Annotated in this window: 49 protein-coding genes (2 of these 49 cut by a window edge); 33 read left to right on the top strand and 16 right to left on the bottom strand. The window is 68.9% G+C overall.

The genetic code is table 11. The annotated features are described in order from the left end of the window. Positions 1-1,505, top strand: the 3' portion of a protein-coding gene (locus JGR64_RS07180) for a CHASE domain-containing protein (protein ID WP_199372697.1). Its footprint begins 673 nt before the window's first position; the window shows 1,505 of its 2,178 coding nt (coding positions 674-2,178); its start codon lies beyond the left edge, outside the window; its stop codon occupies positions 1,503-1,505. A 5-nt stretch (positions 1,506-1,510) separates the two neighbouring features. On the opposite strand, the gene smpB is transcribed toward JGR64_RS07180, so the two are convergent. Next, positions 1,511-2,011: an SsrA-binding protein SmpB gene (gene smpB, locus JGR64_RS07175; protein ID WP_199372696.1), complete on the bottom strand. Its 501-nt coding sequence runs from the start codon at positions 2,009-2,011 to the stop codon at positions 1,511-1,513. A gap of 56 nt (positions 2,012-2,067) precedes the next feature. Between smpB and JGR64_RS07170 the strand changes: the two genes are divergently transcribed. Both JGR64_RS07170 and JGR64_RS07165 read left to right on the top strand, forming a co-directional pair. Then, positions 2,068-2,499 carry a type II toxin-antitoxin system RatA family toxin gene (locus JGR64_RS07170; RefSeq protein WP_199372695.1) on the top strand — a complete coding sequence of 144 codons (432 nt, stop codon included), beginning with the start codon at positions 2,068-2,070 and terminating at the stop codon, positions 2,497-2,499. A gap of 1 nt (position 2,500) precedes the next feature. After that, positions 2,501-2,755, top strand: coding sequence for an RnfH family protein (locus tag JGR64_RS07165; protein WP_199372694.1), 255 nt, complete (start codon positions 2,501-2,503; stop codon positions 2,753-2,755). Between the two features lie 4 nt (positions 2,756-2,759). Here the strand turns inward: JGR64_RS07165 and bamE are convergent, their stop codons facing one another. Then, on the bottom strand, positions 2,760-3,146 hold the full coding sequence (gene bamE, locus JGR64_RS07160) for an outer membrane protein assembly factor BamE (RefSeq protein ID WP_199372693.1): 387 nt from the start codon (positions 3,144-3,146) through the stop codon (positions 2,760-2,762). Positions 3,147-3,250: 104 nt separating this feature from the next. Here bamE and fur point away from each other — a divergent pair, with 104 nt between their 5' ends. Further along, positions 3,251-3,655: a ferric iron uptake transcriptional regulator gene (fur, locus tag JGR64_RS07155; protein ID WP_199372692.1), complete on the top strand. Its 405-nt coding sequence runs from the start codon at positions 3,251-3,253 to the stop codon at positions 3,653-3,655. Between the two features lie 9 nt (positions 3,656-3,664). On the opposite strand, the gene recN is transcribed toward fur, so the two are convergent. Further along, positions 3,665-5,353, bottom strand: a complete 1,689-nt coding sequence (gene recN / locus JGR64_RS07150; RefSeq protein WP_199372691.1) for a DNA repair protein RecN — start codon at positions 5,351-5,353, stop codon at positions 3,665-3,667. A gap of 89 nt (positions 5,354-5,442) precedes the next feature. On the opposite strand from recN, the gene hrcA reads away from it, so the two are divergent. From hrcA to JGR64_RS07090, 12 genes are all read left to right on the top strand, one after another. Continuing rightward, complete coding sequence (gene hrcA / locus JGR64_RS07145; protein WP_199372690.1) at positions 5,443-6,525, top strand: heat-inducible transcriptional repressor HrcA; 1,083 nt, start codon at positions 5,443-5,445, stop codon at positions 6,523-6,525. A gap of 5 nt (positions 6,526-6,530) precedes the next feature. Beyond that, on the top strand, positions 6,531-7,034 hold the full coding sequence (grpE, locus tag JGR64_RS07140; RefSeq protein ID WP_199372689.1) for a nucleotide exchange factor GrpE: 504 nt from the start codon (positions 6,531-6,533) through the stop codon (positions 7,032-7,034). Positions 7,035-7,096: 62 nt separating this feature from the next. Then, the gene (gene dnaK / locus JGR64_RS07135) at positions 7,097-9,055 is read left to right on the top strand and encodes a molecular chaperone DnaK (protein WP_255529253.1); all 1,959 of its coding nucleotides are present in this window, start codon (positions 7,097-7,099) and stop codon (positions 9,053-9,055) included. 114 nt (positions 9,056-9,169) lie between these two features. Beyond that, positions 9,170-10,297 carry a molecular chaperone DnaJ gene (gene dnaJ / locus JGR64_RS07130; RefSeq protein WP_199372687.1) on the top strand — a complete coding sequence of 376 codons (1,128 nt, stop codon included), beginning with the start codon at positions 9,170-9,172 and terminating at the stop codon, positions 10,295-10,297. Positions 10,298-10,366: 69 nt separating this feature from the next. After that, a complete protein-coding gene (gene dapB, locus JGR64_RS07125; RefSeq protein WP_199372686.1) occupies positions 10,367-11,080 on the top strand; it encodes a 4-hydroxy-tetrahydrodipicolinate reductase in 714 nt (237 codons plus the stop codon). 145 nt (positions 11,081-11,225) lie between these two features. Next, the gene (gene carA, locus JGR64_RS07120) at positions 11,226-12,374 is read left to right on the top strand and encodes a glutamine-hydrolyzing carbamoyl-phosphate synthase small subunit (RefSeq protein ID WP_199372685.1); all 1,149 of its coding nucleotides are present in this window, start codon (positions 11,226-11,228) and stop codon (positions 12,372-12,374) included. Continuing rightward, the gene (locus JGR64_RS07115) at positions 12,371-13,021 is read left to right on the top strand and encodes a hypothetical protein (RefSeq protein ID WP_199372684.1); all 651 of its coding nucleotides are present in this window, start codon (positions 12,371-12,373) and stop codon (positions 13,019-13,021) included. Before carA ends, JGR64_RS07115 begins: the two co-directional genes overlap by 4 nt. 3 nt (positions 13,022-13,024) lie before the next feature. Beyond that, positions 13,025-16,270, top strand: a complete 3,246-nt coding sequence (gene carB, locus JGR64_RS07110) for a carbamoyl-phosphate synthase large subunit (protein ID WP_199372683.1) — start codon at positions 13,025-13,027, stop codon at positions 16,268-16,270. 8 nt (positions 16,271-16,278) lie between these two features. After that, positions 16,279-16,740, top strand: a complete 462-nt coding sequence (gene greA, locus JGR64_RS07105) for a transcription elongation factor GreA (protein WP_182823687.1) — start codon at positions 16,279-16,281, stop codon at positions 16,738-16,740. 22 nt (positions 16,741-16,762) lie between these two features. Next, complete coding sequence (locus JGR64_RS07100) at positions 16,763-17,698, top strand: phosphoglycerate mutase (protein ID WP_199372682.1); 936 nt, start codon at positions 16,763-16,765, stop codon at positions 17,696-17,698. A 71-nt stretch (positions 17,699-17,769) separates the two neighbouring features. Further along, positions 17,770-19,440 (top strand): single-stranded-DNA-specific exonuclease RecJ, encoded by a 1,671-nt coding sequence (recJ, locus tag JGR64_RS07095; RefSeq protein ID WP_199372681.1) that lies wholly within the window; start codon positions 17,770-17,772, stop codon positions 19,438-19,440. A 108-nt stretch (positions 19,441-19,548) separates the two neighbouring features. Continuing rightward, positions 19,549-20,898, top strand: coding sequence for a hypothetical protein (locus JGR64_RS07090; RefSeq protein ID WP_199372680.1), 1,350 nt, complete (start codon positions 19,549-19,551; stop codon positions 20,896-20,898). Between the two features lie 52 nt (positions 20,899-20,950). On the opposite strand, the gene JGR64_RS07085 is transcribed toward JGR64_RS07090, so the two are convergent. Further along, a complete protein-coding gene (locus JGR64_RS07085) occupies positions 20,951-22,162 on the bottom strand; it encodes an acyltransferase family protein (protein ID WP_199372679.1) in 1,212 nt (403 codons plus the stop codon). A gap of 142 nt (positions 22,163-22,304) precedes the next feature. Here JGR64_RS07085 and JGR64_RS07080 point away from each other — a divergent pair, with 142 nt between their 5' ends. The 5 genes from JGR64_RS07080 (at position 22,305) to JGR64_RS07060 (ending at position 29,364) form a co-directional block, all read left to right on the top strand. Further along, positions 22,305-23,210, top strand: coding sequence for a LytTR family DNA-binding domain-containing protein (locus JGR64_RS07080; RefSeq protein WP_199372678.1), 906 nt, complete (start codon positions 22,305-22,307; stop codon positions 23,208-23,210). Between the two features lie 76 nt (positions 23,211-23,286). Beyond that, a protein-coding gene (prfB, locus tag JGR64_RS07075; protein WP_199372677.1) for a peptide chain release factor 2 occupies positions 23,287-24,415 on the top strand; the annotation gives its coding sequence in 2 pieces (ribosomal slippage) (positions 23,287-23,361 and positions 23,363-24,415; 1,128 coding nt in all). A 49-nt stretch (positions 24,416-24,464) separates the two neighbouring features. Beyond that, positions 24,465-25,991 (top strand): lysine--tRNA ligase, encoded by a 1,527-nt coding sequence (lysS, locus tag JGR64_RS07070; RefSeq protein WP_199372676.1) that lies wholly within the window; start codon positions 24,465-24,467, stop codon positions 25,989-25,991. A gap of 122 nt (positions 25,992-26,113) precedes the next feature. Next, positions 26,114-27,211: a two-component system response regulator gene (locus tag JGR64_RS07065; RefSeq protein ID WP_255531420.1), complete on the top strand. Its 1,098-nt coding sequence runs from the start codon at positions 26,114-26,116 to the stop codon at positions 27,209-27,211. Positions 27,212-27,216: 5 nt separating this feature from the next. Next, entirely contained in the window at positions 27,217-29,364 is a 2,148-nt protein-coding gene (locus JGR64_RS07060) for an ATP-binding protein (RefSeq protein WP_199372674.1), read from the top strand. 14 nt (positions 29,365-29,378) lie between these two features. Here the strand turns inward: JGR64_RS07060 and JGR64_RS07055 are convergent, their stop codons facing one another. Together JGR64_RS07055 and JGR64_RS07050 are read right to left on the bottom strand one after the other, a co-directional pair. Next, positions 29,379-30,296, bottom strand: a complete 918-nt coding sequence (locus tag JGR64_RS07055; protein WP_199372673.1) for a crotonase/enoyl-CoA hydratase family protein — start codon at positions 30,294-30,296, stop codon at positions 29,379-29,381. A gap of 184 nt (positions 30,297-30,480) precedes the next feature. Continuing rightward, positions 30,481-32,154 (bottom strand): long-chain fatty acid--CoA ligase, encoded by a 1,674-nt coding sequence (locus tag JGR64_RS07050; protein WP_199372672.1) that lies wholly within the window; start codon positions 32,152-32,154, stop codon positions 30,481-30,483. A gap of 144 nt (positions 32,155-32,298) precedes the next feature. Between JGR64_RS07050 and JGR64_RS07045 the strand changes: the two genes are divergently transcribed. Further along, complete coding sequence (locus tag JGR64_RS07045) at positions 32,299-32,763, top strand: nuclear transport factor 2 family protein (protein WP_199372671.1); 465 nt, start codon at positions 32,299-32,301, stop codon at positions 32,761-32,763. Positions 32,764-32,801: 38 nt separating this feature from the next. Here JGR64_RS07045 and acnA read toward each other — a convergent pair whose 3' ends face one another. Next, positions 32,802-35,555: an aconitate hydratase AcnA gene (acnA, locus tag JGR64_RS07040; protein ID WP_199372670.1), complete on the bottom strand. Its 2,754-nt coding sequence runs from the start codon at positions 35,553-35,555 to the stop codon at positions 32,802-32,804. Positions 35,556-35,759: 204 nt separating this feature from the next. Between acnA and JGR64_RS07035 the strand changes: the two genes are divergently transcribed. From JGR64_RS07035 to JGR64_RS07020, 4 genes are all read left to right on the top strand, one after another. Then, positions 35,760-36,017: an AbrB/MazE/SpoVT family DNA-binding domain-containing protein gene (locus JGR64_RS07035; RefSeq protein WP_199372669.1), complete on the top strand. Its 258-nt coding sequence runs from the start codon at positions 35,760-35,762 to the stop codon at positions 36,015-36,017. Further along, complete coding sequence (locus tag JGR64_RS07030) at positions 36,014-36,418, top strand: type II toxin-antitoxin system VapC family toxin (protein WP_199372668.1); 405 nt, start codon at positions 36,014-36,016, stop codon at positions 36,416-36,418. Before JGR64_RS07035 ends, JGR64_RS07030 begins: the two co-directional genes overlap by 4 nt. 50 nt (positions 36,419-36,468) lie before the next feature. Continuing rightward, positions 36,469-39,072 (top strand): bifunctional aconitate hydratase 2/2-methylisocitrate dehydratase, encoded by a 2,604-nt coding sequence (gene acnB / locus JGR64_RS07025; protein ID WP_199372667.1) that lies wholly within the window; start codon positions 36,469-36,471, stop codon positions 39,070-39,072. Positions 39,073-39,226: 154 nt separating this feature from the next. Next, positions 39,227-40,438 (top strand): metallophosphoesterase, encoded by a 1,212-nt coding sequence (locus JGR64_RS07020; RefSeq protein ID WP_199372666.1) that lies wholly within the window; start codon positions 39,227-39,229, stop codon positions 40,436-40,438. Here the strand turns inward: JGR64_RS07020 and JGR64_RS07015 are convergent. From JGR64_RS07015 to JGR64_RS06995, 5 genes are all read right to left on the bottom strand, one after another. Next, positions 40,416-41,447: a hypothetical protein gene (locus JGR64_RS07015; RefSeq protein ID WP_199372665.1), complete on the bottom strand. Its 1,032-nt coding sequence runs from the start codon at positions 41,445-41,447 to the stop codon at positions 40,416-40,418. The two genes, JGR64_RS07020 and JGR64_RS07015, sit on opposite strands and share 23 nt — an antisense overlap. Before the next feature lie 101 nt (positions 41,448-41,548). Further along, a complete protein-coding gene (locus JGR64_RS07010; RefSeq protein WP_199372664.1) occupies positions 41,549-42,328 on the bottom strand; it encodes a hypothetical protein in 780 nt (259 codons plus the stop codon). A gap of 142 nt (positions 42,329-42,470) precedes the next feature. Continuing rightward, on the bottom strand, positions 42,471-43,079 hold the full coding sequence (hflD, locus tag JGR64_RS07005) for a high frequency lysogenization protein HflD (RefSeq protein ID WP_233348001.1): 609 nt from the start codon (positions 43,077-43,079) through the stop codon (positions 42,471-42,473). After that, positions 43,076-44,188, bottom strand: coding sequence for a tRNA 2-thiouridine(34) synthase MnmA (gene mnmA, locus JGR64_RS07000; protein ID WP_199372663.1), 1,113 nt, complete (start codon positions 44,186-44,188; stop codon positions 43,076-43,078). Before mnmA ends, hflD begins: the two co-directional genes overlap by 4 nt. Continuing rightward, complete coding sequence (locus tag JGR64_RS06995) at positions 44,185-44,667, bottom strand: NUDIX hydrolase (RefSeq protein ID WP_199372662.1); 483 nt, start codon at positions 44,665-44,667, stop codon at positions 44,185-44,187. Before JGR64_RS06995 ends, mnmA begins: the two co-directional genes overlap by 4 nt. Before the next feature lie 169 nt (positions 44,668-44,836). Here JGR64_RS06995 and clpS point away from each other — a divergent pair, with 169 nt between their 5' ends. Continuing rightward, on the top strand, positions 44,837-45,157 hold the full coding sequence (gene clpS / locus JGR64_RS06990) for an ATP-dependent Clp protease adapter ClpS (RefSeq protein WP_199372661.1): 321 nt from the start codon (positions 44,837-44,839) through the stop codon (positions 45,155-45,157). A 176-nt stretch (positions 45,158-45,333) separates the two neighbouring features. Beyond that, positions 45,334-47,628, top strand: coding sequence for an ATP-dependent Clp protease ATP-binding subunit ClpA (clpA, locus tag JGR64_RS06985; protein ID WP_199372660.1), 2,295 nt, complete (start codon positions 45,334-45,336; stop codon positions 47,626-47,628). A gap of 87 nt (positions 47,629-47,715) precedes the next feature. On the opposite strand, the gene infA is transcribed toward clpA, so the two are convergent. The 4 genes from infA to trxB all read right to left on the bottom strand — a co-directional run bounded on the left by infA (position 47,716) and on the right by trxB (position 50,944). Further along, the gene (infA, locus tag JGR64_RS06980) at positions 47,716-47,934 is read right to left on the bottom strand and encodes a translation initiation factor IF-1 (RefSeq protein ID WP_182821165.1); all 219 of its coding nucleotides are present in this window, start codon (positions 47,932-47,934) and stop codon (positions 47,716-47,718) included. Between the two features lie 126 nt (positions 47,935-48,060). Then, on the bottom strand, positions 48,061-48,810 hold the full coding sequence (gene aat, locus JGR64_RS06975; RefSeq protein ID WP_199373224.1) for a leucyl/phenylalanyl-tRNA--protein transferase: 750 nt from the start codon (positions 48,808-48,810) through the stop codon (positions 48,061-48,063). Then, a complete protein-coding gene (locus tag JGR64_RS06970; protein WP_199372659.1) occupies positions 48,810-49,952 on the bottom strand; it encodes a GNAT family N-acetyltransferase in 1,143 nt (380 codons plus the stop codon). Before JGR64_RS06970 ends, aat begins: the two co-directional genes overlap by 1 nt. Positions 49,953-49,990: 38 nt before the next feature. Beyond that, complete coding sequence (gene trxB, locus JGR64_RS06965; RefSeq protein WP_199372658.1) at positions 49,991-50,944, bottom strand: thioredoxin-disulfide reductase; 954 nt, start codon at positions 50,942-50,944, stop codon at positions 49,991-49,993. Positions 50,945-51,107: 163 nt separating this feature from the next. Here trxB and ald point away from each other — a divergent pair, with 163 nt between their 5' ends. The 5 genes from ald to JGR64_RS06940 form a co-directional block, all read left to right on the top strand. Next, positions 51,108-52,190 (top strand): alanine dehydrogenase, encoded by a 1,083-nt coding sequence (gene ald, locus JGR64_RS06960; RefSeq protein WP_199372657.1) that lies wholly within the window; start codon positions 51,108-51,110, stop codon positions 52,188-52,190. Between the two features lie 44 nt (positions 52,191-52,234). After that, positions 52,235-54,601, top strand: coding sequence for a DNA translocase FtsK (locus tag JGR64_RS06955; RefSeq protein WP_199372656.1), 2,367 nt, complete (start codon positions 52,235-52,237; stop codon positions 54,599-54,601). Between the two features lie 102 nt (positions 54,602-54,703). Then, the gene (lolA, locus tag JGR64_RS06950; RefSeq protein WP_199372655.1) at positions 54,704-55,336 is read left to right on the top strand and encodes an outer membrane lipoprotein chaperone LolA; all 633 of its coding nucleotides are present in this window, start codon (positions 54,704-54,706) and stop codon (positions 55,334-55,336) included. Positions 55,337-55,475: 139 nt separating this feature from the next. Next, positions 55,476-56,189 carry a hypothetical protein gene (locus JGR64_RS06945; protein ID WP_199372654.1) on the top strand — a complete coding sequence of 238 codons (714 nt, stop codon included), beginning with the start codon at positions 55,476-55,478 and terminating at the stop codon, positions 56,187-56,189. A gap of 97 nt (positions 56,190-56,286) precedes the next feature. Then, positions 56,287-57,226, top strand: the 5' portion of a protein-coding gene (locus JGR64_RS06940) for a replication-associated recombination protein A (protein WP_233348092.1). 371 nt of this gene lie beyond the right edge of the window; 940 of the gene's 1,311 nt are visible here — the first part of the coding sequence; the start codon lies at positions 56,287-56,289; its stop codon lies beyond the right edge, outside the window.

Below are 57,226 nucleotides of genomic sequence, written 5' to 3'. Positions count from 1 at the left end.
CCGCCGCGCTGGCCGGCTGGGTGTGTGCGCCGTTCCGTCTCGACAGCTTCGTCCTGCAGGCGGTGGCGGACGCGCCCGGCACGCCAGCACTGCGCATCGTCGACATTGGCGACCGTGGCGAGACGCTGGTGTATCCCGCAGACGCCGGCCTGTTCCCCGATGGAGACATCGCAGGCGTGAGCCACAGCGTGGAAGAGCAGGTGTACGGGCGGCGCTGGCGGCTGGACTTCCAGCAGACGCGGAGCAACGGCGGGTCGGCGTTGCTCGGCACGCAGGGCACGATCGTGCTGGGCATGCTGGCGTCGTTCCTGCTGTTCGCGGTGGCGCTGTCGTTGGCGCGCACGCAATCTCGCGCGCAGCAGATCGCGGCGCGGATGAGCGAATCGTACCGGCGCAGCGAGCTGCGCTTCCGCAGCGCGATGCGGTTTTCGGCGATCGGCAAGGCCTTGCTGGACCGGGATGGCCGCGTGGTGGACGCCAACCTGGCACTGGCCGACATCCTGCGCGCCTCGCCCGAGGAGCTCATGGGGCGCGTCTTCCAATCGTTGTTCAGCGGCACCGGCGACGCCGCCGAAGAGCGTTCGCGCGCGGCGACCGGCAGCGTCTACCGCGTGACGCGCGAGCTCAGGCGCGACGACGGCGAGCTGCGCCACGTGCTGCTGACCTACGCGCAGGTGCCGGGTGAAGTGGGCCAGGACGTGGCCAGCCTGGCGCAGGTGGAGGACATCACGGACCGCGTACGCGCCGAGGCGCAGGTCAACGCGCTCAACCGCACGCTCGAGGCGCGCGTGGCGCTGCGCACGCGCGAGCTCACCCGCGCCAACGAGGAGCTGGAGTCGTTCGCGTACACCATCTCCCACGACCTGCGCGCGCCCTTGCGGGCGATCGACGGGTTCACCCGTGTGCTCGGCGAACGGTATGCCGGGGCCTTCGACGAAGCCGGCCGTGGCTATCTCGCGCGGGTGCGCGCGGCGACCGCGCGCATGGGCGAGTTGATCGACGCACTGCTGAAGATGTCGCGGGTGTCGCGCGGCGAGCTGCGGCGCGAGCCGCTGGACCTTTCGGCGATGGCCAGCGACATCATTGCCGACCTGCGCCAGGACGAGCCGCGGCGGCAGGTGGATGTCGAGATCGAACCCGGGCTGCAGGCCTCGGGCGACAGTGCCCTGGTCAGGAACCTGCTCAACAACCTGCTTGGCAACGCCTGGAAATTTACCCGTGACCGCGAGCGTGGCCAGGTCGCGTTGCGCCGGATCGACATCGCAGGCGAGACGTGGTTCGAAGTGGCCGACAACGGCGTCGGCTTCGACGAGGCTTATGCCGGCAAGCTGTTTCGCCCATTCCAGCGCCTGCACGCGCAGGACGAGTTCGTGGGCGAAGGCATCGGGCTGGCCTCGGTCAAGCGCATCATCGAACGCCATGGCGGCAGCATCGCCGCGGAGGGCAGGGTGGGCGAGGGCGCGCGTTTCCGCTTCACCCTGCCGGACGAGACGGCAGTCGGCTGAGCCGGTCAGGCGTCGCGGTTGTGGCGACGCATCACGCGCTGCTTGTCGCGCGCCCAGTCACGATCCTTGGCGGCATCGCGCTTGTCGTGGGTCTGCTTGCCCTTTGCCAGCGAGATCTCGATCTTGACCTTGTTGCCCTTCCAGTACATCGCGCTGGGCACGATGGTGTAACCGTCGCGTTCGACCTTGCCGACCAGCATGTCGATCTCGCGGCGGTGCAGCAGCAGCTTGCGGGTGCGGCGGTCATCGGCCACCACGTGGGTGGACGCCTGCAATAGTGGCGTGATCTGCGCGCCGAACAGGAAGATCTCGCCGCTGCGCACCACCGCGTAGCTCTCGGTGATGTTGGCGCGGCCGGCGCGGATCGCCTTCAGCTCCCAGCCCTGCAGCGCCATGCCGGCTTCGAAACGGTCCTCGAGGTGGTACTCGTGGCGCGCGCGCTTGTTGAGCGCGATCGTGCCCCCGGTGCCGCTCTTTCCCTTATCCTTGCCAGCAGTCTTGCCCATCGCGTCATTCTCACACGGCACGGGGCGGGAAAGAAACGCGAGACAGCCTGCCCCCCATGCCCATCATCAAGCGCTCAGCCCTGGTCGGACACGCCGCGTCGCGGATGTTCGCGCTGGTCAACGACATCGCGGCGTATCCGGCGCGGTTCGCGTGGTGCGATGACGCCGAAGTGCTCGAGTCCTCACCGGAACGCGTGCTCGGACGCCTCGAACTCGGCATCGCCGGCATGCACACCTGGTTCACCACCGAGAACCTGCTCACGCCGCCGCACCGCATCGACATGCACCTGCGCGATGGTCCGTTCAAGCGCCTCGAAGGCCGCTGGGAATTCCATGCGCTGGACGAGTCGGCGTGCAAGGTCACGCTGAGCCTGGATTTCGAGCCGCGCAGCCGCCTGCTGGCACCGGCGCTGAAGCTCGGCTTCCAGGGGCTGGCCGACCGCATGGTCGATGATTTCGTGCGCATCGCCGACGATCCGGACGCCTGACATGCGCGTCGAGGTGGTGCTCGCGTTTCCTCGCACGCACCGCAGCGTGGAGCTGGAGTTGCCCGCGGGTGCGCGCGTGGCGGACGCCATCGATGCCTGTGGCCTGCCGCTGGATGCGGTCGATGGCTATGCGGTATTCGGTGAACGTGTCACCGCCAGCACCGCGCTGCGCGATGGTGACCGCGTCGAGCTGCTGCGGCCGCTGCAGGTGGACCCCAAGGATGCGAGGCGGCTCCGCGCCGCGCGCGCGCGCTGAGCGATCAGCGCTTCTTCTTGTCCTTGGCGAGGTTCGGCCCGAACGCGCGGCGAACGTCCTTGATCAGTTCATCGTCGCGATCGGGGAACTGGTCGCCTTCCCACTTCGCCAGTCTGTCGCCTTCGAACCACAGCGTGAGGTTGTGCACCTCGGTGCCGCCGATGCGACCGGTGCGCTCCGTGGCCGTGTAGTCCCAGCGCTCCTGGTGGAACGGGTCCTGGATGGAGGGCGTGCCGAGCAATGCCGACACCTGCTGGCGGCTCATGCCGGCCTGCAGCTGCGCGACATCGCCGCTCTTCAGCAGGTTGCCCTGGTAGATCGGCTGTTTGTAGACGAGGCCGCAGCCGGTTGCGAGGCAGGCGACGATGACGGGGACGAAGAGCTTGCGCATTGGAACCCAGGGACGGCGGATATCCCCGCGATGATACACTCGACGAGCCGCCGCGACCGGCTCCACGGCAGCTGGCACCCCAATCGCCAATGAACGGAACAGGCATGGAAACCCATGAGCTTCGCAAGGCCGGGTTGAAGGTCACGCATCCCCGCATGCGCATCCTTCAGCTGCTCGAGCAGAAGACCTCGCACCACCACATGACCGCCGAAGACATCTATCGCCACCTGCTTGAAGGCGGCGATGAGATCGGCCTGGCCACCGTCTACCGGGTGCTCACCCAGTTCGAGGCGGCAGGGTTGGTCCTGAAGCACAATTTCGAAGGCGGCACGGCGGTCTACGAGATCGACCGCGGCGGCCACCACGACCATATGGTCGACGTCGACACCGGCCGCATCATCGAGTTCGAAAGCCCCGAGATCGAGGAGCTGCAGAGCAAGATCGCCGCGCAGCACGGCTACATCCTCGAAGAGCACTCGCTGGTGCTGTACGTGCGCAAGAAGCGCTGACCGCGGGCTTCAGCCGGCGACGTCCACGCCGCCTGTCGCCGCGTCGCGCAGCAGCCGCCTGGCGGCTGCACGCGCCTCGCGGCTGACCTCCACCCCGCCCAGCATCCGCGCGAGTTCCTCCTGGCGTTCGCCGTCGTCGAGCAGGCGCACCGCGCTCTGCGTGACGCCACCGCGTTCGGCCTTGCTGACGCTGTAGTGCGCGTGGCCCTGGGCCGCGACCTGCGGAAGGTGGGTCACGCACAGCACCTGCCGCCGGCTGCCGAGGTCGCGCAGCTTCTGGCCGACGATCTCGGCCACGCCGCCGCCGATGCCGGAGTCGACCTCGTCGAAGACCATGGTCTGCACCGCGTCGAGGCCCAGCGCGGCCACTTCGATGGCCAGCGAAATGCGCGACAGCTCGCCGCCGGACGCGACCTTGCGCAGCGGCCGCGGCGGCTGCCCGGCATTGGCCGACACCAGGAACTCGACGCGCTCGGCGCCCTGCGCATCCGGCGCGTCGCCGGCGGTGGGCTCCAGTGCCACTTCGAACCGCCCGCCACCCATGCCCAGCTCGCCGATCAGCCCGGTGGTGGAGGCGGCGAGCGCCTTGCCGGCGCGCGCGCGCGCCTTGCCCAGCGCCACGGCGGCCTTGCGCCAGCCGTCCGCGGCAGCCTCGATCTCGGTACCGAGGCTGCCGAGGCGCCGCGCCGAGGCGTGCAGCGCCTCATGTTCGGCGGCCAGCGTGTCGCGCTGCGCGGCGAGCCCTTCGGGCGTCACGCGATGCTTGCGCGCCAGGTCGTGCAGGCGCGCGAGGCGGCGCTCGTGGTCCTCGAGCTGCGCCGGGTCGATATCGAGGTCGGCGCGGATGCGATCGAGCAGGACGGCTGCCTCGTCGAGCTGGATGGCGGCGCCTTCCAGCATGGACTGCACCTCGCCCAGGCGTGGTTCGTGGTCCTGCAACCGCGCCAGGCCGCCGCGCAGCTGGTGCAGTTCGGCGGGCAGCGCGCCGTGGCCGTCACCGAGGCGGGCGAGGGCGACGTCGCAGGCGTCGACCAGTGTGGTGGCATGCGCCTGGCGGCGATGCGCGGCGACGAGCGCGCTGATGGCGTCCGCATCCAGGTCTTCGCGCTCGAGTTCATCCAGCTGGTGGCCCAGCCAGTCGATGCGGTCGGAGACATCGCCGGCGGCGGTCAGCTGTTCGCGCTCGCGCAGCAGCGCGGACCAGCCGCGCGCCGCCGTGGCCACCGCGGCAAGAAGTGCTTCGTGGCGGCCGAACGCGTCGAGCAGGGCGAGCTGGCTGCCGCGCGACAGCAGCGCCTGGTGCTCATGCTGGCCATGGATCTCGACCAGATGACCCGCCAGTGCGGCCAGCTGCGACAGCGTGGCCGGGCGGCCGTTGATCCACGCCCGCGACCCACCATCGGCGCGCAGGGTGCGGCGCAGCTGGCAGGCGTCTCCGTCATCGAACTCCTGCTCGCGCAGCCAGGCCTGGGCGGCCGCTGAGCCGGCGAGGTCGAAGTCGGCGTCGAGCTCGGCGCGTTGTGCCGCGTGGCGCACCATGCCACTGTCGGCGCGCTGGCCCGACAGGAAGCCGAGCGCGTCGACCAGCAGCGACTTGCCGGCGCCGGTTTCGCCCGAGACCACGGTCAGCCCGGCCCCGAACTCGAGCTCGGTGGCGGCGACGACGGCGAAATCCTTGATGGAGAGGCGTTTGAGCATGGGACGCGATTGTGCCGCGAGGGGCCGCAGGCTGCCATCGCCGCGTCGCAGCGCTTGCGACTCGGAGCCCGGCGACATATACCCCCGGGATGTCCCGACGCCGCGATGACCCCCTCGACGCCCGCGCACGCCAGCTGCTGCGCACCCTGATCGCGCGCCACATCCGCGATGGCGAGCCCGTGGGTTCGCAGACCCTGGCCCGCCACGCCGGGCTGGATGTCAGCCCGGCGACCATCCGCAACATCCTCGCCGACCTCGAGGAGGTCGGCCTGCTGGCGGCGCCGCACGCTTCGGCCGGGCGCGTACCCACCCCGCAGGGCTATCGCGTGTTCGTCGACTCGCTGCTGCAGCTGAGCCCGCTGCAGGAGCCGGAGCTCGCGCGCCTGCGCGGCGAGCTCGCGACCGGCGGCGGCACGCAGTCGCTGCTCGGCAGCGCCTCGGAGCTGGTGTCGGCGATGACCCGGTTCGTGGGCGTGGTCAGCGTGCCGGGGCGCGGCCAGTTCGCCTTCCGGCAGATCGATTTCGTGCCGCTGGACGGCCAGCGGGTGATGGCGATCGTGGTCTTCGCCGATCACGAGGTGCAGAACCGCATCGTGCTGACCCGGCGCCCGTACGGCCCGGCCGAACTCGAGCAGGTGGCCAACTACCTCAATGCCAATTTCGCCGGCCGCCCGCTGCACGAGATCCGCGCCACCCTGGTGAGCGACCTGCGCGCCGCGCGCAGCGAAATGGAGGGCCTGCTGCGCGCCACCACCGAAATCGCCGAGCAGGTGCTGGTGCCGGGCGACGAGGACGTGGTGGTCTCCGGGCAGGCGCGCCTGCTCGGGGTGCAGGACCTCGCCGACGTCGAACGGCTGCGCGAGCTGTTCGATGCCTTCGCCCAGAAGCGCGAAATCCTGCAGTTGCTCGAACGCACGGTGAAGGCGCCGGGCGTGCGCGTGTTCATCGGCGAGGAGACGGGGCTGGCGCCGCTGGCGGGCATGTCGCTGGTGACCGCCCCGTATGGGGCCGGGGGACGCGTACTGGGCGTGCTCGGGGTCATCGGCCCGACGCGGATGGCCTACGACCGGGTGATCCCGGTGGTGCAGGCGACCGCGGAAATGCTCGGCAATGCCTTGAATCCGGAGCCGCCATCCCCACAGAGTGCGGACCGCGACACACCCGGACCCTGAGAGCGATGACCAACGAACACACGCCCGACGCCACCATCGAGGCCGCCGACACCATTCCGCACGACGAGATCGAGGCCCTCCGCGGCGAGCTCGAACAGCTGCGCGCGCAGTCCCTGGTGGAGCGCGCCGAGCTTGAAAACCAGCGCAAGCGCCTGCAGCGCGATGTGCAGAATGCCTGCCGGTTCGCCAACAAGCAGCTGCTCGGCGACCTGCTGCCGGTGTTCGACAGCCTCGACGCGGCGCTGCTCGCGGGCGCGGCGGACGATCCGATGCGGACAGGCATGGAGCTGACCCTGCGTGAACTCCTGCGCGTCACCGCCAGCCAGGGCCTGGTCCAGCTCGCGCCGGCGCCAGGTGATGCGTTCAACCCCGACCAGCACCAGGCGATGAGCGTGGTGGACGCCGCGGGCGTCCCCGCCGGCGCCGTCGCCCAGCTGTTCCAGAAGGGCTACCAGCTCAACGAGCAGCTCCTTCGCCCGGCGCTCGTCGCCGTGGCCCGCGACGACTGAATCCGCGCCGCCCGGCGCTTGAAGGCGCCGGCCGCGTCCCCAGATAGCAGTCATCGGCGGCTTTGCCGCCCCCCAGACAAACCTCCAAGAGGCAACATCCCATGGCAAAGATCATCGGCATCGACCTCGGCACGACCAACTCGTGCGTGGCGATCATGGACGGCGGCAAGGCCCGCGTCATCGAAAACAGCGAAGGCGACCGCACCACGCCATCCGTCGTCGCCTACACCAAGGACGGCGAAGTGCTGGTGGGCGCCTCGGCCAAGCGCCAGGCGGTCACCAACCCCAAGAACACGTTCTATGCGGTGAAGCGCCTGATCGGCCGCAAGTTCACCGACGCCGAGGTGCAGAAGGACATCGGCCTGGTGCCATATGCCATCGCCCAGCATGACAACGGCGACGCGTGGGTGGCGACCAGCGAGGGCAAGAAGCTGTCGGCGCAGGAAGTCTCCGCGCGCATCCTGGAAAAGATGAAGAAGACCGCCGAGGACTACCTGGGCGAGAAGGTCACGGAAGCCGTGATCACCGTGCCGGCGTACTTCAACGACTCGCAGCGCCAGGCGACCAAGGACGCCGGCCGCATCGCCGGCCTCGACGTCAAGCGCATCATCAACGAGCCGACCGCGGCCGCGCTGGCCTATGGCCTGGACAAGGACGGCGGCGACCGCAAGATCGCCGTGTACGACCTTGGCGGCGGCACCTTCGACATGTCGATCATCGAGATCGCGGAAGTCGACGGCGAGAAGCAGTTCGAGGTGCTGGCCACCAGCGGCGACACCTTCCTCGGTGGCGAGGACTTCGACAAGCGCGTCATCGATTACCTGGTCGAGGAGTTCAACAAGGACCAGGGCATGGACCTGCGCAAGGATCCGCTCGCCCTGCAGCGCCTGCGCGATGCGGCGGAGCGCGCCAAGATCGAGCTGTCCACCGCGCAGCACACCGAGGTCAACCTGCCGTACGTGACGGCCGACGCCTCGGGCCCGAAGCACCTCAACATCAAGCTGACCCGGGCCAAGCTCGAGGCGCTGGTGGAGGACCTGATCAAGAAGACCATCGAGCCCTGCCGCACCGCGCTCAACGACGCCGGCCTGCGCGCCAGCGACGTCAACGAGGTGATCCTGGTCGGTGGCCAGACGCGCATGCCGAAGGTGCAGGCGGCGGTCGCCGAGTTCTTCGGCAAGGAGCCGCGCAAGGACGTCAACCCGGACGAAGCGGTCGCCATCGGCGCCGCGGTGCAGGGCGGCGTGCTGGCGGGCGACGTCAAGGACGTGCTGCTGCTCGACGTGACCCCGCTGAGCCTCGGCATCGAGACCCTGGGCGGCGTGTTCACCAAGATCATCGAGAAGAACACCACGGTGCCCACCAAGGCCTCGCAGACCTTCTCCACCGCCGAGGACAACCAGTCCGCGGTCACGGTGCACGTGCTGCAGGGCGAGCGCGAGCAGGCCCGCTACAACAAGTCGCTGGCCAAGTTCGACCTCACCGGCATCGACGCCGCGCCGCGCGGCATGCCGCAGGTCGAGGTGTCGTTCGACATCGACGCCAACGGCATCGTGCACGTCACCGCCAAGGACAAGAAGACCAACAAGGAGCAGAAGGTCGAGATCAAGGCGGGCTCGGGTCTTTCGGACGAGGAAATCCAGCGGATGGTGGCCGACGCCGAGGCGCACCGCGAAGACGACAAGAAGTTCCACGAACTGGTCGGCGCCCGCAACCAGGCCGACGCGCTGGTGCACGGCACGCGCACGGCGATCAAGGAGAACGGCGACAAGGTGCCGGGCGACGTGATCGGGCGCGTGGAGGCCGCGATCGCCGACGTCGAGACCGCGATGAAGGGCGACGACAAGGTGCAGATCGAGTCCAGGACCAAGGTGCTCGAGGAAGCCGCGCAGGCGCTGTTCGCCGCGGCCGCCCAGCAGGGTGGTGGCGATGCGGGTGGCGGTGCCGGTGGCCCCGCGCCCGGCGACGACGTGGTCGATGCCGAGTTCACCGAGGTCAAGGACGACGACACCAAGGCCTGACCGCCATCGGTACGTGACGTCGGGAGCCGTGGCGGCAAGTCCGCGGTTCCCGATGTCGTTTCCGCCCCCGGTTTCGCGGGGGCGTCGCCCGACGACACAGATGGCCCCTGATCCATGAGCAAGCGTGATTATTACGAAGTCCTCGGCGTTGCCCGCAACGCCGGCGACGATGAACTGAAAAAGGCCTATCGCCGCTGCGCGATGAAGCACCACCCTGACCGCAACCCCGGCAACCACGAGTCCGAGGCTGCGTTCAAGGAGTGCAAGGAGGCCTACGAGGTACTGTCCGACGGTGGCAAGCGCCGCATGTACGACCAGCACGGCCACGCCGCGTTCGAACACGGCATGGGCGGCGGCAACGCCGGTCCCGGCCAGCCGGACATGGGCGATATCTTCGGCGACATCTTCGGCAATATTTTTGGCGGCGGTGGTGGCTCGCGCGGCCCGCGCCGTGGTGCCGACGTGGGCTATGTGATGGAGCTCGACCTCGAAGAGGCGGTGGCGGGCGTCGAGCGCCGCATCGAGCTGCCCACGCTGGCCGCCTGCGATCCCTGCAACGGCACCGGCTCGGAAGACGGCAAGCTCGAGACCTGCGATACCTGCCAGGGGCGCGGCCAGGTGCGGTTCCAGCGCGGCATCTTCTCGATGCAGCAGCCATGCCCGCATTGCCACGGCCGCGGCCAGACCTTCAAGTCGCCGTGCCCGTCGTGCCGCGGCAATGGCCGAGTCGAGGAAGAGAAGGTGCTGTCGGTCAAGATCCCGGCCGGCGTGGACAACGGCGATCGGATCCGTCTCTCGGGCGAGGGCGAGGCCGGTCCACCCGGTACGCAACCCGGTGACCTGTACGTCGAAGTGCGCGTGCGCCCGCATCCGATCTTCGAACGCGACGGCGACGACCTGCATTGCGAAGTGCCGATCCGCATCGGCCAGGCCGCGCTGGGCGACACCGCGCGCGTGCCCACGCTTGGCGGCGAAGCCGAGATCCGCATCCCCGCCGAGACCCAGACCGGCAAGGTCTTCCGCCTGCGCGACAAGGGTGTGAAGTCGGTGCGCAGCCGCGCGCCGGGCGATCTGTACTGCAAGGTGGTGATCGAAACCCCGGTCAACCTGACCAACCAGCAGCGCGAGCTGCTGGAGCAGCTCGAAGCGACGTTCGTCGGCGACGGCGCGCGTCGCCACTCGCCCAAGGCCAGCACCTTCGTCGACGGCGTCAAGGGGTTCTGGGAACGCATGACGTCGTGAGCGCGATACGGCCGGCCACGCGCCGGCCGTGAGCTTGCCGGCGGCGTGCACCGCGGCTAGCCTTGCGCGATGCCAGCTCCCATCCGATTGATGCTCCATGGCGCCAGCGGGCGCATGGGCCACGCGCTCATGCGCCTGTGCGGGGACGGTGCCGAACCGGGCTGCGTCGTCGTGGCCGCGGTGTCACGCAAGCCGGCACAGCGGGTGGTGGACGGCGTGCCGCATTTCGCCGCCGCCGAGCTGCGCGGCGTACCCGCGTTCGACGTGGCCATCGACTTCAGCCTGGCCGAGGCCTTCGACCAGGTGCTCGCACTGTGCGTGGAGCGGGGAGCGGGGCTGGTGTCCGGCACGACGGGCCTGTCCGCCGCGCAGCGCGAGGCGCTGGTGGCAGCATCCGCGCGCATCCCGCTGGTCTGGGCCGCGAATTTCAGCCTCGGCGTGGCACTGCTGGAGGAACTGGTGGAGCGCGCGGCCGCCACGCTGCCGGGCTGGGACTGCGACATCGTCGAGGCCCACCACGTGCACAAGAAGGATGCGCCTTCGGGTACCGCGCTCGCGCTCGGCGCCGCGGCGGGGCGCGGTGGTTCGGACCCGCGCTACGCAAGCCTGCGCGCCGGCGACATCGTCGGCGAGCACACCGTGCAGTTCACCGGCACCGGCGAGCGCATCGAGCTGGTGCACCGCGCGACCAGCCGCGACGTGTTCGCGCGCGGTGCGCTGCACGCCGCGTCGCGCCTGCACGGCCGCGCGGCCGGCAACTGGCGGCTGCGCGACCTGCTGTAGCCGGCCGCGCGTTCAGCTCCGCGCACGCTGCCGCTGGCGCCTGGCGCCCCGGTTCCGTATCATTCCCGCTCGCCTGATTCACATGTCCCGGCGCCGGTTTCCGCCGGTGCTGGCGGCTTCCTGCAACCCCACGTAGGCGACCTTCGTGACCCCACCTGCAATCCTCGCGCTTGAAGACGGCACCGTCTTCGAAGGCGTCTCCATCGGCGCGCCCGGGCTTTCCGTCGGCGAAGTGGTGTTCAACACCGCGATGACCGGCTACCAGGAGGTCGTCACCGACCCCTCGTACGCGCGCCAGATCGTCACCCTGACGTATCCGCACATCGGCAACACCGGCTGCACCGCCGAGGACGACGAGGGCGCGCGCGTCTGGTCGGCCGGGCTGGTGGTGCGCGACGTGCCGCGCCGTCCCAGCAGCTGGCGCAGCCAGGTCGCGCTGCCCGAGTGGCTCGCCGATCGCGGCGTGGTGGCCATCGCCGGCATCGACACCCGTCGCCTGACGCGGCTGCTGCGCGAACGCGGCGCGCAGAACGGCGCGGTGATGGCCGGCGAGATCGACGCCGCCCGCGCCATCGAAGCCGCGCGCAAATTCCCGGGCCTGAAGGGCATGGACCTGGCCGAGGTGGTCAGCACGCCCGCGCGCTACCAGTGGCGCGAGGGCCAGCTGGACCTCGACAGCGGCGACTGGACGCAGGCGGAACCGCGTTTCAAGGTGGTTGCCTGGGACTACGGCGTGAAGCGCAACATCCTGCGCATGCTCGCCGAACGCGGCTGCGACGTGACCGTGCTCCCGGCGCGCACGACCGCCGAGGAAGCGCTCGCGCTGCGCCCCGACGGCGTGTTCCTGTCCAACGGCCCCGGCGACCCGGCGCCCTGCGACTACGCGATCGAGGCGATCCGCGGTTGCCTCGCCGCCGGGGTGCCGACGTTCGGCATCTGCCTTGGCCACCAGCTGCTCGCACTGGCCGTCGGCGGGCGCACGGTGAAGATGCCCAATGGCCACCATGGCGCCAACCACCCCGTGCAGGACCTCGACTCCGGCCGGGTGATGATCACCTCGCAGAACCACGGGTTCGCCGTCGACGAGGCCTCGCTGCCCGCCAACGTGCGTGTCACCCATCGCTCGCTGTTCGACGGCACCAACCAGGGCTTCGAACTCACCGACGCGCCTGCCTTCAGTTTCCAGGGACATCCGGAGGCCGCGCCCGGCCCGCACGATGTCGCGCCGCTGTTCGACCGCTTCATCGCGGCGATGGCCGCGCGCAGCGAAACCCACAAGGAGTCCCGTGCATGAGCCTGCGCAACCCGCGTTCCCCGGTACTGTTTGCGCTGTGCCTGGGCTTCGCCAGCCTTGCGCCCGCCGCGCACGCCCAGAACGTCGCGCCCGGTGACATCGATCGCCTGGCCGGACTGCTGGTGGAGATGATGCCGATCGGCGACGTGTTCGACGCGATTGCCAAGCAGGACCCGACGTGGCCGATGCAGGAGCGACCGGACGCAGTGACGGCCGAGCAGCTGGCCTGCATGCGCGGGGAGCTTTCCTCGGCCGGCTACCGCCGCGCCAAGCGCGCTGACGCCTCGGCGTATGCCTCGGCACATCCATCGCGCGTGCGCGGCGACATCGCGTTGCTCGAAGGCGGAGCCAGCGTGCTGTTCGGGCGCCTGGTGATGGAAGGCGCCGCGACCGAGGGCGGCGGCGACAGCAATGCGGTTCTTGCCGGTTCGACCCCCGCGCAGCTGCTTTCGTTCATGACCGTCATGACCGATCCCAAGCATGCCGCGCTGCGCGAGGCCGCGGGCATGGGCGACGCGATCGACGCGACGCGCTCGGCCGAAGAAAACGAAAAGAGCGGCTACCAGCTGGGGGCGTCCATCGTCACCCAGCTGATGATCAAGTCACTGGACACCTGCCAGGTGCCCACTTCAGCAATCCTGGGATAAGCAATGCCAAGGCGAAGCGACCTCAAGACCATCCTCATCATCGGCGCGGGCCCGATCGTCATCGGACAGGCGTGCGAGTTCGACTACTCCGGCGCGCAGGCCTGCAAGGCGCTGCGGGAGGAGGGCTACAGGGTGGTCCTGGTGAACTCCAATCCGGCGACGATCATGACCGACCCGGATACCGCGGACGCGGTGTACATCGAACCGATCACCTGGCAGATGGTCGAGAAGATCATCGAGAAGGAGCGCCCGGACGCGCTGCTGCCCACCATGGGCGGGCAGACCGCGCTGAACTGCGCGCTGGACCTCGCCGACCACGGGGTGCTCGAGAAGTACGGCGTGGAGCTGATCGGCGCCAGGCGCGAAGCCATCATGATGGCCGAGGACCGCGAGCTGTTCCGCGTGGCGATGGCCGAGATCGGGCTGGAGTGCCCGAAGGCCGAAGTGGCGCGCACGTTCGAACAGGCCGTGGCCACCCAGGCCAAGGTCGGCTATCCGACGATCATCCGCCCGAGCTTCACGCTCGGCGGCAGCGGCGGCGGCATCGCCTACAACAAGGAAGAGTTCGAGGAGATCGCCAAGCGCGGCCTCGAGCTGTCGCCGGTCGGCGAGATCCTGGTCGAGGAATCGGTGCTGGGCTGGAAGGAATTCGAGATGGAGGTGGTTCGCGACACCGCGGACAACTGCATCATCGTCTGCTCGATCGAGAACCTCGACCCGATGGGCGTGCACACCGGTGACTCGATCACCGTCGCGCCCGCGCAGACGCTCACCGACAAGGAATACCAGCGCCTGCGCCAGGCCTCGATCGCGGTGCTGCGCAAGATCGGCGTCGACACCGGCGGCTCCAACGTGCAGTTCGGCATCAACACCGAAACCGGCCGCGTGGTGGTGATCGAGATGAACCCGCGCGTGTCGCGCTCGTCCGCGCTGGCGTCCAAGGCCACCGGCTTCCCGATCGCCAAGATCGCGGCCAAGCTCGCGGTGGGCTACACGCTCGACGAGCTCAAGAACGACATCACCGGTGGCCGCACGCCGGCGTCGTTCGAGCCGAGCATCGACTACGTGGTGACCAAGATCCCGCGTTTCGCGTTCGAGAAGTTCCCGCAGGCCGATGCCCGCCTGACCACGCAGATGAAGTCGGTGGGCGAGGTGATGGCGATCGGCCGCACCTTCCAGGAATCGCTGCAGAAGGCGCTGCGCAGCCTGGAGACCGGCAAGGTCGGGCTTGACCCCACCGGCCTCGATCTTGCGAGCGAGGACGACCTGGTGGTGCTGAAGCGCGAGCTGCGCGAGCCGGGGCCGGAGCGCCTGTTCCACATCGCCGATGCGTTCCGCGCCGGCATGTCGGTCGAGGACGTCCATGCGCTGTCGTGGGTCGATCCGTGGTTCCTCGACCAGATGGAAGACATCGTGGCCGCCGAGCGCGAGGTCGCCACGCGCGGCGTCGATGCGCTCGATGGCGCACGCCTTCGCGCGCTCAAGCGCATGGGCTTCGCCGACGCGCGCCTGGCGCAGCTGGTGCAGGTGGAGGAAAAAGCGATCCGCGCGTTGCGCCGCGCCTTCGGCATCCGCCCGGTGTACAAGCGCGTGGATTCCTGCGCCGCCGAGTTCGCCACCACCACCGCCTACATGTATTCGACCTACGAGGACGAGTGCGAAGCCGAGCCAACCGGCCGCGACAAGATCATCGTGCTCGGTGGCGGACCGAACCGGATCGGGCAGGGCATCGAGTTCGACTACTGCTGCGTGCACGCTGCGATGGCGCTGCGCGAGGATGGTTACGAAACCATCATGGTCAACTGCAACCCGGAAACCGTCTCGACCGACTACGACACCTCCGACCGCCTGTATTTCGAACCGGTGACGCTGGAGGACGTGCTCGAGATCGTCGAGCTGGAGAAGCCGAAGGGCGTGATCGTGCATTACGGCGGGCAGACGCCACTGAAGCTCGCGCGCGCGCTGGAAGCCAATGGCGTGCCGATCATCGGCACCTCCCCGGATTCGATCGACCTGGCAGAAGACCGCGAGCGTTTCCAGAAGCTGGTCGACACGCTCGGGCTGAAGCAGCCGCCCAACCGCACCGCGCGCAGCGCCGAACAGGCGCTGCTGCTGGCGCGCGAGATCGGCTACCCGCTGGTCGTACGCCCGAGCTACGTGCTCGGTGGTCGCGCCATGGAAGTCGTGCATGCCGACGCAGACCTCGCGCGCTACATGCGCGACGCGGTCAAGGTGTCCAACGATTCGCCGGTGCTGCTGGATCGCTTCCTCGACAACGCCGTGGAAGTCGATATCGACGTGATTGCCGACAAGGACGGCGCGGTGTTGATCGGCGGCGTGATGGAGCACATCGAAGAGGCCGGCGTGCATTCGGGCGATTCGTCGTGCTCGCTGCCGCCGTACTCGCTGTCCGCGGAGACCCAGGCGCGCCTGCGCGACCAGGTTGCGCAGCTGGCGCGTGCGCTGGGCGTGGTCGGCCTGATGAACACCCAGTTCGCGGTGCAGGCGGGCGAGGACGGCGAGGACGTGATCTTCCTGCTGGAAGTGAATCCGCGTGCCTCGCGCACGGTGCCGTTCGTGTCCAAGGCCACCGGCATCCCGCTGGCCAAGATCGCGGCGCGCTGCATGGCCGGCAAGACGCTTGCCGAGCTGGGCGCGACCACCGAGGTGATTCCGCACTACTACTCGGTGAAGGAGGCGATCTTCCCGTTCGCCAAGTTCCAGGGCGTGGACCCGATCCTCGGCCCGGAGATGCGTTCGACCGGCGAGGTCATGGGCGTGGGCCGGAGCTTCGGTGCCGCGTTCGCGCGTGCGCAGGAAGCGGCCAGCATCCGCGCGCCGGAGGCGGGCAAGGCGTTCCTCTCGGTGCGCGACCCCGACAAGCAGCGCGTGCTGCCGGTGGCGCAGGCGCTGCTCGAGCGCGGCTTCAGCCTGGTCGCGACGCGCGGCACGGCGCAGTGGCTGCAGCAGAACGGGCTGGCGTGCGACGTCGTCAACAAGGTGATCGAGGGCCGCCCGCACGTGGTGGACCTGATCAAGAACGGCGAGATCGCCTACATCGTGAACACCACCGAAGGACGGCAGGCGATCTCCGATTCGTTCTCCATCCGGCGCGAGGCGCTGCAGCAGCGCGTGACGTACTCGACCACCATTGCCGGTGCGCGGGCGTTGCTGCACTCTCTGGAATATCGCGGCACGGGTCCGGTGTGGGCCCTGCACGAACTGCATGAGGAACTGAAACAGGCATGAGACCCCCCATTACCGCGCAGGGCGCGCAGCGGCTTCGCGCCGAGCTCGAGGAACTCAAGTCGGTGCAGCGGCCCGCGGTGATCAATGCGATCTCCGAGGCGCGCGCGCATGGCGATCTCAAGGAGAACGCCGAGTACCACGCCGCACGCGAGCAGCAGGGCTTCATCGAGGGTCGCATCAAGCAGCTCGAGGGCGAGCTGTCGCACGCCCAGGTGATCGACATCGCCACGCTCGACGTGGGCAGCAAGGTCGTGTTCGGCGCCACCGTGGTGCTGGCGGATGTCGAGACCGACCAGGAAAAGCGCTACCAGATCGTTGGCGACCTGGAGGCCGACATCAAGCTCGGGCTGATCGCGATCTCCTCGCCGGTGGCGCGTGCGCTGATCGGCAAGCACGAGGGCGACGAAGTCAGCATCGACGCGCCCGGCGGCACAGTCGAGTACGAGATCGTTTCCGTCAGCTACGGCTGATCCGGCGATGGCGCCGGCCTCCGTGACACTGCTGCTCCCGGCCGCCGCGCGGCTGGGGCGGCAGCGCCTGTCCAAGGGCACTGCGGCGATGCTGGCGCGCGGCGACCGCCTCGCCGCCGGCGACCCCGGGCGGCGTGCGCAACTGCTGCGGCATTTCCCGCTGGTCGGGCAGGGCTGGCCGATCGCGGCGCTGTCGCGCCAGGCGGATGTCGGCGATGCCGAAGGCGCGGCCTGGCTGCGTGCCGATCCGGCCTGGCTGCGCCCCGACATCAACGGCGTGCGGCTGATGGCCCACGGCGAAGCGCTGGCGCTCACCGCTGCCGACTGCGAAGCGCTGCTGCCCGCGTTGCGGCCGCTGTTCGGCGATGCCGGCTTCACGCTCGACGCGCCGCACCCGTCGCGCTGGTACCTGCGCCTGCCACGCGAGGCGAAAATCCCGGCGTTCTCCGATCCCGGTGACGCGCTGGGCGAAGACATCTTCGAGCACCTCGATACCAGCCCCGAAGGCCGGCGCTGGCGCACGCTGGCCAACGAAGTGCAGGTGACCCTGCACAACCATCCCTGGAACGCCGGGCGCGCGGCGCGCGGACAGTCCCCGGTGAACGCGCTCTGGTTCTGGGGCGGCGGCGCGTTGCCGCCGGTGGTGGAAGGAGGCGGCGTGGTGGGCGGAACGCACGGCTTCAGCGATGACGACACCGCGCGTGCGCTGGCAGCCGCCAGCGGGCGCGGCACGGCGCTGCCGCCGCGGTTCACGCCGGACGCCGGCGTGTATGACATCGAAGGCACGCGTGACCTGCAGTGGATCGAGCGCGACTGGCTGCAACCCGCGCTCGACGCGCTGCGGGCCGGCGCGATCGACGCCCTGGAACTCGACGATGGCGACGGCTGGCGCCTGCGCCTGCGGCGCTGGCATGCGCTGCGCGTGTGGCGCCGCGGCGCCGCGTGGCCCGCCGCTTGAGCGCGGTGCGCAGTATCCGGCGACGACCCGCTCCCGTCGCGCCGGGCGTGGCGACCGCCTGGCCGGCGGACATGCCGCCCCTGCTGCAGCGGATCTACGCCGCGCGCGGCGCGCACGACGTCGACAGCGCGCGCCCGCGCCTGGCCGGCCTGCTGCCGCCCGAGGGCATGCTCGATCTTGATGCCGCTACCGCGCTGCTGGCCGACGCCATCGCTGCCGGGAACCGCATCCTGGTGGTCGGCGATTTCGACTGCGACGGCGCCACGGCGTGTGCGGTCGCGGTGCGCGGGCTGCGCATGCTCGGCGCGCGCGAGGTGCTGCACGCGGTGCCCAACCGGGTGGCGCACGGCTACGGCCTGTCGACCTCGCTGGTGGCCGAGCTTGCACCGTTGCAGCCCGACCTGCTGGTCACAGTCGATCACGGCATTGCCTGCCACGCCGGTATCGATGCCGCGCGCGCCCTGGGCTGGCAGGTGCTGGTCACCGACCACCACCTGCCGGGCGAACGCCTGCCCGCCGCACACGCCATCGTCAATCCGAACCGCGCCGGGGACGGCTTTGCCAGCAAATCGCTGGCCGGCGTTGGGGTGATGTTCTACGTGCTGCTGGCGCTGCGCGCGCGCCTGCGCGCGGAAGGCCGACTGGGTGGAAACGGCCCCGACCTGTCCACGCTGCTCGACCTGGTGGCGGTCGGCACCGTCGCCGACCTGGTGCCGCTCGACGCCAACAACCGCGCCCTCGTCTCGGCGGGCCTGCGCCGGCTGCGTGCCGGCCGCGGCTGCGCGGGACTCAATGCACTGATCGAAGTCGCCGGGCGCCAGGCCGCCACGCTGGGGGCGGGCGATATCGGCTATGCCGTTGCGCCCCGCCTGAACGCCGCCGGGCGCCTGGAAGACATGGCGCTCGGCATCGAATGCCTGCTGTGCGACGAGCCCGAGCGCGCACGCGAACTTGCGCAGCGCCTGGACGCGATCAACCGCAAACGCAGGGTGGTGCAGCAGACCATGCTGGACGAAGCCGAGCTGGCCCTGTCGACCGATGCGCTCGACGCGTACGGCCATGACGGCGGCGGCCGCGCGGCGGTGTGCGCGTTCGACGCCGGCTGGCATCCCGGCGTCGTCGGCCTGGTGGCGTCGAAGCTCAAGGAGCGCCTGCACCGGCCAGTGGTCGCCTTCGCGCCGGCGGAGGCGGGCAGCACCAGCCTGCGCGGATCGGCGCGCTCGATTCCAGGGTTCCATGTGCGCGATGCGCTGGCGGCGGTCGACGCCCGCCATCCCGGCCTGATCGCGAAGTTTGGTGGCCACGCGATGGCGGCGGGGCTGAGTCTCGACCTCGCCGACCTGCCTGCTTTTGAAGCGGCCTTCCACGCCCACGCCGAAGCCATGCTCGACGCCAGCGCGCTGCTGGCCGTCATCGACAGCGACGGCGCGCTGGCGCCCGGCGAGTTCGACCGCGCCCACGCCGAAGCCCTGCGCGACGGCGGGCCTTGGGGGCAGGGGTTCCCCGAGCCGCTGTTCGATGGCGAGTTCGAGGTGCGCGACTGGCGCGTTGTCGGCGAACGCCACCTCAAGCTGACGCTTGGCGTGGCGGGCCTGCGAACGACGATTGCCGCGATCCACTTCGGGGCCTGGCGCGGCGAAGCGCCGCCGGCGCGTGCGCGCCTGGCCTACCGCCTGGCACCGGACGACTACCGCGGCGGCGATGCCATCCAGCTGGTGGTCGAACACCTCGAAGCCTGCTGATCCTGCAGCGCGTTGCGGGCTATCGCTGAATACGCCCCGCTCGCATAATCCGATGGCGCGACCGGGCCAGACGCGGCGTCTGCCACGGAACATCCAAGGATTCCCTGCATGCGAAACGAGACAAAGACGCTGGTGCTGGCCGTCGCCATGGGCCTGTCGCTGGCAAGCACCGCGGCCATGGCGGCGGACCCCGCCACCACTTCGATCACACCCGGGCAACAGTTGCGCGGTGAGATCACCAGCGCGGACATGCTCAACTGGCGCGACGGCACGCGCAGCGAACTGTTCAGCGTCGCGCTGAAGGCCGACCAGGGCGTGCGCTTCGTGGTCGAAGGCCCGCTGCGCGCGCAGCTGTCGCTATACCTCGATGGACAGTTGCTGCGCACCTCGTCCGGCGAGTCGGAGACGGCCACGCTTGCCGTGCGCGCATCGCGCGCAGGCCGCTACGTGCTCGCGGTGAGCGGCAGCGACGCCTCCGCGTACGGGCCATTCACGCTCGCGTCGTCGGAGCTGCAGGTCTACGGCGGCGGCGAACTGGCCAGCGGCGCATCCATCACCGACTGGCTGGACGGCAGCAAGCGCATTCCGCTGCGCATCGAGCGCGAAGGCATGTACTCGGTGCGCATGGCGTCGGACGAGTTCGATACCGTGCTGGGCCTCGAGGGCAACGGCCTGTCGCTGGGCAGCGACGATGCGGATGGCAGCAACTCGCAGCTGACCGCGCGCCTGGCGCCCGGGACTTACACCCTGGTCGCGTCCGGCTACAACGGCCAGGCGGGCGGGCAGTACGAGCTCTCCGTCGCCGAGCGCGAGCTGCCGGCCGGCATCGAGGTGGCCACCGACGGCGACCTTGTCCCGGGCACGGACCTCACCGCGCTCTACCAGGGGCAGCCGGTGACCTATCGCCTGCGCGTGGCGGAGCGGCAACTGCTCGCGCTCGACATGCGCAGCCCGGAGCTGGACTCGCGCCTGCAGCTGACGGGTGAAGGGGTCCTGATCGAGGACGACGATGGTGGCGACCGCCTCGACGCCCGCATCGCAACGGTGCTGGAACCCGGCGACTACGCGGTGCGCGCCTCCGCGTTCAACGTGCAGGGCGGGGCAGGGCTGTTCACGCTGGCGGCACGGCTGTCGCCGGTGCCCGCTGATGCCGGCGGCGGAAGCCTGGAAGTTGGACGGGCGCGCGACGCCACGCTGCTGCCGGGAATGACCGACCGCTACACCCTCCGCATCGCGCGCCCCGGCAGCTACATCATCGAAATGGCATCGGGCGACGGCGTCGACTCCCACCTCAGGCTGCTGCAGGGCGGCGAGCCGCTGGCGGAGGACGACGATGGCGGCGGCGGTTTCGATGCGCGGATCGCGCACGCGCTCAAGGCAGGCGACTACGTGCTGGAAGCATCATCGGCGATGGGTGGCCAGGGTGGCCGCTACCGGGTGCACGTCCAGCGTCGCTGAGCGCTGCATCGGCTGCCTTTCCGGTGAACCCCCGTCGGAAAGGCAGCCACTATCAGCGAATCGTTGCGGCGACGGGAGTGGCGGTCCGCCCGCAGCTGAGCTCGGGTTTGAGCCCGAAGAGGGGGCGCAGCAGAGACACGCGGCGGATCACGAATTCGTGCAGCAGCAGGCATCCGCCGATGGTGGCGAGCGTCACAAGCGCAGGTTCGAGCCACGCACCCAGCCGCAATGGAATCAACCAGTACGCCACCAGCACGATCAGGCTCTGGTGCAGGATGTACCAGGGATACACGGCTTCCGAGGCATAGGGCAGGCAGCGCATGGGCCGGTTGAGCAGCGTATGGCCCCAGGCGAAGATCGCCAGCAGAGTCGACCACATGTAGACCGCCCGCGCGCCGCGTTCGATGCGGCCCCAGGGAAGGTGCGCAAGCGCCGGCGGTATGTCGCCGGCCGGAAGGTATTGCCCGGCCGCCTTCAGGAGCAGTTCGACGCAGATGGCGGCGACCGCGACCGCCAGCATCGGCCAGCGCAGGTCCTGCAGCCGCGTCCAGAACGCGTCCTGCCGCGCCATGGCGTAGCCGAACAGGAACACCGAGAAGTACTCCGCATGCAGGTACCAGTCGCCGACCAGTGCGTGGGTCGGGGGAAACCGTGGGGCCAGGACCACGAGGTAGCCGAAGAACAGGCCGGCCGGCAGCAGCATCAGGGCCCCGTGGCGCGGACGCGCCAGCCAGGCCGCCAGCCGCGTGCCGGGCCGCGAATCGAGCAGGGGGGTCAACGCCAGCAGCGCCATGCTGTAGACCCACAGATACGCCAGGTACCAGAGGTGGTTCCATGTGATGCCGTACTCCGCCCCACTGAAACCGGCTTCCGGCCACGGGCGCACCTGGAGGTAGCGTCCGAGGAACCGCAGGAAGCCGGGTTCCAGCGTGCCCTTGGCGACGCCTTCGCAATAGGCCTGCACGGACACGATGAAGAGCATTCCGAACGCCAACGGCAGCAACAGGCGCAGGCTTCGCCGCAGCGCGAATCCCGGCAGCCCTCGCCCCGGCAGTGACAGTCCGATGGCGATCCCCGAGATGGCGAACAGCAATGGCATGCGCCAGCGGTTGAACACGATCCGGACGTAGTCCAGCCATTCATGGCGATAGCTGCTCGCGATATGGAAATCGGAATCCACCTGGTACACGCCACTGACGTGGTACAGGATGAGGATCGCGAACGCGGCGACGCGCAGGGCGTCGATGTCATGTCGGCGTGGCATCGGTCAGGCCTTTCTCTGGGATCGCCGCACCGTAGCCGGCCCATGCCGCACAGGCCCGTCCCGGGTGATGGCCCGCCGGATTTTGTGACCAATGGTGGAGGGCAGGGACGAACAACGGGTGCCCTCCCGTTACCATGCCGGCATGCACGTCATCACTCCGCAAGTGGCCGTGGATCCGGCCAATGCCTACCTGCAACATCGTCGGCCCTTCGAAATCGGCTACTGGCTGGTGAGCTGCTGCCTGGGCGCGATTGGCGGCAGCTATGAGGAGTGGGCCGACCACCAGCGCCTCGGCGTGCCGCTGGACTGGTGGCAACCAGCCACCTGGTCGTGGAGCAGTGCGCTGGCGAGCCTGGTCCTGGTGCCCGCAGTGCTGTGGTTCACGCGCCGCTGGCCGCTGCACATGGACACGTGGCGGCGCAGGCTTCCCGGGTACCTGGGAGCAAGCGTCGCCTGGTCGCTCACCCACGTGGCGCTCATGGTGGGTATTCGCAAGCTGGTGTATGCCGCCAGGGGCGCAAGCTACGACTTCGGCGACTGGCCCTCTGAATTGCTGTACGAGTATTCCAAGGACGTCCGCACGTTCATCGGCATGGTGCTGCTGCTCCACGGATACCGCTTGTTGCTGCGACGGTTGCAGGGAGAGGCGAGCGTCCTCGGTACCCCCGACGATGTCGCCCAGCCGGGTACGGTCGCGCGGCCGGAGCGCTTCCTGGTGCGCAAGCTCGGCCGCGAGTTCCTGATCGCGGCCGACGATGTCGAATGGCTGCAGGCGTCGGGCAACTACGTCAACCTGCGCGTCCGCGGCCACGATTACCCGTTGCGCAGCACCATCGGCGGTATCGAGGCGCAGCTGGATCCGGCCCGGTTCGTGCGCATCCACCGCAGCTACATCGTCAATATCGACCGTATCGCGTCGATCGAGCCGTTGGACAGCGGCGATGCCCGGGCCCACCTGCAGGACGCCACCCTGCTGCCCATCAGTCGCCGGTATCGCGACGCCGTGTGGCAGGGCGCGAGTGAAGGTCGCGGCATCGGTTCAGCCTGAGCTGCCGGCGGCCGGGTCGGCCGCAGCGGTCGTTCCAGCTAGAATGTGCGGCCACCTGAACCTTCATCCTGCCGCCATGATCGAGCTCAATCCCGTCCGCCAGCGCATCGCCGACCTCAAGGGCCGGCTGGATTCGCTCAGGGGGTTTCTTTGACTACGATGCCAAGCGCGAACGCCTCGAAGAGGTAGAGCGCGAACTCGAGAATCCCGACGTCTGGAACGACGCCGCCCGCGCGCAGGCGCTGGGGCGCGAGCGCTCGCTGCTGGACAAGACCGTCAATGGCATCCGCGACATGACCGACGGACTGGTCGGTGCCGCCGAGCTGCTCGACCTGGCCGAAGACGAGAACGACGACGACACCGCGGACGCGGTGGTGGTCGACGTCGAGCGCCTGGCCGGGCAGGTCGAGAAGCTCGAGTTCCAGCGCATGTTCTCCGGACAGATGGACTCGGCCAACGCGTTCGTCGACATCCAGGCCGGTGCCGGTGGCACCGAAGCCCAGGACTGGGCCGAGATCCTGTTGCGCATGTACCTGCGCTGGTGCGAGCAGCGCGGCTGGAAGACCGAGCTCATGGAAGTCAGCGGCGGCGACGTCGCCGGCGTGAAGTCGGCCACGTTCCGCGTGGAGGGCGAATACGCCTACGGCTGGCTGAAGACGGAGATCGGCGTGCACCGCCTGGTGCGCAAGTCGCCGTTCGACTCCGACAACCGGCGCCACACCAGCTTCACGTCGGTGTTCGTGTCGCCGGAAGTCGACGACGACATCGACATCCAGATCAACCCGGCCGACCTGCGCACCGACGTGTACCGCTCGTCAGGCGCTGGCGGCCAGCACGTGAACAAGACCGAGTCGGCGGTGCGCATCACGCACATCCCGACCAACACCGTGGTCGCCTGCCAGACCGGGCGCAGCCAGCACCAGAACCGCGACACCGCGATGAAGATGCTCGCCGCCAAGCTGTACGAACTCGAGGTGCAGAAGCGCAACGTCGAGAAGGATGCGCTGGAAGCCACCAAGTCCGACATCGGCTGGGGCAGCCAGATCCGCAACTACGTGCTCGACCAGAGCCGCATCAAGGACCTGCGCACCGGCATCGAGCGCTCCGACACCCAGAACGTGCTGGACGGCGACCTCGACGAGTTCATCGAGGCCAGCCTGAAGACCGGCCTCGAAGCCGGCTCCAAGCGCACCGACGCCGCCTGATCGCGCCATCCATCCGGGGCACACAATGCCCCCTCCAGCAAAGAACGCCATGACCCACGCCGCCAGTCCCGCCCCCGCCGACGAAAACGCATTGATCGCGGAGCGTCGCGGCAAACTCGCCGCCCTGCGCGGGCAGGGCGTGGCGTTTCCCAACGACTTCAGGCGCACCGAGCATGCCGGCGACCTGCAGGCCGAGTACGCCGACGGCGACGCCTGGGATGCCGCGGCGCTGGAAGCCACCGGCCGGCGCGTCGCGCTGGCCGGGCGCATGGTCGCCAAGCGGGTGATGGGCAAGGCGGCGTTTGCCGAGGTGCAGGACGTCAGCGGGCGCATCCAGCTGTTCCTGCAGGCTTCCACGCTGGGCGAGCGCTACGACGCGTTCAAGGGCTGGGACGTGGGCGACATCGTGGCCGTCGAAGGCGGCCTGACCCGCACCCGCACCGGCGAACTGTCGGTGCGCGCCGACACGCTGCGCATGCTGACCAAGTCGCTGCGTCCGCTGCCCGACAAGTGGCACGGGCTGGCCGATGTCGAACAGCGCTATCGCCAGCGTTACGTCGACCTGATCGTGTCTCCCGACGCGCGCGAGGTGTTCGTCACGCGCTCGCGCATCATCTCGTCGCTCCGACGCTGGCTGGACGCGCGCCGCTTCCTCGAGGTCGAGACGCCGATGATGCATTACATCGCCGGCGGCGCCACCGCGCGGCCGTTCACGACCCACCACAACGCCCTCGGCCTGGACCTGTACCTCCGCGTGGCGCCCGAGCTGTACCTCAAGCGCCTGGTGGTCGGCGGCTTCGAGCGCGTCTACGAGATCAACCGCAACTTCCGCAACGAAGGCGTCAGCACGCGCCACAACCCGGAGTTCACGATGCTCGAGCTGTACGAGGCCTACGCCACGTACATCGAAGTCATGGACCTGACCGAGACGATGATCCGCGACGTGGCGTCCGATGCCGCCGGCGGCACGCGCTTCGCGTGGGACGGCCACGACATCGACCTCGCGCCGGCGTTCCGCCGCTGGAAGCTCGAGGACGCCGTGCGCGAACTCAATCCGGAGATCAGCGCCGCCGACTGCCGCGACCGCGACGCGCTGGCGCGCCACTGCGAGCGCCTGCGCGTCGCGGTGAAGCCCGGCTACGGTTGGGGCAAGCTGCTGCTGGAGATCTTCGAGAAGACCGTCGAAGCCGGCCTCTTGCAGCCGACGTTCATCACCCATTACCCGGTCGAGGTCTCGCCGCTGGCGCGCGAGTCCGACAGCGAGCCAGGCATCACCGACCGCTTCGAGCTGTTCATCGGCGGCAAGGAAATCGCCAACGGCTTCTCCGAGCTCAACGACCCCGAAGACCAGATGGCGCGCTTCCAGGCGCAGGTCGAAGCCAAGGCCGGCGGTGATGACGAGGCGATGCATTACGACGCCGACTACATCCGCGCGCTCGAGGTGGGCCTGCCGCCCACCGGCGGCCTGGGCATCGGCATCGACCGTCTCGTGATGCTGATCACAGGCTCGGCGTCGATCCGCGACGTACTGTTGTTCCCGTACATGCGGCCCGAAGCGGGTGTGGGCCACGAGTGACGCCCAGCGTCACCGTTTGACCGCTGCCAGCGTCAACTGACGTATGCTCGGGTAGACGGTCCTGTTGCCGGGGGTGCAGCAAAGGCACAGGAATTGCTTGTCTCCGGGAGACCGCGAGGCCAGTGTACGGACCATCGGGGAGCGTCAGGGAGCCAGCGCATTTGAATATCGTCATCGTCGACGACCAGACATCCGCACGCACCATGCTGCGGCACATCCTCGAGGACATCAGCCCGGAGCTCGAGGTGCTGGACTTCGGCGATCCGCAAGTGGCGCTGCGCTGGTGCGAGGACAATCGCCCGGACCTGCTGCTGCTCGATTACCGCATGCCGGTGATGGACGGCCTCGAGTTCGCGCGCCGCTTCCGCCGCCCGCTGCTGCATCGCGACGTGCCGATCGTGCTGGTCACCGTGGTCGGCGACGAGCCCATCCGGCAGGCCGCGCTCGACTCCGGCGTGATCGACTTCCTGGTCAAGCCGGTGCGCCCCCGCGAACTGCGCGCCCGTTGCCGCAACCTGCTGCAGCTCCGCCAGCAGGCGGAATCTGTCAAGCAGCGCGCGCTGTCGCTCGAGCAGCGGCTGTTGTCGAGCATGCACGAAGTCGAAGAGCGTGAGCGCGAGACGCTGACCCGGCTGGCGCGTGCCATCGCGTATCGCGATGCCGGCACCAGCGCCAACCTCGAGCGCCTGGCGGCCGTGGCCGCGATCGTCGCCGACGGCATGGGCATGATGGAGGAGGAGGTACGGGTGATCGAACTCGCCGCGCCGCTCCATGACATCGGCAAGATCGCGATTCCCGATGCGATCCTGATGAAACCGGGCCCGCTGACCGCGGAAGAGACCGCGCTGATGCGCAGGCATCCGGAGATCGGGCACGAACTGCTGAAGGACAGCCAGAACCGCTTCATCCAGGCCGGTGCGACCATCGCGCTGCGGCACCAGGAGCGCTATGACGGCAGTGGCTATCCGGGTGGCCTGGTCGGCGAGCAGATCCCGGTGGAGGCGCGCGTCGTGGCGGTGGCGGACGTGTTCGATGCGCTGGTGTCGAAGCGGCCGTACAAGCGTGCGTGGACGATCGACGAGGCCTTCGAGTTCATCAGCGGGCACAGTGGGACGCTGTTCGATCCGCGCTGCGTCGACGCGCTGGTGCGCAACCGTGGCCGCATCGAGGAAGCATGCGCGCGCTACGCGCCTGCGCCAGCGCTGATCGCCGCGGACTGACGCACATGACACGCGCCCTGCACTGGGCCAGGCAGCGCCTGGCAAACCGCCCCGACAGCGAACACGCGCAGGCGATCGTCCGGCTGCTGATGCTGGTGGTGGTGGAGGCCTACCTGCAGCTGGTGGTCAGCGGTCGCCCTGATGTCGCACAGGCACTGCTGCTCTCGCAGCAGCTGCTGGCCGTGGAGTTCGTGGTCGCGCTCGCCGTCCTGGGCTGGCTATTGGCGCGGCCCGGCATTTCCGCGCCGCGCCGCGTGCTCGGCATGGTTGCCGACTACAGCCTGATGGGCATCGGCATGTACCTGCTGGGCGACCTGCTCGCGTGGCTGTACGTGGTGATCATGTGGGTCACCGTCGGCAACGGACTGCGCTATGGCTCGCGTTGGCTGTATGCGGCGATCGGGTTCGCCGTCGTGTCGTTCGGCGCGGCGCTGCTGGCGACACCGTACTGGCAAGACAATGCTCCCCTGGGCTGGGGCCTGCTCGCCGGCCTGGTCGCGGTGCCGCTCTACCTGAGTTCGCTGCTGAACGCCCTGGTGAAGGCCACCGAGGCCGCCAAGGCCGCCAACGAAGCGAAGAGCCGCTTCCTGGCCAACATGAGCCACGAGTTCCGCACGCCCCTCAACGGCATCGTCGGCATGTCCGAGCTGCTGTCGGCGACGCCGCTCACCGCTGAGCAGCGCGACACCGCCGAGGTGATCCGCACGTCGGCGCGTGCCTTGCAGGCGCTGGTCGACGAGGTGCTCGACATCTCGCGCATCGAGGCCGGCAAATTCGACCATACCGATGTCGATTTCGCCCTGCGCGAGCTGGTCAAGGGCGTGCAGGTCATGCTGGAGCCGAGTGCGCAGGCCAAGGGCCTGGCGTTCGACATGGATATCGCCGCGGAGATCCCCAAGATCCTGCACGGCGATTCCAACCACCTCCGCCAGATCCTGGTGAACCTGCTTTCCAACGCGATCAAGTTCACGGACTCGGGGCGTGTCGCGCTGCAGGTGGCGATGACGTCGGCAGGCGCGGACAGCGTCCAACTGCGGTTCTCCGTCCGCGACACGGGCATCGGCATCCCGGCCGGATCCATCGCGAAGATCTTCGACGCGTTCGAACAGGTCGACACCGGCTTGGCGCGGCGCCATGGCGGTACCGGCCTGGGCACCACGATCGCCAAGGCGCTGACCGAACAGATGGGCGGCACCATCGGCGTCGAGAGCGAGGCGGGCGTCGGCTCGCATTTCTGGGCGGAGCTGCCGTTCGCGACGGTGGTCCACGACGACTCGACGGCGAACCTCGACAACGTCATCGCCTTCGACGACCCGTTCGTGCGCCACCGTGCGCGCGTGCGCCCGATGCGCATCCTGGTGGCCGACGACCAGGGGGCGAACCTGATGGTGATGCGTCGCCTGCTCGAGAAGGCCGGGCATCGCCCGCAGATGGTCGATGACGGTGACGACGTGCTCGTCGCGCTGGAGTCGCAGGCATTCGACGTGGTCATCATCGACCTGCACATGCCCGGCGCGAGCGGCCTGGAGGTCCTCAAGCAGGCCCGTTTCATGGAGGCAGGTCGCAAGCGGACACCCTTCATCGTGCTGACTGCCGACGCGACCGCGGAGGCGCGCGAAGCGTGCGAGCGCGCCGGCGCGTATGCGTTCATGACCAAGCCGGTGATGGTGGAGCGTCTGCTCGAGCGGCTGGCCGCGATTGCCGATGGCGCCGCCCCGGGCGATGCACCCGTGGCGCAACCAACCAATGCGTCCGCGCAAGCCGCGATGGACAAGAGCGTGATCTCGCAGCACATCCTCGACGAGCTGCGCGAGATGGGCCTGGGCGAAGTGTTCGTGCAGCGCTTCCTCGTCGAGTGCACGCGAGACGCGCGAAAGTGCGTCGCCGATCTCGACGTGGCCGGTGCGGCAGGCAACTGGGACGAATTCCGCGATGCCTGCCACGCGCTCAAGGGCGCGGCCGGCAACATGGGCGCGGTGCGACTGGCCGACACGGCTTCAGAGGGAATGCGCATGTCCGCCGACCGGCTGTTGCGCGAATGGACCGGCATCGTGCGGATGGTGCGTCAGCAGCTGGAGCAGGCGGTGACGGCGCTGCGTGATCGCGGGGACCTCTCGCGGGCCGACGCAGGCGCCGGCCCCGAGAGTGCCTGATCCCGGTCCTTGACTCAGCGGGCGGCGGCTTCCACGTCTGCTTCGGGTTCGGGGCGACGCAGTTGCGCACGCACCAGCCGCTCCATGATGCGCAGCTGCTTGTCACCGAGCTGCAGCGCGGTGTCCACCCAGATGCGGGTGATGTCCATCAGCTCCTGGTGGCTGACGGGATTCACGACTTCGCGCACGCGATGCAGCGCCAGGCGCGCGGCGGCGATGCGACGGTTCTGGCGGATGACTTCATGCACAGCACGCACGCCTTCACCCTTCGGCACGAGGACGTCCACCACGCCCATGCGGTGCAGGTCGTCGCTCGAGTACATGACGCCGTTGAGCATCATTTCTTCGGCAAGCTTCGGCGAAACACGGCGCGCGAGCAGGGAATAGGCGCCCATGCCGGGGAACAGCCCGAACAGCACCTCCGGGAAGCCCATCTGCACGCCGCTCTCGGCCACGATGGTCTGGCAGGCCAGCGCGAGTTCGAACCCGCCGCCCAACGCGTCGCCTTCTACCAGCGCGATGGTGTGCGCGCTGGGGTGCAGACGCGAATGCAGGAGGTGGATGTTGTCCACGCACTCGCTGGCGTAGCGCATCAGCCCGTCACGGTCGCGGGCGCGGATCAGCTGCGCGAACAGCGCGAGGTCGCCGCCGAGGTTGAAGACATGGGTGTCGGAGCCCAGCACGATGTGCGACAGGGCGACACCCGTTCCGGCAGCTTCTGCGGTGGCCGAGATCCCGTCAATCGCCTCGCGGGCGAACAGGCGCAGCTCGCGCAGCAGGCGCGGCGAGAAGCAGGCGCGGTAGGTTGGATCCGAGAACGCCTGCTGGGCGTGCATGAAGCACCAGTGCGAGTCGTTCGAGCGGTCGTGCTGGATGCGAAGGGTGGTGAGGTCGGTGGCGGCGTTGCCGTGCAACAGTTCTACGTTGGTCATGTGGAGGTCCCCCTGTACGCCAGAGCGCCCCCGGCCGGGCCTACCGGCGGAGCCCTGGGATGTTTTCAAATGCCCGCCGGCACTCTATGCGCCGTTTATGGCCCGCCGGCAAGCGGCAGGCATGACTGGCAGGGGCAGGGGACGCCCCGGGGCGTCACTGCGTGACGCCCGTCACATTATTGGACTAGGCCTCGTCGCGTAGTTCGCGCCGCAGGATCTTGCCGACATTGGTCTTGGGCAGTTCGTCACGGAACTCCACGTAACGCGGCTGCTTGTAGCCCGTGAGCTCGGCGCGGGCATGGGCCTTGACCTGTTCGACCGTGAGCGACGGATCCTTCTTGACGATGACAACCTTGACCGCCTCGCCGGACTTCTCGTCCGCCACCCCGACCGCGGCGACCTCGAGCACACCCGGCATCATCGCGATCACGTCCTCGATCTCGTTGGGGTACACGTTGAAGCCGGACACCAGGATCATGTCCTTCTTGCGGTCGACGATGTAGAAGAACCCGGACGCTTCCATGCGCGCCATGTCGCCGGTGTGCAGCCAGCCATCGGCGTCGATCGCTTCGGCGGTGTCCTCCGGGCGGTGCCAGTAGCCGGCCATGACCTGCGGCCCCTTGATGCAGAGTTCGCCCACTTCGCCCGGAGGAAGCATGCGGCCTTCCTCGTCCTTGATGCAGGCATCGGTGGACGGCACCGGCAGGCCGATCGAACCGTTGTAGTCGGCCAGGTCCATCGGGTTGATGCAGGCCGCGGGAGAAGTCTCGGTGAGCCCGTAGGCTTCGACCAGGGTGACGCCAGTGACCTTCTTCCAGCGTTCGGCGACCGAGCGCTGCACCGCCATGCCACCGCCCAGCGTCAGGCGCAGCTGGGAGAAGTCGACGTCCTCGAACCCGGGCGTGTTGAGCAGGCCGTTGAACAGCGTGTTGACGCCGGTGATCGCAGTGAACGGCTCGCGCTTGAGCTCCTTGACGAAGCCGGGCATGTCGCGCGGATTGGTGATCAGGATGTTCTTGGCGCCGAACTTCATGAAGACCAGTCCGTTCGCGGTGAGCGCGAAGATGTGGTACAGCGGCAGCGCGGTGATCATCACTTCCTTGCCGGGCTGCGCCTGCTGACCCACCCACGCCGACGCCTGCTGCATGTTGGCGACCAGGTTGCGATGGGTGAGCATGGCGCCCTTGGCAACGCCCGTGGTGCCGCCGGTGTACTGCAGGAAGGCGATGTCCGCGGGCGCGATGTCCACCGTCGGCATTGCGTGGCGCGCGCCCGCCTTGAGCACGTCGCGGAAGCGCGTTGCGCCACCGATGTTGTAGTCCGGCACCATCTTCTTCACGTACTTGACGACGAAGTTGACGATAGCGCCCTTGGGGAAGCCCAGCATGTCGCCGAGGCCGGTGGTGATCACATGCTCCACGGCGGTGTCGGGAAGGACCTTCTCGACCACCTGGCCGAAGTTGTCCATTACCAGGATTGCCTTCGCTCCCGAGTCGACCAGCTGGTGGCGCAGTTCGCGCGCGGTGTACAGCGGGTTGGTGTTGACCACGGTCAGCCCCGCGCGCAGTGCGCCGAACGTCGCGATCGGGTACTGCAGGCAGTTCGGCATCATGATCGCGATGCGGTCGCCTTTCTTGAGCTTCAGCTCGCAGAGCAGATAGGCCGCGAACCGGGTGCTGAGTTCATCGAGCTCGCCGTAGGTGATCGAAACGCCCATGCAGGAGAACGCGGCCTGGTCGCGGTACTTGGCGATGGCGCCTTCGAGCACCGCGTGGATCGACGGGAACTCCTCGGGATCGATCTCGGCGGGGATGCCCGCGGGGTAGTTCGCCAGCCACGGACGCTCGGTGCTACTCATGCATTCCCCTCCTGATTGCAGTGTCGGCACGCGCGATGCCGCAGCATGCCTGCTCCGATTGGAGCATAGCGTTTGCGTGCCGGGCAAGGCGCAGTGCAGCTATGATGCGCGCGATCGCGGCGACGCGCTGGACAGGAGCTTGCGATGCACGTTGGACGACAGCGGCGCCCGTGCGCGCCGTGGCTTGCGACGATGCTGGTGGTGCTGGCGATGGCCGTTTCCGCATGCGCCAGGACACCACCCGAGCAGGCGCTGCGCGAGGCCTTCAATGGCCTGCTCCAGACGGTCGAAGCGCGTGACGCGGCCGGGCTGCGCGGGTTCCTCGCCGAAGATTTCATCGGCCCCGACGGCCTTGACCGCGACGGTGCGCGGCGGATGGCGGCGTTGTACCTGATGCGCCACGACGGCGTGGGCGCGACCACGGGCCCGCTGGACGTTGCAGTGCAGGACGACCACGCGCAGATCCGCTTCAGCGTGGTGCTGACCGGGCGCGCGAGCGCCAGGATGCTGCCGGACAGCGCACGTGCGTGGCAGGTGGACACCGGCTGGCGCCTGGTCGATGGCGAGTGGCGGATGACCAGCGCCGACTGGTCGCCGGTCGCAGGGTAGGTTTCCGGGGCCGGGCACGCATGCCCGGCCCGGCAGCGTCAGTTCGCTGGGTGTGCGGCGAGCTGGCGCAACACGTAGTGCAGCAGGCCGCCGTGGCGGAAGTACTCGACTTCCTTCGGCGTCAACAGCAGCACGTGCGCCTGGAACGCCTTGGTGGTGCCATCGGCTTTACGCGCGGTGACGGTGGCGTACCGCGAGCGGCCATCCTCGAGTCCGGTGATGTCGAAGACCTCGGTGCCGTCGAGTCCGAGCGAGTCCGCGTTCTCGCCATCACGGAACTGCAGCGGCAGCACGCCCATGCCCACCAGGTTGGAGCGGTGGATGCGCTCGAAGCTCTGCGCGATGACCGCCTTCACTCCGAGCAGGTTGGTGCCCTTGGCCGCCCAGTCGCGCGACGAGCCGGTGCCGTACTCCGCACCCGCCAGCACCACCAGCGGCGTGCCGTCGGCCTTGTACTTCATCGCCGCGTCGTAGATCGACATCTTGGCCGGCGGGGTGCTGCCGAAGTACAGGGTGTTGCCACCTTCCTCGCCGCCGAAGAACCTGTTCCTGATGCGGATGTTGGCGAACGTGCCACGCACCATGACGTCGTCGTTGCCGCGCCGCGAGCCATAGCTGTTGAAGTCGGCCGGCTGCACGCCGCGCGACTGCAGGAACGCGCCCGCGGGCGAATCCTTCTTGATGTTGCCGGCCGGCGAGATGTGGTCGGTGGTGATGGAGTCGCCGAACAGGCCCAGCACGCGCGCGCCCTGGATGTCGTCGATGCTGCCGACGTCCATCGTCATGCCGTCGAAGTAGGGCGGGTTCTTGATGTAGGTGGAGGCCTCGTCCCAGGCATACAGTTCGCTGTCGGGTGATTCCATCGCGTTCCAGCGCGCGTCGCCCTTGAACACGTCGGCGTAGTTCTGCGCGAACAGTTCCGGACCCACGGTCGCGGCGATGGTGTCGCCGATCTCCCTGTTGCTCGGCCAGATGTCGCGCAGGTAGACGTCGTTGCCGTCGCGGTCCTGGCCCAGCGGTTCGCTGGTTAGGTCGATGTCGACCGTGCCGGCAATCGCGTAGGCGACCACCAGCGGCGGCGACGCCAGATAGTTCATCTTCACTTCGGCGTGGATGCGGCCTTCGAAGTTGCGGTTGCCCGAGAGCACCGCGGCGACCGCCAGGTCCTTCTCGGCGATGCCCTTCGACACCGCCTCCGGCAGCGGGCCGGAGTTGCCGATGCAGGTGGTGCAGCCGTAGCCGACCACGAAGAAGCCGAGCTTCTCCAGGTCAGCCATCACGCCGGCCTTCTTCAGGTAGTCGGTGACCACCAGCGAGCCCGGCCCGAGCGAGGTCTTCACCCACGGCGCGGCGGTGAGGCCCTTGGCCACCGCGTTGCGCGCCAGCAGGCCCGCACCGAGCATCACCGCCGGGTTGGAGGTGTTGGTGCACGACGTGATCGCCGCGATCACCACCGAGCCGTCGCAGAGCTGGTGTTCGCCATCCGCGATCCGGATCTTCGATACCGGCTTCGCCGCCAGGCGCTCGGCCTGGGGCTGGGCGCCGCCCTCGGTGGCCAGCTCCTGCACCGCGCAACCGACCGCGCGGTGCGACACGAAGCCGGTGACGTTGGTGTTGAAGTTCGCCTTCATGTCCTCCAGCAGCACCCGGTCCTGCGGGCGCCTCGGCCCGGCCAACGACGGCTTCACCGTGCCCATATCCAGTTCGACCACGGCCGAGTAGGTCGCTTCCTGCTGCCCGGCCTCGTGCCAGAGGCCCTGTGCCTTCGCATAGGCTTCCACCAGCGCGATCTGTTCCTCGCTGCGGCCCGACAGCCGGAGGTAGCGGACGGCTTCTGCGTCGACCGGGAAGATGCCGCAGGTGGCGCCGTACTCGGGCGCCATGTTGCCGATCGTGGCGCGGTCCGCCAGCGGCAGGTGCTGCAGTCCTTCGCCGAAGAACTCGACGAACTTGCCCACCACGCCGTGCTTGCGCAGCATCTGGGTGACGGTGAGCACGAGGTCGGTCGCGGTGGCGCCCTCGGGCATCCTGCCTGTGAGCTTGAAACCGACGACCTGCGGGATGAGCATCGACGAAGGCTGTCCGAGCATCGCGGCCTCGGCCTCGATGCCGCCCACTCCCCAGCCCAGCACGCCGATGCCGTTGATCATGGTGGTGTGGCTGTCGGTGCCGAACACGGTGTCGGGGAACGCCCAGAGCGCGCCGTCGACTTCACGCTCCATCACCACACGCGCAAGGTGCTCCAGGTTCACCTGGTGGACGATGCCGGTGTTCGGCGGCACCACCTTGAAGTCCTGGAACGCGTTCTGGCCCCAGCGCAGGAAGCCGTAGCGCTCCTTGTTGCGTTCGAATTCGATCTTGCCGTTGAGGTCCAGCGCATCCGCGCGGCCGAACACATCCACCTGCACCGAATGGTCGATCACGAGCTCCGACGGGATCAGCGGGTTGATCTGCGAGGGACTGCCGCCCAGGCGTGTCACCGCGTCGCGCATCGCCGCCAGGTCGACCACGCAGGGCACGCCGGTGAAGTCCTGCAGCACCACCCGCGCCGGCATGAACGCGATCTCGGTGTCCGGCTCCGCCTTGGGGTCCCAGGTGGCCACCGCCTCGATGTGGTGGGTGCCGACGGTCATGCCACCGTCCTCGTGCCGCAGCAGGTTCTCCAGCAGGATCTTCATGGAGTAGGGCAGGCGGGCGAGGTCGAAGCGCTGACCCAGCCTGGCGAGGCTTGCGAAGGTGTAGGACCGGCCGTTGACGTCGAGAACGTCGCGGGTTGCGAATGAATCGGCCATGGCGGGGCTCCTTGTGGGGGATTGGCTGGGCAGTGGTCTGTGGACCAGTCTACGGCGGCACGCGTAAGGCACGGGTGTGACCGGTGCCTGGTGCGGCGCGGGCCGGCCCGCCGCCAGTATGACGCTTTGAGTATGCAGGCATAAGTACGTACAATGTGCGCATACCCCCCTGCGCCTGGATTCCGCCAGGCTGGAGTGACCGCCATGGAAGCCACCGTCGCCGAACGCGGGCAGATCACCCTGCCCAAAGCCGTGCGCGATGCCCTCGGCCTGACCAAGGGCACCATCCTCAAGGTCGAGCTGGACGGCGGGCGCATCATCCTGCGCAAGAGCGTGGACGATGCGATCTCGCGCGCACGGGGCCGCTTCAGACTTGACGGCTTCGCGTCCACCGATGACGCCATGCGCGCCCTGCGTGGCCGCGCCCCTGGCGATCCGCTCGATCCCGACGCCGGCACATGATCGCGATCGATTCCTCCGTCCTTGTCGACCTGCTGGCCGACGGGCCCATGGCCGACGCCACCGAGGCCTGCCTGCGCCAATGTCTGGGCGTCGGCACGGTGGTGGTCTGCGATGTCGCCCTGGCCGAAGTCTGCAGCGCGCTCAAGGACGGTTCCGAAGCCGTGGCCGTGCTCGAGGAAGTGGGCATCCGCTTCAGCGCGCTCGAGGCGAAGTCGGCACTGCGTGCCGGCGAAATGCAGCGGCGCCACCGCCAGCGCGGCGTTGGCCCCGCCCGCGCGGTGCCCGACTTCCTGATCGGCGCGCACGCACTGCTGCAGTGCGACGGCCTGATCACACGTGACGACCGCTTCTATCGCGACTACTTCAAGGGCCTGAAGCTGATCGTGCCCACGCCCGAATAGCACCTCGCCCGTATCACGCACACCCGAACATCCACGGAGACCACTGCACCATGTTGGAAGCCTACCGCCACCACGTGGCCGAGCGCGCAGCGCTCGGCATCCCGCCGCTGCCGCTCACCGCTCGGCAGACGGCCGATGTGATCGAACTGCTGAAGGCGCCGCCGCCCGGCGAGGACGCGTTCCTGCTCGACCTCATCACCCATCGCGTGCCCGCCGGGGTGGACGACGCCGCCAAGGTGAAGGCGTCGTACCTTGCGGCGGTTGCCTTCGGCAGCGAGTCCAGCGCGCTGATTTCGCGCGGCCGTGCCACCGAACTGCTGGGCACGATGCTCGGCGGCTACAACGTCGCGCCGCTGGTCGAGCTGCTCGATGACGCGACGGTCGGCGCGATTGCCGCTGACGCGCTCAAGCACACGCTGCTGGTGTTCGACGCCTTCCACGATGTCGAAGAGAAGGCCAAGGCCGGAAACGCCAACGCCCGGTCCGTGATGCAGAGCTGGGCCGATGCCGAGTGGTTCACCGGCAAGCCCGAAGTGCCGCAGAGCCTCACGATCACCGTCTTCAAGGTGCCCGGCGAGACCAACACCGACGACCTGTCGCCGGCGCCCGACGCCACCACGCGCCCGGACATCCCGATGCACGCGCTGGCGATGCTGAAGAACAAGCGCCCCGACGCACCGTTCGCCCCCGAGGAGGACGGCAAGCGCGGTCCGATCCAGGCCCTGGCCGACCTCAAGCAGAAGGGCCACCTGGTCGCCTACGTCGGCGACGTGGTCGGCACCGGCTCCAGCCGCAAGTCGGCCACCAACTCGGTGCTGTGGTGGACCGGCGACGACATCCCGTTCATCCCCAACAAGCGCTTCGGCGGCGTCTGCCTGGGTGCAAAGATCGCGCCCATCTTCTACAACACCATGGAAGATGCGGGCGCGCTGCCGATCGAGCTCGACGTGTCGAAGATGGAGCACGGCGACGTCATCGAGCTGCGCCCCTACGACGGCAAGGCGCTGAAGGACGGCGCGGTCATCGCCGAGTTCGAGGTCAAGTCCGACGTGCTGTTCGACGAGGTGCGCGCCGGTGGCCGCATCCCGCTGATCATCGGCCGCGGCCTGACGTCGCGCGCGCGCGAGGCGCTCGGCCTGCCGGCAACGGACCTGTTCCGCCTGCCTGTCACTCCCGCCGACACCGGTCGCGGCTTCACGCTCGCGCAGAAGATGGTCGGCCGTGCCTGCGGCCTGGCCGTCGTGAACGGCGTGCAGCAAGGCATGCGCCCGGGCACCTACTGCGAGCCGAAGATGACCACCGTGGGCTCGCAGGACACCACCGGCCCGATGACCCGCGACGAGCTGAAGGACCTGGCCTGCCTGGGCTTCTCCTCGGACCTGGTGATGCAGTCCTTCTGCCACACCGCGGCGTACCCGAAGCCGGTGGACGTGAAGACGCACCACACGCTGCCGGAGTTCATCTCCACCCGCGGCGGCGTGTCGCTGCGCCCCGGCGACGGCATCATCCACAGCTGGCTCAACCGCATGCTGCTGCCGGACACGGTGGGCACCGGCGGCGACTCGCACACGCGCTTCCCGATCGGCATCTCGTTCCCCGCGGGTTCGGGCCTGGTGGCGTTCGCCGCGGCCACCGGCGTCATGCCGCTGGACATGCCGGAATCCGTGCTGGTGCGCTTCAAGGGCAAGATGCAGCCGGGCGTGACGCTGCGTGACCTGGTGCACGCGATCCCGCTGTACGCGATCAAGGCAGGACTGCTGACGGTCGCCAAGCAGGGCAAGAAGAACATCTTCTCGGGCCGCATCCTCGAGATCGAGGGCCTGCCGGAGCTGAAGATCGAGCAGGCCTTCGAGCTGGCCGACGCGTCCGCCGAGCGCTCCGCCGCCGGCTGCACCGTGCGCCTGGACCGTGCGCCGATCGTCGAGTACCTCACCAGCAACATCACCCTGCTGAAGTGGATGATCACCGAGGGCTACGCCGACGCCCGCACCCTGCAGCGTCGCATCGACAAGATGCAGCAGTGGCTGGCCGACCCGCAGCTGCTCGAGCCGGACGCCGACGCCGAGTACGCCGCGGTGATCGAGATCGACCTGGCGGAGATCGTCGAGCCGATCGTCTGCTGCCCGAACGACCCGGACGACGCCAAGACCCTATCCGACGTCGCCGGCGCGAAGATCGACGAGGTGTTCATCGGGTCCTGCATGACCAACATCGGCCACTTCCGCGCCGCGGCCAAGCTGCTGGAAGGCAAGCGCGACATCCCGACGCGCCTGTGGGTCGCACCGCCCACCCGCATGGATGCCGCCGAGCTGACCAAGGAAGGCCACTACGGCACCTTCGGCGCGGCAGGCGCGCGCATGGAGATGCCGGGCTGCTCGCTGTGCATGGGCAACCAGGCGCAGATCCGCGAAGGCGCCACCGCGATGTCGACCTCGACCCGCAACTTCCCCAACCGCCTGGGCCGCAACACCGATGTCTACCTCGGCTCGGCGGAGCTGGCGGCGATCTGCTCGCGCCTGGGCCGCATCCCGACCCGGGAGGAGTACCTCGCCGATATCGGAGTGGTGAACACCAGCGGCGACACGATCTACCGGTACATGAACTTCGACCAGATCGAGGAGTACCGCGAGGTGACGGACGCCGCAACGGCCTGATCAGGGGCCCTGCGGAGATCTTCGGGACGCCCGGCCTGGCCGGGCGTTTTCCGTTGCAGGCACGCACGCCGGCCACCCCGGAGCGGATGTATCCTTCCGCCATGGGCGCACGGCAAGCGTCCACCCACCTCGCGGTGACCACAGAGGCGACCCGGTGGCACGTTCGCGCTATCTGCTGTTCGGCATGCTGCTCTTCGCGCAGGCCCTGTGGGCGGCGCCGCGGCAGCTCGACGCATATCGCTGGCAGGACGTCGCCCGGATCGTGGCGATCGGCGACCTGCACGGCGACTACGACAGCTACCTGACGGTGCTCCAGACATCCGGCGTGGTCGACCGCCGCGGCCGCTGGATCGCCGGAGACACCCACCTGGTCCAGACCGGCGACATCCCGGATCGCGGGCCCGACACACGCCGGATCATCACCCACATGGCGCGCCTGGCCCAGCAAGCCGAGAAGCGCGGCGGACGGGTGCACAACCTCATCGGCAACCACGAGGCGATGAACGTCTACGGCGACCTGCGCTACGTCACCGAAGGCGAATACAAGGCGTTCGCCGGCAAGCGCTCCGCCGCGCTCAGGGACCGCTATTACAAGGCCACCTTGGAGGCGCTCGCAGGCAGCGATCCGGAGCGCGCCGCCGCGCTGCCCGCCGACCATCGCGCGCAGTGGGATCTCGAGCATCCGCTCGGCTGGGTGGAGCAGCGCTTCGCCTGGGATCCACGCTGGGACCCGGAAGGCGAACTGTTCCTGTGGACGATGAAGGGCAAGGTCGCCGTCCAGCTCAACGACCTGGTGTTTGTCCACGGCGGCATCAGCAGCGCCTATTGCGGCAACAGCCTCGAATCGATGACCACAATGGCGCGCGCCGCGCTGCGTCGCAACGACCCGGAAGAGCTCGGGATCCTGCGCGACGAGGCCGGCCCGCTGTGGTATCGCGGCCTCGCCGGCGTGCAGCCGGTGGCGCTTGCGGAGACGGTCGACGCCATTCTCCAGCGCCACGGCGCAGGCCATGTCGTGATTGGCCATACGCCCACCGACGGCGTGATCTGGCCGCGCCTGGCGGGCCGCGTCATCATGATCGACACCGGCATGGGCGCCGCATTCGGCAAGCACATCGGCTGGCTGGAGGTGACGCCGGAGGGCCTGTTCGCCGGCTATCGCGGCGGGCGACTGCGCCTGCCCATGGACGACGGGCAGCGCCTGGAGTACCTGGACGCGGTGATCGCGCTGCACCCCGACAACGCCGAGCTGCCGAAGCGGCGCGAGGCGCTGATGGCGGGCACGCTCGACCCGCCACCGGCCAGCGGCGAAGGCGCCGCTGCGCAGCCCCTCGATCCCGCCGTCAGCTGCGGCACCGCCCGCTGATCTCACGCGCGAATCGCTCATCGCTGTCGAGGGTGGCGAAGAACTCCTCGAAGTAGCTCGTGGTGATGCGCTTCCGGTCCGCACTCAGCCGGGGCTCGCTGCGGACGAGCGCGAAGATCGCTTCGCGACTGGCGAGGAACTCGGCACGCACCGGCTCCAGGGCGTCGTTGTGGCGACAGAAGCCGCGATACAGGCGCTGCCTGACCGACCTGATCGGCAGCCGCTCGTCGGGCACCGCATAGCTGGCATCCACGATGCCGGAGGCGTCGAAGTCGTAGGGCACTGCAACCACGGGGCCCGGAACATCCGCCGCGACCGTGATCCGGACGTTGTGGCAGCACTCGTCCTTCTCCGGCCCGCTCAGCACCTCCCAGTCCGTGTTTCCGATCAGGTACTGAAAGAGCATGAAGCGCGTCAACGCCAGTGGATCGAAGTCGCCCTGCACGAACTGCGCCCGGGGTGAACGCTTGTAGCCATTGCGCTTGGCCACGTCGTCCAGATCCTCGATCAGGAAGGCGAAGCGCGGCCCGTCCGAATCGCCGCCACTCGCATCCTCGTAGGTGATTCGGAGCGGGCGGACCCTGAAGCTGTGCTCGGTGACGTGGTTGAAGATCCGGTACGCCAGGAATTCCTGGACGTAGTACTGGTCCGCGACCGCCCCCGGCCGGCAGTGGGTGACCAGCTTCAGCGAGCGCTGCCCGGCGAAGTCGGTGCCGAGTGCGGCGTCGCGGGCAAAGCGGATCATCAACGGCGGGAACCTGCAGATGCGCAAGCGGGTGAGCCCGCGGGTCTCGACGGTCGCCTCGATCCGGTGCTCGCCGCCTGCGCCGTCGGTATAGCCCAGCACCGCGGGATAGCGGCGCCTGTCGTTCTTCCTGCGCAGCAACTCGGACCAGGGCGCCTGCAGGGTCACCGTCAACTCGCTTGGGGACTCGAACAACGGGTGCACGCCTTCCCTGGCATACGCGCAGGTGGCGGCCATCAGCCCGGCCACGCACAGGAGGATCACCCACCACCCCGCCGCAAGCAGCGCACCGGGAGCGCCTTGCGCGAAGCGGGCTCCGCGGGATGCCGGTCGATCGCCAGGGGGGCGGGCGGCGGGTCGGCAGATCACGGCTGGTCCTTGCGTGATCCTCCAGCCTGTTCTTCGTGCTCCGCCTTGAGCTGGCGCTTTTTTTCCTTGCGCTCGGCCACGTAGTCGGACTCGAACCCGTCGCCGAATCGGCAGACGTACAGGGTCGCGTAGCAGAAGAACACCGTCATCACCGCGGCCACTTCCAGCGCGCCGACGCCGGCGGCGATGCCGGTGCCGATCGCCACGAGGATGAACAGCGCATCGAAGGTGTCCTGGAGCGCGCGGCGGAACTGCACGCCGGCCACGATGCCGGCCAGCGCGAACGCCAGCGCCAGGCTGTACTGGACGACCAGCACGATCGCCGCGACCACGCCGGGCAGGATCAGGGTGGTTTCGTCGAGCGAGTGGTCGTAGTCGCTGCCACGGTGGACGCCCTTCTGCACCCACGACACGGGCAACATCAGCAGCCAGGTCCCCACCAGCGCCACGGCGAGTCGCCGCGCATAGCCGAGCCGGTCGAGATCGGGGGGTGGTGGTGGCTCCTGCCTGGTCGAGGCGCTGCCGGCCGCCTGGTCAAGGTTGTCGACCCGGATCCCCGGTGCGACCGCGCCACTGGCCAGTTCCTTGACCCCGCCGATCGGAAGGTGGTCCGGCGCTGTCGGGAACAGCGCGAGCAGGACCACCAGCGCCGTCGCCATCGCTGCGTGGTAGAGCAGCAGGCGCCGCAGGAGCCTGAAGATGGCCTGCCGCGGTGGCGTGGCGTCCGGAGGCGACGCGGACTGGCTGGGCCCGTCGGTGTTTAACGTGTCGGGCACGAACGTTCTCCCGGTGTGCGGGAATGCAGGTCAGAAGCCCGTGCCCCAAGTCCGGGCGTCGCCTGTGCTCAGGTAGATACGCGGCATGCCCGCGGCAACGGCCACCGCCTGGCCGCGCGGAGGCGCGCGCCCGGGTGGCGCTTCAGCCCAGCAGATCCTCGACCGCCCGACCCATCGCCCCGCGCTGGAGCAGGACGTCCCACGGGCTGCCGCCCGCCTGCCGCCACAGCACGGCCGAACGCAGCGCGGACAGCAGTACCGCGCGGATCTCCGCCACCACGTCGGCCTGGCCGAGGTAATGCGGGTTGCCCTGCACCAGTACGCGCGGGCGCAGGTGGCTCACGGTGTCGGCGTACAGGGTGCCGAGCCTGGCGAGCACCTCGGGATGGGTGCTGCTGCCCAAGCGTTCCGCGTCGGCGCGCGCGGCGAGGATGCCGGCGTGGACGCGCTCGCCCATCTCGTCGTCCTGCACGAAGCGGCGCTCGAGCTGGGTGACCGCCAGCGCAAGCTTGGGCAGCAGCGGATCCTGGCCGCGGTTGGACAGGTAGTCGCGCAACAATGCGAGGCCGGGGCGTACCGCGGCCACGCCGCCGTAGACATCGGCGGTGGACGCGGCGTCGATGCGGAACACGCTGTCGAGCGCGGTCTGCAACACGGCGCCTTCGGCCTGCCCGGTATCGGCGATGCGGCGCACCTGGCGCAGCGCCTGCGCCAGCCCGGCCAGCGCCAGCACGCGGTCGTGCATGTTCATGCCGTCACCGCGGAGCGCGCGAGCGGGGCGTCGGTGGTGGCGATCACCGCGCCCCCCAGGCAGGCGTCGCCGCTGTAAAGCACCAGGGACTGGCCCGGCGTGACCGCGCGCTGCGGCCGGTCGAAGGCAACCCGCAGGCTCCCGGTATCGTCAACAAACACTTCGCATGGCTCCTCGTTCTGGCGGTAGCGCGTCTGCGCCGTGCATGCAAACCGCGTTGCCGGCGGTGCGCCCGCAACCCAGTGTGCATGTTCGGTCCACAGCATGTCGGACATCAGGTAGGAGCTGTCGTGCCCCTGGTCGACCGTGAGCACGTTGCCGGCGACATCCTTGCCGACCACGTACCAAGGGCTGTCGGCAAATCCGCGCTGGCCGCCGATGTTCAGGCCTTCGCGCTGGCCGATGGTGAAGTAGAACACGCCGGCATGCGTGCCGACGCGGCGGCCATCCGGCGTGCGAATCTCGCCGGCCTGCGCGGGCAGGTAGCGCGCGAGGAAGCTGCGGAAGTCGCGCTCACCGACGAAGCAGATCCCGGTCGAGTCCTTCTTCCCCGCCGTCGGCAGGCCGGCCGAGCGGGCGAGGGCGCGCACCGCGTCCTTGTGCAGCTCGCCGAGCGGGAACAGCGTGGCCGCGAGCTGCGCCTGGCCGAGCTGGTGCAGGAAGTAGCTCTGGTCCTTGCCCCGATCGGCGGCGCGCAGCAGGCGCCATTGGCCACCGACGCGGTCGATGCGCGCGTAGTGGCCGGTGGCGATGCGTCCGGCACCAAGGTCGAAGGCGGCATCCAGGAAGTGGCGGAACTTGATCTCGCGGTTGCAGAGCACATCCGGATTCGGCGTGCGCCCGCGCGCGTACTCGGCCAGGAAGTGCTCGAACACGCCCTTCCAGTACTCGCCGGAGAAGTCGCGGAAATGGATGCGGATGCCGAGCCGGCCGCACACCGCGACCGCGTCGCGGCGGTCGTCTTCGGCGCGGCAGTCGCCGCTGCCGTCGTCGGCCCAGTTGTCCATGAACAGGCCATCGACGGCTTCACCGGCGTCACGCAGCAGCAGCGCCGCGACCGATGAATCCACGCCGCCGGACATGCCGACGATGACCGCCGGCGCCCTCATCCGTGCAGCGCGCGCAGCAGCGAGAGCGGGTGGCGCTGGCCGCCCAGGAAGTCATCCACCACCTGCCACACCAGCGGGCTGCGGTGCCGGGGCCGGGCGGCCTGGAGTTCGGACGGCGTCAGCCACAGTGCGCGCTCGATACCCTCGTCCAGGCGTCGGGCGGGATCGTGCGTCACCAGCCGGGCCGCGAATGCAAAGCGCAGGTAGTGGCGGCCGCCGCTGCCGTCGGCCAGCACTGGCGATGTCCACTGGTAAGCACCGATGAAGGCGTCCAGTTCGACCGTCCAGCCGGTTTCCTCGAGGGTCTCCCGGATCGCGGCATCCAGCAGGCTCTCGTCGGGCTCCAGGTGGCCCGCCGGCTGGTTCAGAACCAGCGCGCCGCCGGCGTGTTCCTCAACGCAGAGCAGGCGCCCCCGGTCGAGTACCACCGTCGCGACGGTGACGTCCGGCTGCCAGAACCGCCCCTGGCGATACGTCATGCCCGGTGCGCCATGGATCGCGTTCCGCCCGCGGCCGGGCCGCGGTGGGCGATACGTTCTTGCTGCGTGGCGCTGGCGTTGCGCATCGGGCGCTCGTGGTGCGGTTGGAAGGGCATTTTCGTCCGTGTGGCGCGTGGGCGTCCACCGCCGGCTCCGTATAATGGCCACCATGAGCCGCAAGATCGAACACGAACGCGACCACGGCGTCGTCGTTGAACCCGCCCGCCCCGAACTGGCGCGTCCGCCGCTGTACTCCGTGCTGTTGCTGAACGATGACTACACGCCGATGGATTTCGTGGTCGAAGTGCTGGTGCGGTTCTTCAGCCTGGATATCGAACGCGCCACCCAGGTCATGCTCCACGTGCACACGCGCGGCCGCGGCGTGTGCGGGGTGTTCATCCGCGACGTGGCCGAATCCAAGGTCGCCCAGGTCAACGACTACGCGCGGCTGAACCAGCATCCGCTGCTGGCGACGATGGAACCGGCCTGAGCGCCTGAAGCCCGGTTCCTGCACCCCGTCGTGACACCCGCTGGCGGGATACTGGGGACCACCGCCGGCCCTTGCGCTCGAAGCGGGCAAAGGCCTACAAGAGGGTCATCGCCGGATGGAAATGCCGCATCGGCACCCCCATCTGGATCGTAGTGATTCCAGGAGGCACAAGCCCCATGTTCAGCAAGGATCTCGAATACAGCATCGGCCAGTGCTACAAGCGCGCGCGTGAGGCGCGCGACGAGTACATGACGGTCGAACACCTGCTGCTCGCACTGCTCGACAACCCGTCCGCCGAGATGGTCCTGAAGGCATGCAGCGCCGATTTCCACCGCCTGCGCGCAGACCTCGAGCAGGCCATCGACAGCTCGGTTTCGCGCCTGGCCGAGGATGACGGCCGCGACACCCAGCCCACGCTCGGCTTCCAGCGCGTGCTGCAGCGCGCCGTCTACCACGTGCAATCCTCGGGCAAGAAGGAGGTCTCCGGCGCCAACGTGCTGGTGGCGATCTTCGGCGAGAAGGATTCGCACGCCGTGTATTTCCTGAACCAGCAGGACGTGACCCGGCTGGACGTCGTGAACTACCTCTCCCACGGCATCGCGCGCACCGGCGACGAGCCGCCGCACGACGCCGAGGATGCATCGGCGCGCCAGCGTGGCGAGGGCGCCGAAGGCGGGGAGGGCGACGGCAAGGGCGATGCCCTGGCCGAGTTCGCCACCGACCTCAACGCGATGGCCCGTGCCGGCCGCATCGATCCGCTGGTCGGCCGCGCCGAAGAAGTCGAGCGCACCATCCAGGTGCTCTGCCGCAGGCGGAAGAACAACCCGCTGTATGTCGGCGAGGCGGGCGTGGGCAAGACCGCGATCGCCGAAGGCCTGGCGCGGCGCATCGTCGAGGGCCAGGTGCCGGAGGTGCTGGCGCACGCCACCATTTACTCGCTCGACCTCGGCGCGCTGGTCGCGGGCACCAAGTACCGCGGCGACTTCGAGAAGCGGCTGAAGGCGGTTCTGGCCGCGATCGGCAAGCACGAGGGCGCGATCCTCTTCATCGACGAGATCCACACCATCATCGGCGCGGGCTCCGCGTCCGGCGGCACGATGGATGCGTCCAACCTGATCAAACCGGCGCTGGCGTCGGGCGACCTGCGCTGCATCGGCTCCACGACCTTCCAGGAGTATCGCGGCATCTTCGAGAAGGACCGGGCGCTCGCACGCCGCTTCCAGAAGATCGACATCGTCGAGCCGACGATCGGCGAGACCTACCAGATCCTGCAGGGCCTGAAGCCACGCTATGAGGCCCATCACCAGGTCACCTACGCCGACGAGGCGCTGCAGGCGGCGGTGGATCTGTCGGTCAAGCACATCGGCGACCGGCTGCTGCCGGACAAGGCGATCGACGTGATCGACGAGGCCGGCGCGCGCCAGAGGCTGCTGCCGGCCGACGTGCGCAAGCAGCTGATCGACGTCGAGGAGGTCGAGACAATCGTGGCCAAGATGGCGCGCATTCCGGCCAAGCAGGTCAGCGCCTCCGACAAGGACGTGCTGCAGCACCTCGAGCGCAACCTGAAGATGGTCATCTTCGGCCAGGACCCGGCGATCGGCACGCTGGCATCGGCGATCAAGCTTGCGCGCTCGGGGCTTGCCAACCCGGACAAGCCGATCGGCAACTTCCTGTTCGCCGGGCCCACGGGCGTGGGCAAGACCGAGGTCACCAAGCAGCTGGCGCTCCAGCTCGGCATCGAGCTGGTGCGCTTCGACATGTCCGAGTACATGGAGCCGCATTCGGTCAGCCGCCTGATTGGCGCGCCTCCAGGCTACGTCGGCTTCGACCAGGGCGGATTGCTCACCGAGAAGATCGTCAAGACGCCGCACTGCGTGCTGCTGCTGGATGAGGTGGAGAAGGCGCACCCCGACATCTTCAACATCCTGCTGCAGGTGATGGACCGCGGCATCCTCACCGACACCAACGGGCGCGAAGCGAATTTCCGCAACGTGGTGCTGGTGATGACCACCAACGCGGGCGCGGCGCAGGCCGCGCGGCGCACGATCGGCTTCATGCAGCAGGACCACAGCACCGACGCGATGGAGGCGATCCGCAAGGGTTTCACACCGGAGTTCCGCAACCGTCTGGACGCGGTGGTGCAGTTCCAGCCGCTGGGCTTCGAGCACATCCTGCGCGTGGTCGACAAGTTCCTGATCGAACTCGAGGAGCAGCTGCACGAAAAGGGCGTCAGCCTGGCGGCAACTCCGGCGGCGCGCGAATGGCTGGCCCAGCACGGGTTCGATCCGCTGATGGGCGCACGGCCGATGGCGCGCGTGATCCAGGACAAGGTGAAGCGGCCGCTCGCGGACGAACTGCTGTTCGGCAAGCTGGTGGCGGGTGGACGAGTTTCCATCGATGTCCGCGACGGCGAGATCGTCCTCGACGTGCAGCCCGAGGCGGAAAGGCTGCTCCCGGCAACGGTGGCATGACCAACGCGGACCGGATCCGCGACCCGGAATGAAGAAAGGCGGCCAATGGCCGCCTTTTCTTCGTCTCGCGCCACAGGGCGCGGCGGCTTACTTCATGCGGTAGGTGATGCGACCCTTGGTGAGGTCGTACGGGGTCATCTCGATCTTGACGCGATCGCCGGTAAGGATGCGGATGTAGTTCTTGCGCATGCGCCCGGAAATGTGCGCGATAACCTCGTGGCCGTTCTCAAGCCGCACCCGGAACATGGTGTTCGGGAGGGTCTCGGAGACCGAGCCTTCAAATTCTATGACGTCGTCTTTTGCCATGCGTCCTGTTTGACCATGCAAGGAACTCGGGCTGGACGCCCGAAAGACGAGATTCTGCCACGAATGGCGCTCGAGCGCAAAATTTCCGTTAACGGGAACCTACTGGTCCGTGTTCCGGTACGCGTTTCATATGGTGCCTGGAGCTGCCGCCAACGCCGCTGCCGGCAGATCCCCGAAGGCCTGCGTCCAGGGCCCCTCGCGTCCCGGGCGCGCGACCAGTTCGCGCACTTCGCCAAGGAACCGGGTGCGCGGCCACGACTCCGCCCCCATACGCCGCAGGTGCGCGTTGTCCACCTGGGCATCGATCAGCGGCCAGCCCCATTGCCGCAGTCGCAGGGCGAGGGCGGCGAGCGCGACCTTGGAGCCGCCGCTCGCCGCGCTGAACATGCTTTCGCCGAAGAACATCGCGCCGATGGCGACCCCGTACATGCCGCCGACCAGCCTGTCGTCGCCGTCGAAGACTTCGACGCTGTGCGCGAGGCCCGTTGCGTGCAACCGGCCGTATGCGCGGCGCATCTCTGCATCGATCCAGGTGCCGCGCTGGCCCTTCCGCGGTGCGTTCGCGCAAGCCGCGACCACGGCGTCGAACGCCGTGTCCGCGCGCACACGCCAGCGTGAATGCCTGAGGGTGCGGCGGAAGCGAGACGCGAGGTGAACGCGGTCCGTGCGGAACACCGTGCGCGGATCCGGCGACCACCACAGGATCGGCTGGCCTTCCGAGTACCAGGGGAAGATGCCGCTGCGGTAGGCGTTGGCCAGGCGCGTCGTGGACAGGTCACCACCGAAGGCGAGCAGTCCATCCGGCTCGCGCAGTGCCGTGCCGGGATCCGGGAATGGCGCGTCGGCGCGTGCGCCAAGGCGCGGCAGCGCCAACATCACGGCGCAGCGCCTGGCGCATCGCGCCTGAACGGCGAACGCTGCATCAGTTCGAGGGCCTGCGCAGCCACCACGGCGCGCTCCTCGGCGCACCACGGCGCCAGCGCTTCGCGGAACGCGGGCTCGGCGATCCAGTGGTGGCTGCGCACCAGCGTCGGCAGGAAGCCGCGTGCGATCTTGTGCACGCCCTGCGCGCCGGGTTCGAAGCGCGCAAGGCCCTCGCGCAGGCAATAGTCGATGCCCTGGTAGTAGCAGGCCTCGAAATGCAGGCCAGGCAGCTGCCGCGACGCCCCCCAGTAGCGGCCGTACAGCGTGTCGCGGCCACGCAGGCACAGCGCACCCGCGATCGGCGCGTCGTCGAGGTCCGCCAGGACCAGCAGCAGCGAGCGCGGCAGGTGGGTGGCCAGGTGGCGCAGGAAGGCGGGGGTGAGCGCGGGGGCGTTGCCGTAGTCGGCGAATGTCTGCAGGTAGAAGCCGTGCATGGCGTCGAGATCGGCCTCGCTGGCCTCGTCGCCGTGCAGCACGCGGAAGCGCACGCCCGCACGCTCCACGCGCGCGCGCTCCTGGCGGATGTTCTTGCGGTGCTTGTGGTCCATCGCGGCCAGGAAATCGTCGAAATCGCGCCAGCCCGCGGCGTTGTGCCAGTGGTACTGCACGTCGAGCCGCTGCAGCCAGCCGGCGCCGAATGCCGCGTCTTCCGTCGCCTCATGGAAGTTCATGTGCGCTGAAGAAAGGCCGCTTGCGCGTGCATGCGCCGCGATGGCGGTGGTCAGCGCGGTGCGCGCGTCGTCACTGCGCGCGAGCAGGCGCGGACCGGTGACGGGCGAGTAGGGCACGGCGCCGAGCCACTTCGGGTAATAGTCCAGGCCGTGGCGCGCGTAGGCGTTCGCCCAGGCGTGGTCGAACACGAACTCGCCGTGCGAGTTGTCCTTCAGGTAGCCGGGAGCGGCCGCAAGCAGCGTGTCGCCATCCCACAGGCCGATGTGCCGCGGCGTCCAGCCCCAGCCCGCGCGCAGGCAGCCGCTGGACTCCAGGCCGGCGAGGAACGCGTGCGTGACAAAGGGATTGCCGCCATCGTGCAGCGCGTCCCAGGCGGCAGCCGGGACGTCGGAAAGTGACGCGTGGATGCGCGCGACGGCCATGCGCGGCTCAGTCGGCCCGCACCGTCGCGCGCCGCGCCTCAGGCATCCTTGTCGAGGAAGCGTTCCGCATCGAGCGCGGCCATGCAGCCGAAGCCCGCCGAGGTGATCGCCTGGCGATAGACCTGGTCGGCGACGTCGCCGGCGGCGAACACGCCCTTGACCGACGTCTCCGTGGCGCCACCGGCGAGTCCAGAACGGATCTCCAGATAGCCGTTGTTCATCGCCAGCTGGCCTTCGAACAGCGAGGTATTGGGCGTGTGGCCGATGGCCACGAAGAACCCGTGCACCGCGATCTCGCGGGTGCTGTCGTCCTGCACCGACTTCAGGCGCAGGCCCGTCACGCCGGCCTCGTCGCCGAGCACTTCGTCGACCACGTGGTGCCAGACCGGCACGATCTTGCCGGCATCGATCTTCGCCTGCAGCTTGTCCTGCATGATCTTCTCGGCGCGAAGCGAATCGCGGCGATGCACCAGGTACACGGTGCGCGCGATATTGGACAGGTACAGCGCCTCCTCGACGGCGGTGTTGCCGCCACCGACCACCGCAACGTCCTGCTCCTTGTAGAAGAAGCCGTCGCAGGTCGCGCAGGCCGACACGCCGCGGCCCTTGAAGGCTTCTTCGGAGGGCAACCCCAGGTACTTGGCGGTCGCGCCGGTCGCGATGATCAGCGCGTCTGCGGTGTACTCGCCGCTGTCGCCGGTCAGCCGGAACGGACGCTGCGACAGGTCCGCGCTGTGCACCTGGTCGAACACGACCTCGGTATCGAAGCGCTCGGCATGCGCCTGCATGCGATTCATCAGGTCCGGGCCCATCAGGCCATGGGCGTCGCCGGGCCAGTTGTCGACCTCGGTGGTCGTCATCAGCTGTCCGCCCATCTGCAGCCCCGTGACCAGCACGGGCTTGAGGTTTGCGCGCGCGGCGTAGACGGCGGCGGTCCAGCCGGCGGGGCCGGAACCGAGGATCAGCAGGCGGCAGTGCTTGGAAGTGCTCATGTATACTCGCGAGCCATGGAAACATGGCGTTGGGAAGCGCATAGCTTGGCGGCGCCACGGCAGCATGACAAGGCGCGCAGGCTGCGGCTCACCGCAACGCTGGGTTCCTTGCCGCAAACGACGACTCGCCGCTGACGCGGCGTTTTTTGTGCAGGAGCGACGCATGCGAATCGGTGTTCCGAAAGAAACCAAGACGCTCGAAGGTCGCGTCGCGCTGGTGCCGGCCGCTGCAGGCGACCTGGTCAAGCGCGGCCATGACGTCTGGCTGGAGACTGGCGCTGGCGTGAAGTCCGGCTTTGCCGACGCGGACTACGCCGCGCTCGGCGTCAACATCGCCGCCGGTGCCGCCGATCTCTACGCGAAAGGCGAGATGATCGTGAAGGTGAAGGAGCCGGTCGCGGGCGACCTCGAGCACCTGCGCGGCGACCATCTGCTGTTCTGCTACCTGCACCTCGCCGCCGAGCCCGCGCTGACGCGCCGGCTGCTCGACATCGGCCTCACCGCGATCGCCTTCGAGACCGTCGAGCTGCCCAACGGCGAACTGCCGCTGCTGGCGCCGATGTCGGTGATCGCCGGACGCATCGCGACCCAGGTGGGCACGAACCTGCTGCACCAGCCACGGGGCGGCAAGGGCGTGCTGCTCGGCGGGCTACCGTCCACCTCACGCGGCAAGGTGGTCGTGTTCGGCGCCGGCAAGGCCGGCGGCGCCGCCGCGTCGCTTGCCGCCGCGACGGGGGCCAACGTCACCGTGTTCGAGATGCGCCAGGACCGCATGGAAGAGATGATGCGCCTGGGCAACAACGTCACCGCGCTGTACCCCTACCACGATCTCGTCGCACACGAAGTCGCTTCGGCAGACCTCGTGGTGGGCGCGGTGCTGGTGACCGGTGCACGCGCGCCGCACGTGCTGACCCGCGAGATGCTCAAGGTCATGGAGCCGGGCAGCGTGCTGGTCGATATCGCCATCGACCAGGGTGGCTGCTTCGAGACCTCGCGGCCGACCACGTGGCAGGATCCGACCTACGTGGAAGAGGGCGTGACCCACTTCTGCGTGACCAACATGCCGGGCGCGGTGCCGCAGACCTCGTCGCAGGCGATCTGCGCCGCGATCCTGCCGTGGGTAGCGAAACTTGCGGCGGGTCCGGGGTGGCGCAACAACGAGGCGCTGGCGCGCGGCGTCAACGTCGAGGCGGGCAAGCTGGTGCACCCGGCGCTGCTCGACATGGCCCTTTCGGGCAAATCGTGAGTAGAATCATCCCATTGCGGGATAATCTTAAGGTCTGATCACACGTGGCAGCACGCCCGGTAGCGGAACGCGGCAACAGGCGGCAGCGCAAGGCTGTCGCCGACAAGGCCGCGCCCGCGGCGCCAAACCCTCGGCGGCAGAAGCTGCTGCGCGACATCGCGCTGATCGCGATCGCGCCGTTGCTGGTCTACCTGCTGGTCTGCATGGTGACGTTCTCGCAGACCGATCCCGGCTGGTCGCATTCCGGCAGCCTGACTGCGCCATTGAACAATGCCGGCGGCCGCGTCGGTGCCTGGGTGGCCGACGTGCTGCTGGGTCTGTTCGGCCATGTCGCGTTCGTGCTGCCGCTGATCCTTGGCGCGGTGGCATGGATCGCGCTGTTCGGCATGGACACCGATGGCGACGGGCAGGCCGATCTCGGTCCGGCCCTGCGGCTGGTGGGCATTGTCGGTTTCATCGTGTCGTCGACGGGGCTGCTGTTCCTGCGCATCGGCGCTGTCGAAGGCTACTCGGCAGGCAGCGGCGGCATCCTCGGGCGCCTGGTCGGCAACTCGCTGTATTCGGCGTTCGGCCCGGTGGGCGGCAACCTGTTCCTGCTGGCGCTGCTGCTGGTGTCGGTGACCCTGGCGACCGGGCTGTCATGGTTCAGGGTGATGGACGCCATCGGCCATTGGGTCTTGCGCCTGCCCGAACTGTTCCGCCGCGGCAGCAAGCAGGCGGTCGACTGGCAGGAAGCGCGCGCCAAGCGCGAGGAGCGCACCGAAGTCCGCAAGATCGACAGCGAGCTGCGCAAGACGCGCGCGCCGGTGCGCATCGAGCCGCCACCGGCGCCGGTCGTTGAGAAGAGCGAGCGCGCCAAGCGCGAGCAGCAGATCCCGCTGTTCCATGTCCCCGACGGCACCGGCATTCCGCCGCTGGCCCTGCTCGACGATCCCAAGCCGCAGGCCAAGGGTTACGACGAGGACACCCTGGAAACCCTGTCGCGGCAGATCGAGTTCAAGCTGAAGGACTTCCGCATCGATGCGCAGGTCGTGGGCGCCTACCCGGGGCCGGTGATCACCCGCTTCGAGATCGAACCCGCGCCCGGCGTGAAGGTCAGCCAGGTCAGTTCGCTGGACAAGGACATCGCGCGCGGTCTCAGCGTGAAGTCGGTGCGCGTGGTCGACGTGATCCCGGGCAAGTCGGTGATCGGGCTGGAAACGCCGAACACGCATCGCGAGATGATCTACCTCTCCGAGCTGCTGCGCTCCAAGGAATACGACAAGTCCGGCAGCCCGCTCACCCTGGCGCTGGGCAAGGACATCGCCGGCCGGCCGACGGTCGCCGACCTCGCGCGCATGCCGCACCTGCTGGTGGCCGGCACCACCGGCTCGGGCAAGTCGGTGGCGGTGAACGCCATGGTGCTGAGCCTGCTGTACAAGGCGTCCGCCAAGGACGTGCGCATGCTGATGATCGACCCGAAGATGCTCGAGCTGAGCGTCTACCAGGGCATTCCGCACCTGCTGGCGCCGGTGGTCACCGACATGAAGGAGGCCGCCAACGGCCTGCGCTGGTGCGTGGCGGAAATGGAGCGCCGCTACAAGCTGATGAGCGCGGTCGGCGTGCGCAACCTGGCGGGCTTCAACAAGAAGGTGAAGGACGCGCAGGACAGTGGTCAGCCGCTGCTCGATCCGCTGTTCAAGCCCAATCCCGAACTCAACGAGGCGCCGCAGCCCCTCGAGCCGCTGCCGTTCATCGTCATCTTCATCGACGAATTCGCCGACATGATGATGATCGTCGGCAAGAAGGTGGAAGAGCTGATCGCACGCCTGGCGCAGAAGTCGCGCGCCGCGGGCATCCACCTGATCCTGGCCACGCAGCGGCCGTCGGTGGACGTGATCACCGGCCTGATCAAGGCCAACATCCCGACGCGCATCGCGTTCCAGGTGTCGAGCAAGATCGACTCGCGCACCATCCTCGACCAGTCCGGTGCGGAAACGCTGCTTGGCCACGGCGACATGCTGTACCTGCCGCCGGGCACGGCCATGCCCGAGCGCGTGCACGGTGCCTTCGTGTCCGACGAGGAAGTGCACCGCGTGGTCGAGCACCTCAGGCAGGCCGGCGGCGGTCCGGATTACGTCGAAGGCGTGCTGGAGGAGATCCAGTCGATGGGCGACGGCATCGTGGTCGGTGCCAGCGGGCTTCCGGAAAGCAGCGGCAGCGCCGGCGATGAAAGCGATCCGCTGTATGACGAAGCGGTGCGCGTGGTCACCGAAACCCGACGTGCGTCGATTTCCGGCGTGCAGCGGCGGCTCAAGATCGGCTACAACCGCGCCGCGCGCCTGGTCGAGGCGATGGAAGCGGCCGGCGTGGTCACGCCGCCCGAGCACAACGGCGACCGTTCCGTGCTGGCGCCGCCCCCGCCAAAGTAAACGTTGCGGTCACGGCGAGCCGATTGCCTGCATGTGCGTGATCCCGCATTCAGCGATCCCGCCGCACACTTGCGCCGCCCTCTCTCCACGGAGCCTTCCACCATGATCCGTACCCGTTTCTGGCTGCTCGCGCTGATCGCGCTGATCGCGCTGTTCGCCACCGGCACCGCGTTCGCCGGTGCCCGTGACAACCTGGATGGCTTCACCCGCGGCCTGAAGGGCCTCGATGGCCAGTTCGTGCAGAAGGTGTTCGACGCCGACGGCCGTATCAAGGAAACCTCGAGCGGCCGCGTGGCGATGTCGGCGCCGCGCCTGTTCCGCTGGGAGTACGTCAAGCCCTACGCGCAGCTGATCGTCGCCGACGGCAGCAAGGTCTGGATCCACGATCCCGACCTGGAGCAGGTCACCGTGCGTCCCCAGGGCGCCGAGGAGCAGGACAGCCCGCTGGCCGCACTGATCGACCCGTCGCGGCTCGACCGCGACTACAACGTCCGCGAGGCAGGCGATGCGGATGGCCTGTCGTGGCTGCTGCTCACGCCCAAGCAGGCGGAAGCGGGCTTTGCCAGTGCAAGGCTCGGGTTCTCGAGCGCGGGCCTGGCGCGCATGGAGGTTGTCGACACTCTCGGCCAGCGCACCGAGATCGCGTTCAGCGGCTGGAAGCGCAACCCTCGTTTCGGCGCGGGAACGTTCAAGTACACGCCCGGCCCGGGCGTTGACGTGATCGGCGAAGGCTGACGCCCGCAGCGCGGCCTCGCCGCGCCGGAGCGGCACCAACCAGGACGGCGTCACGGGTGGCCCCCGTGGCGCCGTTCCTGCGTTATGGACAGTGTCGCCGCCGACTTCACGCCCGTATCGCATGCCGCTGTTGTGCCCCATGCCGTTCCGCTGCCTCGTACTGGGCCTGCTTCTTACCGCGCCCGGCGGGGCCGCGTTGGCGCAGGCTGGCGATACGGAGCCGGCCACAGCGGAGCAGGGCGCCGCCATCGCGCCGCAGCCGGCGGGCGATGACGTCCGCAATGCGGTGGCCGCCGTACTGGTCGGTGCGCTCGGCGCGGAGTTCGGCGACGCGACGGTCGACGTGCGGCTCGACAGCGCGCAGTTGGTCGCCGAGAGCGATCGCGACCAGGTGGTGAGCGGCAGCGGCCGGGTCCGCATTGGCGCCAGCGCCATGGCCGACGCCACCACCGGCGACGGCGACTGGCTCGCATTCCAGTACCGCACGCGCTACGACACGCTGTTCGCCAGCGCCGGCTGGCCCGACGTGCAGCTTGGCGGCGATGGCGAGCGTGAAGTGCCCAACGACGCGACGCTGGTGGCGGAGCTCGAGGAGCGCCTCGCCACCGAACTCGAGCAGTTGCCCGGCGCGGGTCGCGTCTACCTGCAGTTCGACGCCATCAACAGCGTCGAGACCGGTTCGCGGTTCGTACGCATCGACGCCCGCGGCATCGCCGACTTCGGCACCGGCGGCAACACCAGCGCCCACGTCGAAGCCGTGTACGACCGTCGCGATGCGACCTGGCTGCGCGTGCGCCAGGAGCTGGGCGCCAACATCAGTGTCGATCCCATGGCGCCCGTCGCGAGCTACTGAGGCGGCCCGGGCACGCGGCCGACACGCCACTTGCTATCTTGTCGCCCGGTCCACACCCGGATGCGACGTGCCCCGCAAGCCAGTCCCGGACGCCGACATGCGCGGCCTCCTGCCCGAAGACGACACCGCGCTCGCCATGCGCCCGCTGGCCGAGCGCATGCGCCCGCGCACGCCCGACGAGATGGTCGGGCAGCGCCGCCTGCTGGCGGAAGGCTCGGCCCTGCGGCGCGCCATCGAGGCCGGCAACGTGCATTCGATGGTGCTGTGGGGGCCGCCCGGGTGCGGCAAGACCACGCTGGCGCTGCTGCTCGCCGACTATGCCGACGCCGAGTTCAAGGCGATTTCCGCGGTGCTCTCCGGGCTGCCCGAGGTGCGCAAGGTGCTGGCCGAGGCCGAGCAGCGTTTCGCCGGCGGGCGGCGCACGGTGCTCTTCGTCGACGAGGTGCACCGCTTCAACAAGGTGCAGCAGGATGCGTTCCTGCCGCATATCGAACGCGGCACGATCGTGTTCGTCGGCGCGACCACCGAGAACCCCTCGTTCGAACTCAACTCCGCGCTGCTGTCGCGTTGCCGCGTGCACGTGCTCGAGGCGGTATCGGCCGATGACATCGTGTTGGCCCTGCAGCGTGCGCTCGAGGACCCGCGACGCGGCCTTGGCGGGCGCGGCATGGTCGTCGGCGACGAACAGCTGGCGCTGATCGCATCGGCTGCGGATGGCGACGTGCGCCGCGCGCTCACCCTGCTGGAGATCGCCGCGGAGCTGGCGGGCGAGGGCGGCACCATCAACGACGCCACCCTCGCGCAGGTGCTGGCCGACCGCAGCCGCCGCTTCGACAAGGGCGGCGAGCAGTTCTACGACCAGATCTCCGCGCTGCACAAATCGGTGCGCAGCTCCAACCCCGACGCCGCGCTGTACTGGCTGGCGCGCATGCTCGACGGCGGCGCGGATCCCGGCTATCTCGCGCGCCGCCTGACGCGGATGGCGGTGGAGGACATCGGCCTGGCCGATCCGCGCGCGCTGACCATGGCGCTGGAAG

The organism is Luteimonas sp. MC1572 (assembly GCF_016615815.1).
In the GTDB taxonomy this organism is placed as follows: Bacteria; Pseudomonadota; Gammaproteobacteria; order Xanthomonadales; family Xanthomonadaceae; genus Luteimonas.
The sequence above is the reverse complement of the archived record's forward strand: the minus strand, read 5'-3'. Positions and strand labels throughout refer to the sequence as shown.

What these genes read in the sequence shown, in the direction of transcription:
- carB (WP_199372683.1), top strand. Translation starts at nt 13,025, where the DNA reads ATGCCAAGGCGAAGCGACCTCAAGACCATCCTCATCATCGGCGCGGGC.
- JGR64_RS07045 (WP_199372671.1), top strand. Translation starts at nt 32,299, where the DNA reads ATGCACGTTGGACGACAGCGGCGCCCGTGCGCGCCGTGGCTTGCGACG.
- JGR64_RS07035 (WP_199372669.1), top strand. Translation starts at nt 35,760, where the DNA reads ATGGAAGCCACCGTCGCCGAACGCGGGCAGATCACCCTGCCCAAAGCC.
- recN (WP_199372691.1), bottom strand. Translation starts at nt 5,353, where the DNA reads ATGCTCAAACGCCTCTCCATCAAGGATTTCGCCGTCGTCGCCGCCACC.
- bamE (WP_199372693.1), bottom strand. Translation starts at nt 3,146, where the DNA reads ATGCGCAAGCTCTTCGTCCCCGTCATCGTCGCCTGCCTCGCAACCGGC.
- JGR64_RS07115 (WP_199372684.1), top strand. Translation starts at nt 12,371, where the DNA reads ATGAGCCTGCGCAACCCGCGTTCCCCGGTACTGTTTGCGCTGTGCCTG.
- smpB (WP_199372696.1), bottom strand. Translation starts at nt 2,011, where the DNA reads ATGGGCAAGACTGCTGGCAAGGATAAGGGAAAGAGCGGCACCGGGGGC.
- JGR64_RS07165 (WP_199372694.1), top strand. Translation starts at nt 2,501, where the DNA reads ATGCGCGTCGAGGTGGTGCTCGCGTTTCCTCGCACGCACCGCAGCGTG.
- JGR64_RS07090 (WP_199372680.1), top strand. Translation starts at nt 19,549, where the DNA reads ATGCGAAACGAGACAAAGACGCTGGTGCTGGCCGTCGCCATGGGCCTG.
- JGR64_RS07055 (WP_199372673.1), bottom strand. Translation starts at nt 30,296, where the DNA reads ATGACCAACGTAGAACTGTTGCACGGCAACGCCGCCACCGACCTCACC.
- JGR64_RS07080 (WP_199372678.1), top strand. Translation starts at nt 22,305, where the DNA reads ATGCACGTCATCACTCCGCAAGTGGCCGTGGATCCGGCCAATGCCTAC.
- acnB (WP_199372667.1), top strand. Translation starts at nt 36,469, where the DNA reads ATGTTGGAAGCCTACCGCCACCACGTGGCCGAGCGCGCAGCGCTCGGC.
- trxB (WP_199372658.1), bottom strand. Translation starts at nt 50,944, where the DNA reads ATGAGCACTTCCAAGCACTGCCGCCTGCTGATCCTCGGTTCCGGCCCC.
- ald (WP_199372657.1), top strand. Translation starts at nt 51,108, where the DNA reads ATGCGAATCGGTGTTCCGAAAGAAACCAAGACGCTCGAAGGTCGCGTC.
- dapB (WP_199372686.1), top strand. Translation starts at nt 10,367, where the DNA reads ATGCCAGCTCCCATCCGATTGATGCTCCATGGCGCCAGCGGGCGCATG.
- recJ (WP_199372681.1), top strand. Translation starts at nt 17,770, where the DNA reads ATGCCGCCCCTGCTGCAGCGGATCTACGCCGCGCGCGGCGCGCACGAC.
- JGR64_RS07060 (WP_199372674.1), top strand. Translation starts at nt 27,217, where the DNA reads ATGACACGCGCCCTGCACTGGGCCAGGCAGCGCCTGGCAAACCGCCCC.
- mnmA (WP_199372663.1), bottom strand. Translation starts at nt 44,188, where the DNA reads ATGAGGGCGCCGGCGGTCATCGTCGGCATGTCCGGCGGCGTGGATTCA.
- aat (WP_199373224.1), bottom strand. Translation starts at nt 48,810, where the DNA reads ATGTTGGCGCTGCCGCGCCTTGGCGCACGCGCCGACGCGCCATTCCCG.
- clpA (WP_199372660.1), top strand. Translation starts at nt 45,334, where the DNA reads ATGTTCAGCAAGGATCTCGAATACAGCATCGGCCAGTGCTACAAGCGC.
- JGR64_RS07085 (WP_199372679.1), bottom strand. Translation starts at nt 22,162, where the DNA reads ATGCCACGCCGACATGACATCGACGCCCTGCGCGTCGCCGCGTTCGCG.
- acnA (WP_199372670.1), bottom strand. Translation starts at nt 35,555, where the DNA reads ATGGCCGATTCATTCGCAACCCGCGACGTTCTCGACGTCAACGGCCGG.
- lysS (WP_199372676.1), top strand. Translation starts at nt 24,465, where the DNA reads ATGACCCACGCCGCCAGTCCCGCCCCCGCCGACGAAAACGCATTGATC.
- JGR64_RS06995 (WP_199372662.1), bottom strand. Translation starts at nt 44,667, where the DNA reads ATGACGTATCGCCAGGGGCGGTTCTGGCAGCCGGACGTCACCGTCGCG.
- infA (WP_182821165.1), bottom strand. Translation starts at nt 47,934, where the DNA reads ATGGCAAAAGACGACGTCATAGAATTTGAAGGCTCGGTCTCCGAGACC.
- hflD (WP_233348001.1), bottom strand. Translation starts at nt 43,079, where the DNA reads ATGAACATGCACGACCGCGTGCTGGCGCTGGCCGGGCTGGCGCAGGCG.
- lolA (WP_199372655.1), top strand. Translation starts at nt 54,704, where the DNA reads ATGATCCGTACCCGTTTCTGGCTGCTCGCGCTGATCGCGCTGATCGCG.
- JGR64_RS06970 (WP_199372659.1), bottom strand. Translation starts at nt 49,952, where the DNA reads ATGGCCGTCGCGCGCATCCACGCGTCACTTTCCGACGTCCCGGCTGCC.
- JGR64_RS07170 (WP_199372695.1), top strand. Translation starts at nt 2,068, where the DNA reads ATGCCCATCATCAAGCGCTCAGCCCTGGTCGGACACGCCGCGTCGCGG.
- JGR64_RS07050 (WP_199372672.1), bottom strand. Translation starts at nt 32,154, where the DNA reads ATGAGTAGCACCGAGCGTCCGTGGCTGGCGAACTACCCCGCGGGCATC.
- JGR64_RS07030 (WP_199372668.1), top strand. Translation starts at nt 36,014, where the DNA reads ATGATCGCGATCGATTCCTCCGTCCTTGTCGACCTGCTGGCCGACGGG.
- dnaJ (WP_199372687.1), top strand. Translation starts at nt 9,170, where the DNA reads ATGAGCAAGCGTGATTATTACGAAGTCCTCGGCGTTGCCCGCAACGCC.
- fur (WP_199372692.1), top strand. Translation starts at nt 3,251, where the DNA reads ATGGAAACCCATGAGCTTCGCAAGGCCGGGTTGAAGGTCACGCATCCC.
- hrcA (WP_199372690.1), top strand. Translation starts at nt 5,443, where the DNA reads ATGTCCCGACGCCGCGATGACCCCCTCGACGCCCGCGCACGCCAGCTG.
- JGR64_RS06945 (WP_199372654.1), top strand. Translation starts at nt 55,476, where the DNA reads ATGCCGTTCCGCTGCCTCGTACTGGGCCTGCTTCTTACCGCGCCCGGC.
- clpS (WP_199372661.1), top strand. Translation starts at nt 44,837, where the DNA reads ATGAGCCGCAAGATCGAACACGAACGCGACCACGGCGTCGTCGTTGAA.
- grpE (WP_199372689.1), top strand. Translation starts at nt 6,531, where the DNA reads ATGACCAACGAACACACGCCCGACGCCACCATCGAGGCCGCCGACACC.